A 57,671-nucleotide genomic window follows, 5' to 3' on the forward strand; every position below is an offset into this window, starting at 1 on the left:
CAGCAGGAGCAACAGGAGCAACAGGAGCAACAGGAGCAACAGGCACAATCGCAGCATTTGCTCACATCTTTAATGTAGGCACACAAACAATAGCAGCGGGTAATCCTGTTACTTTTGATACGAATGGAACTATTTCAGGGACAGATATTTCTCATGCAACAGGCTCATCAGATATTGTTCTTGCTCAAGGTCATAATTATCAGGTTATATATACTTTTGTTGGTGATGCTTCAGTTTCAGCTGTTTCAGTTCATTTTACCTTAGCGGGTACAGATATTCCAGGAAGTGGATTCACTGATCCGAGTTCCGTAGCATTAACAACGGCTTCTGAAGGTTCAGGAGAGTTTATTGTTAGTACTGTTGGACAAGTTGCGCCAACTAATTTAAATATGATTGTCGACAGTACTACAGACATGACTTTCCCAGCTCAAGATGCTAATCATCCTAATATCAGTATTGTAATAATTGAACTGAGCTAATTAGTGATTTTAGAGTCCGTTCTCAAAAAACGGATTCTTTTTTTTGAAGGAAAAAGAATGAAATATTTTTTAGTACTGACAAAATGTTCCTAAGTTGAATAAGTTAAATAAGACGATTGAAGATTATTTTTTAAGGATGTTTTTATGGTGGTAGTCAAATTACTAAAAATATTGATAGTGAATGAAGAGTCTACTTTTAAAGAGATTTTAAGAAGGTGTTTAGTAAATGAAAACTAGTATAATTATTTTGACTTATAATCAGCTCGAGGTATCGAAAAAATGCTTTGAAAGTCTTGCAAAATATACAAATGAAGATGAAGTAGAAATTATTGTTATTGATAATGGATCGACTGATGGAACTCGAGAATATTTAAAAAGTAATCCTTCTTTTATTACAATCTTTAATGAAAAAAATATGGGGTTTGCTAAAGGTTGTAATCAAGGAATTGAAGTCGCAACAGGTGATAACTTGTTATTTTTAAATAATGATACAATCGTTACAGAAAATTGGTTAAAAGCAATGCTTACTCTTTTATATAGTAATGATAAAATTGGTATGGTTGGGCCTGTAAGTAATTATGTAAGTGGATTGCAGCGAATTAATGTTGATTATCAAAATGATCAAGAAATCAATGATTTTTCATTAAGATATTGTGCAAGGTTAAAAGGAATGTCTAAGCAAGTATTAAGATTAGTAGGATTTTGTTTATTAGTTAGACGCGAATTAATTGATCGATTAGTAGGATTTGATGAAAGGTTTAAACTAGGTTCATTTGAAGATGATGATATTTGTTTAAGAACTATTTTAGAAGGATATGAATTGCATATTGCATTGGATTCATTTGTTCATCATTATGGGCACATGACGTTCAACGGAAATAGTGATATTAATATAAATCACCTATTTATTGAAAATAGAATGAAGTATATCGAAAAGTGGGGAAACAATTTAATAGATATTGGGTATCCAAAGACGGAAATTATTGAAATGGTGCCAGGTAACATAAATAAAGTATTAGAAATTGGTTGCTTAGCTGGCGCAACAGGTCTAGAAATTAAAAATCTATATAAATGTGAATTATATGGAACAGAAAGTGATTCAGAACTATCCTCAATTGCATCACAATTTTATAAAAGGGTTGATACAATTAGTATTGACGAAGTGCCACACGGTTACCCTGATGAGTTTTTTGATTTAATCATAATTGATAATATTGTAAACCATCTTGTAGATCCTTGGGGCTTTGTAAAAGAAATCACCAATCTATTAAAAACATCAGGCTCAATTATTTGTAGAGTTCCAAATGTTTCCCATGGTGAAGTTCTCTTTCAATTACTACAAGGCCAATGGAATTATATTCACGCAGGCATATTGAAAAAAGAAAATATTAGATTTTTCACGCCTCAAACAATTAATACGCTATTTCCAGCTGACCAATTTGAAGTGACGACAAAGAATGAAAATATAAATGTAGATTTAAATATTAAGTTGTTTTTTGAAGAAGTAGTTCATTTAGCTCATAGTTTTGGAATAAATCTTGAACAACTAACTTCAAATCTTGAAATATATAATATGCTCTTGTTAGTAAGAAAAAAATGATTAAAAGGCAGTTGAGGGATCCTCAGCTGCCTTCGTTATTTAATCTATTTGCAAAGTACTCTCTATTTGAAAGAATGCTTGGGTGTGTTGGGTAAAAATGATAGGCTATTTCATTGTGCTCATTTGCAAGGCGAAATTCACCTATTCTGTCGTAGCAAACAGCTAGCTGTAAATGTGGTAGCCAAGTAGTACAGGATGGGTTGAGAAGAATCAAGCGATTGTTCACCTTATTTAAGGTTGCTTCTTTATACCAATAAATAGCTGAATCGAAATTATTTTTCTCAAAAAATGTATAAGCCAATCTACAACATGTTTCTGGATGAGTATTGCCATATTTAAGAGCTCTTAATAACCAAGTAGTTTCTAAGTCTCTTAGATTAAATTCGTGATAACAATTAGCAATATAATGACAAGCAAGAATATTAAGCTCTTCAAATGGCTGATTTAATCTCAAAAATTTAAAAAAATATTTTATTGATTGATCATGTTGATGATCTGAACTTAATTCTTTTGCATAATAAAACAAATCCATTGTTGAAAGTTTGAAGTTGTTACTTAACATTTGTTCATATATTTGAATATTTTCTTTTGTATTTTGTGTAAAAGGAAGATCTGTAATAACAAGATTAGTAGAAAATGATTCAGAGGATTGTTCATTTTTCATATTCGGTGAATGACTATTTGAACTTAACCTTTTAAATAATCTACTAATTTTTTGTTTACTTTTTACATTCCAACCGCTCTGATAATCGACAGCTACAATAGAAACTTCATTGTTTATTGATTGTTTTAGATTAGAAAATATTAAACGATCATTTTCTAGTAAAACTTCTCTATGGTTTAGTAAAAGTATAAAGTCTTTTGTTGCCAATGATTTTGAAAAATTTAATGCATCTATTTCATCCACACCATCAAAGACATGTATTTGGTCTGTAAACTGTCTTGCTAGCTCAATCGTTCGATCGTGGGAATTCATATCAACGATGATCATTTCATCAACTAAGCTACTAACTGAACTTAGACATCTTTCAATTGTGGCTTCATTATTTTGTACAACCATGCATAAACTGACTGTGATCAAGCTATCACCCTTTTCTATAATTTTGATTTTGTATTAAATGATTGATAATAATTAGAGTTGATATATTTAATTAGTAGTTTCCAAATCATCTATTATGCTTACTAAACAGATAGGATAGGAAATATAAAGTTAGTAGATAGTATGGGTGAGAGTTATTGGTCTTTAAAATATGAGCGGAAATACTCTTGGTTGTGAAGAACAGAAGGGTTATTCGGAACATAGCTTGCTGCTATCTCATTATATTTTCTAGCTGTAAGTTGATCGCCTAATCGACTATAGCAAAGACATAACTGTAGATTAGGTAACCAAGTGTAACACGCTTGATTAATAAAAGGACTACTTGTAGGAACATCAACAAGAGTAGCAAGTTTATACCATGAAATAGCACGTGTAAAATCACCTTTGTGAAGATACACAAATCCTAAACGACAGCAGTTTTCTCCTCGGGGACCATCATATGAAAAAGATCTTAGACAAATACTTATCGCTTTTTCCAATTCGTTTAAATTAAAATAGCAGTCTGCCATTTTTCCACAGGCTTGAATATTATCTTCGTACCAGCCTTTTCCTTCTTCAAGAAACAATTCATACCATTCAATTGCTTTCTCAAATAGCTGATGATCTACACATTCATTTGCATAATAGTATTTGTCACGAGGACTTAATTCATTTCCTGAAGAAATCGCATTTTCATAAATCTTTAAATTTCGATCAGAATACTCTTTGTCTTTTTGATGAATAATTGCTGCATCCGATTGAATAATTTCGCCGTAAACCTCTAAATATTCATGAACGAAACCAATCCATTTAAAGTTTCTTTCTCGCTTAACGATTCGATTTCGTACAGAACTAAAGCTGGGATTACCATTTTCATCGAAGGCTAGATGATATTTCATTCCGACAGCGTCGACATTTTTAGTTAATGATTTTTTTAATTTAAGTAATTTTTTTGCATTTTCATCAGTGATAATATCATCAGCATCAAGCCACATAATATAATCCTTCGTAGCTTTAGAAAAAGCAAAATTTCTTGCTGCTGAGAAATCATTGATCCAAGTAAAATCATATATAGAATTTGTAAACTTTTTAGCTATTTCCTTAGTTTTGTCTGTTGAACCAGTATCAATAATGACAATTTCGTCTACTATATTAGATACAGATGATAAACATCTGGAAAGTACAGCTTCTTCGTTTTTAACAATCATACAAAGACTTAAAGTTATTGGTTTTTTTTTCATGAATTCCACCTCAATTTCTATGTTATTAAGGTTGTCAACAAATGGTGCAATTCATAAAGTTCAAAAAAAGATTAATGTTGAATTTCTAAATTAAATATGATTAAATGGAAAAAATGAATATTGAAAATTTTTAGATGAAGAGAGTAATCTTATTTTGATTCTTGTAGAGAGTTGGGGATGGTGGAAGCCTAACAGAGCGAATAAGATGAAGCGCACTTCGGAGAAGCAGTCTGAATTATTAGTAGGACTTTGCCGGGGAAGACCTCGTTAACAAATTTTAAAGCTGGTTCAATATTTTTGAACAATTAGAGTGGTACCGCGGATTAGTTAAACCCGTCTCTTATGATAGAGACGGGTTTTTTTATATTTTGGAGAGGATTGATTAGAATGAATTATGTAAATATGTATAGTGAACAAATTGAAAAAGCTTTAAATGGATCACTAACTTTAACTGAAATTAACTCACTTATCGAAAAACCGCATTATGCAGACCAAGGTGATTTAGCATTTCCTTGTTTCCAATTAGCTAAAGCATTAAAAAAATCTCCAGTCATAATTGCAAAGGAAATTGCATCACTTATTAATCATGATTTAATTGAAAAAGTAGAAGCGAACGGCCCGTACGTAAACTGCTTTTTGAATAAAAAGCTAGTAAGTAAGCAAGTAATTGAATTAGTTCTTGGCCAAGGGAAGGAATATGGAAACCAAGTAATTGGTGAAGACAAAACGGTTGCGATTGATTGTTCCTCACCAAATATTGCTAAGCCATTTTCAATGGGGCACTTGCGTTCAACAATGATTGGAAATTCAATTGCTAAAATAGCTGAAAAAAATGGGTATAAATCAATAAAAATTAATCACCTTGGAGACTGGGGAACACAGTTTGGTAAGTTAATTGTTGCGTATAAACTTTGGGGTAATCAAGACGCAGTAAAAGAAAATCCAATCAAAGAACTTCTAAAATTATATGTTAAATTTCATGAAGAAGTTGAAAAAGAGCCTCAACTTGAGGAAGAAGCTAGAAGTTGGTTTAAGCAATTAGAGGAAAAAAATGAAGAAGCCCTGCACTTATGGAAGTGGTTCCGTGATGAGTCTCTTAAAGAATTCATGTTAGTTTATGATTTATTAGGTGTTAACTTTGATAGCTTTAACGGAGAAGCATTTTACAATGATAAAATGGAGCGAATTATTGAACTTCTAGAGCAAAAAAACCTTTTAGTGGAATCTGAGGGTGCTGATGTTGTTGAATTAACTGAAAAGGAATTACCACCATGCTTAATTAGAAAATCTGATGGAGCTACGCTGTATGCAACAAGAGATTTAGCAGCTGCACTTTATCGTAAAGAAACATACGATTTTGATAAAGCAGTGTATGTTGTAGGTGGAGAACAAGCATTGCATTTTGATCAAGTATTTACAGTTTTGAAGAAAATGGGTTATGAATGGGCAAATGAAATGGTACATGTTCCATTCGGTTTAATCCTACAAAATGGTAAAAAAATGTCTACGCGAAAAGGGAAAATTGTTCTATTAGAAGAGGTAATTGAGGAAGCGATTAGTTTAGCTAGTCAAAATATTGCAGAAAAAAATCCTACATTAAAAAATAAAGAAGAAGTTGCAAAAATGGTTGGGGTCGGTGCAATTATTTTCCAAGATTTAAAAAATGATCGTATGAATAATATCGAATTTTCACTAGATCAGATGCTAAAATTTGAAGGTGAAACAGGGCCATATGTACAATACTCAATTGCGAGAACAAATTCAATTTTAGATAAAGCCTCATCACAGGCTTTAAATAAACAAGATGGGCTAGATGATTCATATAGTTGGGACATCATAAAACATATTCTTGAGTTTCCTAACAAAGTTACACGTAGTTTTGAACAATTTGAGCCATCTGTCATTGCTAAATATACAATAGATTTGGCACAAAGCTTCAACAAATATTATGGAAATACTCATATTCTAACAACTGATGACCAATTAGAGAGTAGATTAGCATTAATTAAAGTTGTTTCCATTGTTTTAGAAGAAGGATTAAGATTATTAGGAATTCGTGCTCCAAAAGAAATGTAAAGAAACAGGTATTGAAGAAATTTTTTATCTTCAATACCTGTTTTCTTTTTGATTTGATTGTATAACACGAAACACAGTCTTTCTAATTTTTATTACATATAAATAGTTTATGTAAGGATTTCGATTAACAATGTATCCAAATGAAAAAGGATTAACGTAGTCTATGAAAACAATTAAAATTTAAAAGTTTTATTGAAAATGATTATCATTTACATTTATAATGGATTTAAGATATTTAGAAAATAAGGGGAAACGTTCAATGTCGATATTAAATTTTATTAAAAATAGAAGAACGATTAGAGATACAAAAAAGGATCCAATTAATATGGAAGATTTAATGGAGCTACTTGAAGCAGCATCTTATGCTCCTTTCCACAGTAAAGAAGAGCCGTGGCAATTCATTATGGTTTCTGAAGAAAAAGAAAAAGAATATTATGCTTCAAAAATTGTAGATAGCTACGAAAGAATGGAATTAACTGAAACATATACAGTTGAGAAAATTAAAAAATCAACGGAATTCTTTAAAACATATATCATCGACACACCTATGCATTTAATTATTACGACAGACCACTCAGAAAATGAAAAGAAAAATTTAGAAGCGATTGGCGCAACTTGTGCATTTGTTCAAAATTTACAATTAGCAGCTTGGGAAAAGAATATTGGAATGGTATGGCGAACAAATCCTTATATTTTTGATAAACAATTTTACAAAGAGATGGGTATTCCAGAAAATCGAAAAATTTTAGGAGCTCTTCATATCGGTTATATAAATTCAATGCCAAAAGGAACAAAGAAAAGAAAACATCCAAGTGAATGGACTTCTAAGTTAAGTCAAAATATTACACTTTCTTAAACAAATAATATGACATGTAGAGTGATGTATTTAAAATAAATGCATTACTCTTTTTTTATTACCTAAAATTTACCAAAAGTTTTGTAGCTTAATTCGACACATTTTGTAAATTTTTTTAATTATAATCCATTTTGAAAGGCATTATTTTAAGGGAGGAATTTAGTAATGAAAAAATTATTAACAACAATTTCTGCTTTAACTTTAGCAAGTACTATGTTTTCAACCGCTGTTATGGCACAGAGTGTAAATGCAAAGAAATCACTTGTAGCACTTTAGGAGATTCGATTACGTTTGGTTACAATTTAGGTGTAAATAATGATCATCCTTCTAAGGTTGCTTTTCCATATATTATTGGACAAGATGCTAATCTAAGAGTTCGTGACTTAGGTGTTCCAGGCTGGAGGACTGATCAATTATTGTTCTCAATCAAGAATGATGATACATATCGAGATGCAGTTAGACATGCTGATTATGTAACTTTAGATATTGGAAACAACGATCTTCTTCAAGCTCTCAAAGCGAGTAATGGAGATTCTACTAAACTACAGCAATCAGTTGGTGCAATGCTACCTGTGTTATTAAAGAATTTATCGGATTCTATTTTAGAAATTAGATCTCTTACTGATGCACCGATTGTAGTATATAACATTTATAATCCTTTCCAAACTACAGATCCTATGTATGCACAAGGAAATTTCCTATTGAGTAACATTATTAACAAAAATATTTACAATTCAGTGAATGCTCTCAAAGCAATTGGAGTTTCTAACATCGTTATAGCAGACGCTTTTTCAACATTCTATAATCGTCAAAGTACATATGTTAGACAGAATGATATTCACCCTACAATTGAAGGGCAAAAAAAATTAGCTGAAATTGGTGAAGATGCATTAAATTTAGATTGATATTATAAAAAAAGAGAGTGTTCAAAAAGGATTTCTTTTTGATACTCTCTTTTAAATATCATCTTAAAACACTTTAGTAGTCCAGTTTTCGCCATTCCATACATCTGTAACTAATCCTTGATAGAATTCAGGTTCGTGACAGATAACTAAAAGACTTCCTTTGTACTCTTTTAGTGCGCGTTTTAGTTCTTCTTTAGCATCTACATCTAAATGGTTAGTAGGCTCATCGAGAACAAGTAAGTTTGTTTCTTGATTAATTAACTTACATAAACGAACTTTCGCCTTTTCTCCACCACTTAAAACTGCAACTTTACTCTCAATATGCTTAGTCGTTAAACCACATTTTGCAAGTGCAGAACGAACTTCATATTGCGTAAATGATGGGAATTCATCCCAAACTTCATCGATACATGTTTTATTATTATCACTTTTTACTTCTTGTTCGAAGTATCCAATGTGAAGGAATTCACCGCGCTCAACTTCACCAGAAATTGGTTTAATATCTCCAAGTAAACTACGCATTAACGTCGTTTTACCGATACCGTTCGCACCAACTAAAGCAATTTTCTGTCCACGTTCCATACGTAGATTTAACGGTTTAGATAGAGGCTCATCGTAACCAATCACTAAATCTTTTGCTTCAAATATTAATTTACCTGAAGTACGAGCAGGTTTGAAGTTGAATTCTGGTTTTGGCTTTTCACGTGCAAGCTCAATTACATCCATTTTATCAAGTTTCTTTTGGCGAGACATAGCCATATTACGAGTAGAAACACGAGCTTTATTACGAGCAACGAAATCTTTTAGTTCTGAGATTTCTTGTTGTTGACGTTTATATGCTGATTCTAATTGTGATTTTTTCATTTCATGAATTCCTTTGAAATTTTCATAATCACCAACATATCGATTTAATTCTTGGTTTTCCATATGATAAATCAAGTTAATAACACTATTTAAAAATGGAATATCATGTGAAATTAAAATAAATGCATTTTCATACTCTTGTAAATAGCGCTTTAACCATTCAATATGTTGCTCATCTAAATAGTTCGTAGGCTCATCGAGTAATAAAATATCTGGTTTTTCTAAAAGAAGTTTTGATAGAAGAACCTTTGAACGTTGACCACCAGAAAGTTCAGTTACATCGCGATCAAGTCCGATATCTTCTAAACCTAAACCACGACCAATTTCTTCAACTTTAGCATCAATAATATAGAAATCATTATTTGTTAAAGTATCTTGAAGAACACCAACATCTTCAAGCATTTTCTCCATTTCTTCCGGAGTTGCTTCAGCCATTTTTACATATAAATCATTAATTTCATTTTCCATATCAAACATATATTGGAAAGCACTTTTTAATACGTCACGAATTGTCATACCTGGTTGTAATACAGCATGCTGATCTAAATAACCTACACGTACTTTTTTAGACCATTCAACCTTACCTTCATCAGGCTGTAATTTTCCAGTAACGATATTCATGAAAGTTGATTTACCTTCACCATTTGCACCAATAAGACCGATATGTTCACCTTTTAATAGACGGAATGATACATCATTAAAAATTGCACGATCACCGAATCCATGGCTTAAGTTTTTTACAGTTAAAATACTCATAGATCGACACCTTTTCTCTATTTTTCATATAATAATGTTCTTTTATGAAAGAACGTAATTTAAACAGTCACCATCTAATTATAGTCTGCAACAGGGTATGTGTTCAACAGTAAATTAAGCTATAACCTAAGGGAGGCGAGTTTGAACCGAGAGGAATTTTTAAAAAAGGAAAAAAAATCCATATCCCCCTACTATTCCTATCCCCATATTTTTGTATTTAATGTATAATTCAAAAGTGTAATAGGCAAAAAGTGGGTTTTGAAGGCGTATAAATATAGAATTAGCCATACTCACTATTCGGAGGAGGAAGTTTAATGTTTGGTAAAGTTGCTGCAGATATGCTTGGTTTAAGTGATGTAGGTAGTGTTATTGAACCGAAAAATTATGACAAAGTTGATTCTGACGATTATGTAATGCATGAAGATAATGAAAAAATTTATTTCTTAATTAAATCAAAATCAGATGAATATTGCTTTACGAATAAAGCTTTAATTCATTTAGACGGTACAAGTGCAATAAGTAAAAAGCGTACACTTCATCGTTATAATTATCACACACATAAAATCACACATGTTTTACTTGAAACAGCTGGTACAATTGATTTAGATGTTGAAATTAAGTTCAACATTGGTGGTAGAGAGTTTTCGATTGATGTTCATAAAAAACATATTGAACAAGTTAAGGATCTATATAAAGCGTTACTAATGATTGCCGAAATTAGTCATGAAAACGAAAAAGCACTAGGGTATGCGAAAGAAAGTATCGAAATTGCTTCTACAACATTAGGCCGCGTAACTTCAAATGAAAATAATTTAGTGAACAGTTTTAAAGAAATTAATGAAGCTGCTTTTGAATGGTTAATGAAGTCAAGAGAGCAATACAAAGTTAAAGATTTCGGATCGGTGTTTGAGAAGTATATTAATAATTAATTATGTAAAGAGAGGTCTTGTAAGTCAAAGTGCTTATGAGACTTTTTTTGTGCCTTAGATTAGAGAAATGTGATTAGAAGGATTCATGAGTAAGTAAAAAAGCAAAAGATGCATTATAGTACCTCATGAGTGGTTCATGAGTATGTAAAAAAGTAAAAAGATCTAATATAGTACCTCATGAGGGGTTCATGAGAAAGTAAAAGAGCAGAAAGATGGAATATAGTACCTCATGAGGGGTTCATGAGTAAGTAAAAAAGCAAAAAGATGGAATATAGTACCTCATGAGTGGTTCATGAGAAAGTAAAAAAGCAGAAAGATGGAATATAGTACCTCATGAGTGGTTCATGAGTAAGTAAAAAAGCAGAAAGATGGAATGTAGTACCTTATAAAGGTTCATTAATTATATCTCCAACTATTTTTGGAGAAATCAGGCTAAAAATCAATAATAAACAAAGAAAACTCGCAAGGATCTTATTACCTTGTGAGTTTTCTTTGTTTTAAAGATCGTAATTAAATATAACTTCTGCTTTTTGACGATTTATAATAGTAGCATTTGGACAGCGTTTTTTGATTTCTTGTAAAAAAATTTCTTCGTCTTTTGGAAGTGAAAGTAAGGCAAATCCGTACTTTTTGTATTCGATTTTTAAACGTTTAAAGGTCCATGCAGGTGATGAAACTGGATTATTGGAGAAATTTACTGTTCTGATTTCACTGTATGGAATGAGAATTGTTATAAAACCAAATTTTGATTTGAATTCAGTTTCGGTTAATTCATGGTATGTGTTGAATAATGCCCAAACAAGAACAATCAATATTGGTAATAGAAAGACAAAGACTACTAAACTTATGATGTTTCCAGTGCGATCAGCTTCAATAAAGCTGATGATGGGAACTGAAATAATGATGAGAATTAAGCTCAGAATTAGGACGACTAATAGAGGATTTTTCTTCACTTTAAATTTCATGGCGACACCTTGATCCTATCCTAATATTTGATTTAAATGATGCTTCATATGGTCGATGTAGTCAGTAAATAACCAACTTAATGTAACAGATTCTTCATTTTGACTAATATATTGTAGTTTCCATTGGTCTTCTGAAATGTTTACGAGCACATTCATGAAACGTGAATTTAGGGCAGTCCATAAAGTAAGAATTTCTTCAATTGTATAGCTATTTTGATAATCATTTAATTCTACCCATGAATTTTGTTTATAAAGCTCCAAAACTAGTTCATCATTAGAGGACAATCGATCTATAAATCTTTTATGATTCATAGTCGCAGAATCGCAAAGATGTCCAAGGATTTCTTTTTTAGACCATTTTGTAGGATTTGGATTAAAATCTGTATTCGATAAGGCTCTGATGATTTTTGGAACAGATTGGATTAGACTACTATATTCGTTCATTAAATTATTCATCTAGATATTCCTCCTTCGTTTCTACATGTTATGAATATGTTTAAACATTTTTCTTTATGGGTCTATAGACAAGCCATATGTGAATAGGTTATTAGTAGGACAATCTTGGAGGTGGCTTGATGTTAATCTTTTTGCTTTATGTCGGATTGTTAATTGGAGTGTTAGCAGTTTATAAAGATGCCATTAAGCGGGATGTTAGTAATCTTGGGTTTCAAATGATCGGTTATTATGTACTAGCTTCTTTACCATTTAGGTTATTTTGGTTACCGATCCCTTTTGGATTTTTGATTTGTTTATTTTTATTATCTAAACCGATGCTTCGATATAAAAAACAAAAACAAGTTGCTAGCCTATTAGGTTTCATTATATTTATACTAGATGCTGTATTCTAAATATATGTTTAGAATACAGCTTTTTTGATGTTTTCATATTCCTTTAGAATGCACTTTAGGAATATCATTTTTTAGCAATTTTTAATGCCTTTTCGGTATTAGCAAAATGTAATTTCGTTAAACTTCTTAAAGCTTCAAAACCTTTTGATTTAATTAGTTTTGCAGCGGCTTGATCAACTTTTGCTCCGGCACCTTTTGGTAAGGTCATGCCAGCTTTATCACTTAATTGATCCATTTGTTGTAGGAAAGCATAGCGGGCTAAGATAGAAGAAACGGCAACTGAGAGATGCAAACCTTCTGCTTTAGTAGCAAATTGAACTTTATCTCGAATAACTTCTTTTGTTCCTTTTAAATATCCGTAGTACAGATTTGGAGGAGTAAATTGATCAATTAAGATTGCATCATATTTTTTATCTTCCAATTTTGAAATAGTATTTCGAATTGCTTGGTTATGTAAAAGAGCCTTTAGTTTGTTCATATTATAGCCTTTTTCTTGCATAGCATTGTATTTCTCATTATGTAGTACTAAGAGGCTGTAGGTTACGACATGAACAATTTTTTTTGCAATGCTACATATGGCATCGTCAGTTAGTTCTTTGGAATCTTTTACGCCTAATTCTTTTAATAATTCGAATTGACTTGGTTCTACAAAGGAAGCGACTACTGTCATTGGTCCAAAGTAGTCGCCTGTACCAACTTCATCACTACCTATTACTGCAAGACTTGAAAAGTTTTTTGGTAAAGTTGAATACGTATTTGTAGGGTTTACCTTTTTAGTCGTTTGGCTAGCCGATTTGCCTTGCCATTTACTTACTTCAGCATCACAATTTGAGCCTTGAAACATTACTTTACCAGATTTATATGCAGTGATTGTACAGCCACTTGGTTTGGCCATAAATACTCCACCTTGTGGTACTTTTGATTGAAGGCTACTTTGGTAGTGTGCTTTCATCTTTAAGAGAGTATCCTCAGAAACTGTTAATACAGTGTTTGACATAAATTTCTCCTTTATAAATGGATATTTTCCAATACTTTTGATTGTATTGAATTTCATGTTATAGTTAAGGTTAGAATGTTTATAGCTGAATGGAGGTATGAAGTTGTCCAATTCTTCATCGAAACAAAAACTAAATGTAACTATTTATGGGCAACATTATGCAATTACTGGTGACGAGTCAACAGATCATATTCGCCATGTTGCCTCAATTGTAGATGATAAAATGAAAGAAATAAATAAAAAGAATCCATTATTAGATACTAATAAATTAGCTGTATTGACAGCAATAAATATTGTAAGTGATTATGTAAAATTAAAAGAAAGAGCTGAAATGCTCGAAAAATTATTAGAAAAACAAACGAAAAGTGAGCAGAAAGAGAATGATTGATTTAATTATACTTATTATTTTTAGTTTAGGAATTTTGACAGGTTGGAAAAGAGGATTTATTAGCAGCCTTGTACGATTACTAGGTTTTTTACTTTCCATATACCTAGCTTATCATTATTATGAGCAGACGGCTACTTCGCTTAAAAAAATATTTCCAATTCATATAAGCGGTGGTCAGGTCGTAAATGCAGAGCAGTTTGTGTATGAAATTATAGCTTTTGCTTTGCTATTTATTGGGACAAGGTTAGTTATTTCATTTATTGGTTCGTTATTAAATGGTGTTTTCCAATTACCTGTTTTAAAGCAGATGAACTCCTTATTAGGTGGTATTTTTGGCTTTATAGAGGTTTATTTATTTTCCGTTTTGGCGCTTTTTATAGCTTTAATCGTACCAATCGATACGCTTCATGTTTTATTACATAAATCAAATATTGCGTATTTTATGGTTCAACATACACCATTTATATCTAATCAATTAATGGAATTATGGAACGGATTTTCTAGTTCTGAAATACTTTAACCCGGGTTTTTAGTGAAAAAATAATTTCTATGTTAAGTAGGTGACTTAAAATGCACAAAAAAGAGTTAATTAAACTGTTAGAACAAATTGCTACTTATTTAGAACTAAAAGGTGAGAATGCATTTAAAATATCAGCATTTCGTAAAGCGGCAAATGCATTAGAAACTGATGAAAGAAGTCTTGAGCAAATTGACGACTTTACTGCTATAAAAGGAATCGGAAAAGGGACTTCTGCAGTAATTTTAGAATATATCGAAACTGGTAAAAGTACGGTATTGGAAGAACTACAAGAGTCATTGCCTAAAACTTTACTTCCTTTACTCAGACTACCAGGATTAGGTGGGAAAAAAGTAGCTAAACTTTATCAGTCATTACAAATTGAGAGCATGGAGCAGTTAAAAGAAGCATGCTTAAATGGTAAGTTACAAGGGTTAGCTGGATTCGGTAAAAAGACAGAGAAAAATATTTTAGAATCAATCGAGGAGTTTGGTAAGCAGCCTGAACGCTTGCCACTAGCAGATGTATTACCGATTGCTGATAAAATTGAAGCTTATTTAGCAGGAATGAAGGATGTTGAAAATTATTCAAGAGCAGGAAGCTTACGAAGAGTACGTGAAACAGTTAAAGATTTAGACTTCATTGTTGCATCAAATAAACCGGAAAGTATTAAAGAACAATTACTTTCGATGCCGGAAATCGTTCGAATAATTGCACAAGGTGATACAAAAGTTTCTCTTGTTTTAAAAGGTGTTGAATATGAGATTTCAGTTGACTTCCGAATTATTCAACCTAAGGAGTTTGCTACAACGCTACATCATTTTACTGGTTCTAAGGATCATAATGTAGCTATGCGTCAATTGGCTAAAGAACGTGATGAAAAAATTAGTGAGTACGGTGTTGAGAACGTTAATACTGGAGAAGTTTTAACATTTGAAAATGAAGAAGATTTTTATGCTCACTTTAATTTACCTTGTTTTCCACCTGAAATTCGAGAGGATGGAAAGGAAGTTTCAACTTTTACAAACGATTACCCATTAATTCGTTTAGAAGATATGAAATCTGATTTACATATGCACTCTACTTGGAGTGATGGTGGCTATTCAATCGAAGAAATGGCAGATGCATGTCGTGCTAAGGGGTATAAATATATTGTCATCACAGACCATTCACAATATTTAAAGGTTGCGAATGGTTTAACTCCTGAGCGCTTATGGAAACAAAAAGAAGAAATTCAGCGTGTTAATGAAAAATACACTGATTTTACAATTCTACATGGGGTAGAAATGGATATTTTACCTGATGGAACGTTAGATTATGAAGATGATGTTTTACGTTCACTTGATTTTGTTATTGCATCAATTCATTCTAGCTTTAGTCAAGATGAAGAGACAATCATGATGCGTTTGAAAAATGCAATGAGAAATCCATTTGTTAGCATGATTGGCCATCCAACAGGACGAAAAATTGGCAGAAGAGCTGGGTACAAAGTAAATGCTGAAGAATTAATTTCTGTAGCAAAAGAAACAGGTACAATTTTAGAATTAAATGCAAATCCAAATCGATTAGATTTAAATAAAGAAATGTTAATGATGGCTGCGGAAGCTGGTGTGATGCTATCAATTAATACTGATGCACATAACATTGATATGCTAGAGCATATGATTGTTGGGGTTAGTGCGGCCAAGAAAGCTTGGTTAAAAAGAGAAAATATTGTAAATACATTTGAATTACACGAACTTTTAAGTTTGATTGAAAGGAAACGTAATCGAGTGTAAGGAGGTTCCGACGGGGTATGCAACGTACGTTAAGAGTTTTAGAGTACGATAAAATAAAAGAACAATTACTTAAACACGCTTCATCTTCACTAGGTAAGGAACGTATAAAAAACCTATTACCAAGTACTAGTTATGATGAAGTTGTAGAACTACATGAATCAACCGACGAAGCTGTGAAAGTTATTCGTCTACGAGGGAATGTACCTCTTGGTGGATTATCAGATATTAGAATGCAAGTAAAAAGAGCAGATATTGGTGGAATGCTGTCTCCTTCTGAGCTAATTGCGATTTCGGGTGTTACATATGCTGGGCGTCAAATGATTCGATTTATTGAGGGCTTAATTGAGAGTGAAGTAGAAATTCCATACTTAGAATCATTAAGTGAGCAAATTATTCCTTTATTAGAATTAGATAAAAATATAAAGGCTGCTATTGGTGATAATGGAGAAGTTTTAGATGACGCTAGTGTGACGCTTCGAACAATTCGTGGACAAGTTCGAACAGCTGAAGCTCGAATTCGTGAAAAATTAGAGAGTCTAACTAGAGGTACAAATGCACAAAAAATGTTATCAGATTCAATCGTAACGATTCGTAATGATCGTTTCGTTATTCCAGTAAAACAAGAATATCGACATGTTTATGGTGGTATTGTTCATGATCAATCTTCTTCTGGGCAGACATTGTTTATTGAGCCACAAGCTGTCGTTACATTAAACAATAGTTTACAAGAAGCAAAGGTTAAAGAAGAGCAAGAAATTGAGAAAATTTTAATGGCATTAACGGGTCAAGTAGCTGAGGCATCAGCGGATTTATTGCAAAATGTTGGAATTTTAGCTGAAATGGATTTCTTATTTGCAAAAGCTAACTATTCGCATTCAATTAAGGCAAGTAAACCAATTTTAAATAACGATCGATATTTTAAATTAAAAAAAGCACGTCATCCTCTAATTCCAAGGGATATAGTAGTAGCTAATGATATTGAATTAGGTAAAGATTTTACTACGATTGTCATTACTGGTCCAAATACGGGTGGTAAGACGGTTACTTTAAAAACGATTGGTATTTGTGTTTTAATGGCACAATCTGGTCTACAAATTCCTGCACTAGACGGTTCAGAAATCTGTGTGTTTGAGCAAATTTTCGCCGATATTGGGGATGAACAATCAATCGAACAGAGCTTAAGTACATTCTCTTCTCATATGGTGAATATTGTAGATATTTTAAAACATGTTAATCATAGTAGTCTTGTATTATTTGATGAATTAGGAGCTGGAACTGACCCGCAGGAAGGTGCGGCTTTAGCAATCTCAATTTTAGATGAGGTCAGTGAATACGGTGCAAGAGTAGTAGCGACAACGCATTATCCTGAATTAAAAGCATATAGTTACAATCGAGAGCACGTTATGAATGCTAGTGTTGAATTTGATGTCGAAACATTAAGTCCGACTTATCGACTATTAATTGGTGTTCCAGGTAGAAGTAATGCATTTGAGATTTCTAGAAGACTTGGACTTTCAAATCGTGTAATTGAAAAAGCAAGAAATCATGTAAGTGAAGAAAGTAATGAAGTTGAAAATATGATTGCATCTTTAGAAACGAGTAGAAAAGGTGCAGAAACAGAATGGAAAGAAGCAGAAGATTTCCGTAAAGAATCAGAGCGTGTATTCAAAGATTTACAAAAGCAAATGATGGAATTTTATGAGCACCGTGATGAATTATATCGTGGAGCACAGGAAGAAGCGAAAAAGCGTGTCAGAGTTGCACAACAAGAAGCTGAGGAAATTATTAAAGAGCTAAGATCGTTAAAGAATAACCAATTAGCTTCTATTAAAGATCATGAATTAATTGAGGCAAGAACTCGTTTAGAAGGGGCAATTCCTTATGCTCCAAAGAAAACAATTCCTCAAGCCGCTCCGAAGAAACAAAGAAAGCTTCGTGAAGGTGACGAAGTAAAAGTAATTAGTTTTAACCAAAAAGGGACACTACTTGATCAAGTTAGTGAAGGGGAATGGCAAGTTCAGCTCGGTATTATTAAGATGAAAGTTAAAGAAAAAGATATTGAATATATAAGTTCACCTAAAGAAGTAAAAGAACGAACTGTTACCTCTGTAAAAGGTAAGGATTTTCATGTTAATCTTGAGCTGGATCTTAGAGGTGAAAGATATGAAGATGCACTAATTCGTGTTGAAAAATATATCGATGATGCATTATTAGCCGGTTATCCACGAATTAATATCATTCATGGAAAAGGAACTGGTGCACTGAGACAAGGGGTACAGGAATACTTAAAAAAACACAGATCTGTTAAATCCTATCGATATGGAGCAGCCTCCGAGGGCGGAATTGGTGTTACTGTTGTCGATTTAAAATAAGGTAATAGGGGTTCTAAGATGGAAAAGTTGGCAAAAATATTATTTGCGGTTTGTGCAGTATTTTTAATTTGGGGAATTTTGTATGTAACAGTTATTAAATAAAGTAATTGAGGCTAGCATCATTAGTGTATTTCTATTAATTTATGTAGACATTCAAAATCTTACATAAAGATGAACTTAGAAGACATAACCTGAGTTAGTCTCTTTTTAATTAGAAAGGTGAATTGGCTTGAAGAAAATCATTTTAGCATTAGTCATCTTTGTAATTGTCTTTGTTGGATTTAATGGTTTTCAACATAAACACCAAAAGAAGATAAATGATGTAAATAAAGATATTATTGTGCAAAGAGATGTACGTTACACAAATCCTGCCCAAGTTCCACAAACCTTTGATATATACCGATCTAAAAATTCTCATGGTCCATCGCCAACGTTGATATTTGTTCATGGCGGTTCTTGGAGATATGGAAGCAAAGCGTTAAATAAACGTTGGAGTACGATTTTTAATGAAATAGTAAAAGATGGATATACAGCAATTAGTATAGACTACACACTTTATTCAAAAGAAAATTATTCATATAACTTTCCAGTTCGTGATGTGAATTCGGCAATCGACTTTATTTACACACATTCAACTGAATTAGGAATTGATCGCAATCAAATCGGGATAGCTGGAGCTTCTGCTGGTGGACACTTAGCCTTATTAACTGGTCTTCAGCCTGATATACAAAACAAAATAAAATATATTATTGCTTGGTATCCAATTTCAGACTTAACGACGATGAATCAATCTCCTTCTTCAAGAAGTTCAGAAATTGTAGATAAATATATGAATAGTACTGTTGATCAAATGACAGATGAGTATAATCGAATGAGTCCTATTCAATATGTAGAAAAGACAAAAGTCCCAATCTTTATCGTACATGGAACAGGAGATAAGCTTGTTCCGTTCAGTCAATCTAAGCGATTTGCTAAAAAAAATCCAAAAATGGTTACGTTGATTGCACTTAAAAATGGAAACCATGGATTTACAAATCTTTCGGTACAAAAATCTACCAATGATACGATAAATTATTTAAAGGCAAGATTAAAAAAGTAAGGAGTATCAATGAATCATATTAATAAAATTCAATTTCTAACGAAAGAGCATTGGAATCTATTATTACTAGCTGATCCATCAAAAGAAATGGTAGATAAATATATTCAAAAGAGTAATATTTATGAAGTACTAGAACAAAAAATACTCGTCGGTGTATTAGTATTAATGGAGAATTCAAGTGAAGAGGTTGAAATTAAAAATATTGCAATTGATCCGCCCTTCCAAGGACAAGGATTTGGAAAAAATTTAATCTACTATGGTATTAATGAATCTAAAAAACTTGGTTATTCTAAAATTTCGATCTGTACCGGTAACTCAAGTACATATCAATTAGCTTTATATAAAAATTGCGGATTTCAAATCAGTACGGTTTTTCACAATTTCTTTATTGATAATTATGATAAAGAAATATGGGAAAATGGCATACAGTGTAAGGATTTAATCAAGCTAGAACAAATACTATAGTATACAATAAAGCTATCTAAGGAGACTTAGGTAGCTTTATTGTATAGACAAAGTACTAAAAACATGATTATCAGACTGATTGCNNGTTTGTCAACAGTCTGAAGCTACCTAGGAAGCCTTAGGTAGCTTATTTTTATTCAATATACCGTTTGACATACATCACGTAAGTATTACGGTCTTGATCAACTTCATTTGAAGTTTGCTCGTAAATTTTATGATTTATTGTTATATAAGTTGATTGAAGCCAAGAAAGTAGATCCAATTCATCTCCACTCTCATAGAAATGAATTTCATCAAAAGTATCGACATCTCTAATTTCAATGCCTAACGGTCTGGTTAAATGGTAAAAAGGAGTATTTTCCATGTCCGATTCAATTACTTCAATTACATATCGATCTTCCTCGATATAAGAGCCTTTATTCTCGTAAACGAAACCATTTAAAATAAAGTAATCGCAATATCTTCTTGTAAAGATTTGGACCTTTGATAAAAATGGAAAATGGTAAATAGGTCGTGTAAATTCTCCATCAAGTAATCGATATTCAAGAACAAAGATGTTGTCTGTATTAAACATTGTTCAAACTCCTTTAATAATTGTATATACATTAGTATATAACACAGTTTAGGATAGAAATGTATGTATTTATATATTGAATTAGGAGAATACAATGTCAAAAACATCAAAATTAATGAAAAAAGTGAGTATTGCCTTAACAAGTGGTATTGTAATAAGTTCATTAACCGGGTGTGGATCTGAACCAGAGTCGATTGAGACAACTGATAATTCTTATGAATCAAGTCAACCGGTCTATGAAAATACAAAGCAAGTAAATGAGGTTGATGAGGGGACGACGACTGAAGATAGTATTGATGAGACTGATTATACTGATAGTGACGAAATAGATTTTGCGTACACAGATACGGAAATGCCTGATGATGAAAATTGTAGTGATTGGGAATTTGACTATGAAGATAATATTTGGATTTGTGATGATACTTCAAGCTCATTTTACCGTAATTTTTTCTTTTTAGGCTCATTCTTTGCAACAAAAAATATGTTATATAGCAACAATGATTTTAATCAATACAAATCCTCAGGCATGATTAAAAGTACAAATTCCTCAGTTAAAAAAAGTGGTTTTGGCAGTGGAGTTTCTGGGGGATTTGGAGGTTAATTTAAAAGATAACGAGAGTAAGAGGGATAGTTCAAGCTAATTTCTATATACTTTATGAAAGGGATTAGTTTAGTATAGAATAGAATAATTTTCAATACTCGAAAGGAGATCCCAATGTCAAAAACATCATTATTAATGAAAAAAGTTAGTATCGCATTAACGAGTGGCTTAGCAGTAAGTGCATTAGCCGGCTGTGGTTCTCAAAATGCTGACCGACCAGATAAACCGAAAAATGACGATTGCCGTGATTGGGAGTTTGATGATGACGAAGGTGTTTGGGTTTGTGATGATAGCACTAGTCATTACTACCATAGTTATTATCATGGCGGAATATTTTATCCTACAAGAACGGCACTTCATGCAAGTAGTTCTTATAAGAGCTACAAATCTTCTAGTAAATATGCAGGGCATACTTCATCTTCAAGTAAAAGTGGTTTTGGAAAAGGTTCATCTGGAGGATTTGGTGGTTAATAATGGATAATGCGAATTTACAGAATCACAGACGAAAACGTAAAGAAGTATATCAAAAACTTCCGGATTTTTGGGCGGATTTACAAGATTCATATTATGCTTTATTAGACTATTATCCGTTGACTGAAAGTGAAGTTGATGAAATTCATTTAATTACGGAACAAATTGGTAAAATCTATGATAAGACTGCTCGGTTAATGAGACAATTACCAGATGATATTTTTTATATGCTTGGTTATTCAAAGGAAATCATACCTTTTTTACGTCATAAAACGATTGAAAGTGAAGGAATCATTAGAAGAATTGACCTTGTTCGTACAAAAGATGGTTGGAAACATTATGAATGCAATAGTGACACCCCCACTTTTATTATGGAGACCCATCATGTCAATGGTTACATTACGGATTATTTTAACTTGAAGAATCCTAATGCTGATAGTGAAATGAAACTTTCTTATGTCATAAATCATGTTGTTAACAAAAGCATAAAAGGGTTAGATAAACCAATTATTGTTTTTACAGCTCATGGTGATCATGAAGAAGATTGGAAGACAGCTAAATATATCCAATCCCTATACAATGGCAAGAGTCAATTAATGGCGCTAGAAGATTTACAGATTATTGAAAACGATGGACTTTATACACCTAAAGGGGAACGAATACACATTCTTTACCGACAAACCTATCCAATTGAACATCTAGAGCTTGATCAATCTTCAGATGGAACAAAAATTGGCCTGGCACTATTAGAACTTGTAAAAGAAGGGAAATTGATTATTTTTAATCCATTATCTTCATTCTTACTACAGTCCAAGGCTGTTCAAGCATTAATTTGGAATTTACATATAGAGCAATCAGATGTTTTTACTGTAGAAGAACATGATGCCATTAGAAAACATTTTCTGCCAACATTTTTAGAGCCAGATTTCTTTATAGAAAACAATCTTCCATATGTTGAGAAACCTGCATTTGGCCGTGAAGGAGATTCAATTAAGATTATTAACGGAGAAAACCGTCAACAAAGTAAACAAAATAACTATCAAGATCAAGTTATGGTGTTTCAACAATATTCACCTTTACCTATGAGAAGGGTTATGACTCCTGATGGAATGCTAGATTTACATGTATTAATAGGTAGTTTTTTAATTAAAGAAGAATACGGCGCAATTGGTGTACGTGCTGGGAATATTATTACCGGAAACGAAAGTTGTTTTTTACCAATAGGAATCGTTGAAGAAAAAAATTAATTAATGAGGGGATGAGAAGATAAATGGATAGTATTGTTAGTACTTTAATGTATTTAGGATCAGGACTTATTCTTTTATTTATTGGATTTTTAGCTTTTACTTTTACCACTAAGATGAGTGAACAAAAATTAATTTTAGAGGACGGTAATATTGCCGTTGCACTGAAATTAGCGGGAAAATTAGTAGGTTTAGCCATTGTTATTATGTCAGCAGCAAAGTATTCAGTTAACTATGGTGATTTCATTATTTGGAGCTTAGTTGGTATTATAGCTCAAATGGTTACATATTGGATTGCAGAATTTGTATTATTTCCGAAAATTTCATTTGCTAAAAAGGTTGAAGAAGGAAATATTGCAGTAGCTGCTTTATTGTTTACTTTAAGTGTAACAGTAGGTTTATTAATTTCAGGTAGTATTTCATATTAATCAGACTGTTGACAAACGCTNNGCTTGCAATCAGTCTGAAAATCTGGTTTTTAGAACTTTGTTAACACATTGAAATGAGAATGCTAGAGTGGCATTCTCATTTTTTCGTTTCTGTCTTTAGTCTAATCAAGTTAAATAAACTGATAAACTAATTACGATATTTACCTTTAATTAAAATTCTTTAAAATGTATGCTTAATGTATATGAATTACATTTAAACTTCAAAGGGGGAAGAGCGTTGACTTTAGAAATAAAACAGCTTTCTAAAAATTTTGGAGATACTATTGCCGTTAACGAATTGTCATTGACTTTGCCTACAGGAAGAGTATTAGGTTTATTAGGTAGAAATGGGGCAGGTAAAACGACCACCATTAAAATGTTATTAGGTCTTCTTACACCTACAAAAGGAGAAATAACTTGGAAAGGGAGCCCATTTAAATCCGATAAAGTTAAGGTAGGGTATTTACCAGAAGAAAGAGGATTATTTACCAAAAGCAAAGTTGTTGATCAGCTTAAATATTTCGGGAAATTAGAAGGTATGTCTAATAAAGAGGTTGATGTAGCAATAACATATTGGCTAGACCGTCTAGAAATACCACATTACCGAAATAAAAAGGCAGGGGAGCTTTCAAAAGGTAACCAACAAAAAATTCAACTAATTGTAACTTTATTACATAACCCTGATTTGATTATTTTAGATGAGCCATTTAGTGGACTAGATCCAGTTAATGCGGAGTTAATGGCTTCAATTATTACCGAACAAATTCAGAAAGGGAAAACGGTCATATTATCAAGCCACCGTATGGATCAAGTGGAGGCTTTTTGTGAGCATGTTTGTATACTTAAGAACGGTAATGTAGTCGCGGAAGGTAGTTTAAATAGCTTAAAAGAAGACTATGGGTATAGAAATTTAATTTTAGAAGATATAACATCGATTAAACAAACACTAGATTCCAATAATGTAAGTTATGAACAAAAGCAATTAGGAATTTACGTAAAGGTAAAAAGTGATGAGGAGGCTTTTACGATTTTAAATCGTATTAAGTCAGAATTGGGTTCGATAAAGAAGTTCCAATTATTAGAACCTACACTAAATGATATCTTTATAGAGAGGGCGAAATAAATGAAGAAGTTTAGTACGGTCTTTTTATTTCATTTACGTGAAGGTCTTTTGGCGAGAGCAACGATGATTATGAGTGTTATTTTATTTGTATTAGTCGTTGGAATATTTGGAGTACAAAAATATTTTGCTGGTACAGAAAAGAGTAATAAGGATAAAGATAAAATTGTTTTAATCGATAATTCGAAAAATTATTCGGTAGATCTTGCTAGTTTAAACAAAACGATTAAATCTGCAAAGATCGAGCAGAGCGATGCATCGAAAGAAAAAGATTTAAAAAATCAAATTGAAGATGGTTCAAAAGATGGACTGCTTATTCTTTCCGAAAAGAACAATGTCCCTTCAATTCAATATACGTATAAAAAGTTTTCAAATAGTGAAGTGCTTTCAGTCGTAAATATGTCTTTGCAGCAAAATTACTTAAATAAAACTGCCCAAGATTTAAAGCTATCGCCTGAATCTGCAACTAAGTTATTGCAAAAAGTAGAAGTAAATGAAAATGTTCTAAAAAATCCTATGGCTACATTCGGAATTGCTTACTTTTTCGGTTTCTTATTGTATATGTTTCTATTAATTTATGGAAACTCAATTGCAACGGGAATTGTTGCTGAGAAGTCTTCTAGGGTAATGGAAGTATTACTACCAAAAGTAATTCCTGTCGTGACTTTATACGGGAGAGTCATTGCGGTATTTTTTGTAGCTTGTGCACAATTAATTGTATTAGGAATAGGATTTCTTTTTGCCAATTTATTAGGCTGGGTTAATACGAATGCGATATCTTTTTTCGGAATGAAAATAGATTTAGAGGCATTAGATACTACAACCATCATTGCATTCGTAGTTTATTTCTTATTAGGTTATTTACTTTATGGTTTAGTTTACGCTGCAATTGGATCAGTTGTTTCAAGAACAGAAGAGCTTCAAATGGTTCTGATGCCAATTACTATTTTAGTCGTAGCAGCATTCTTTATTAGTATTAATGCATTAGTAAATCCAGGTGGTACATTTGTTCAAATTAGCTCATATATTCCATTTTTTGCTCCACTTGTAGCATTTTCTAGATTTGTAAGTGGAGAAATGAATTTTATAGAAATAAGTGCTAGTATATTAATTTTAATCGTTTCAATAATGATTTTAACTCGTGTTGCTAGCCGTATTTATGTTAATGGGGTAATGTATTACAGTGAAAAAGTAAAGTGGAAAGATGTAGCTAGATTATTAAAAAGACAATAAAAAAAATCGATCTCATAGGTCAAGTTGCTGACTCTTGAGATCGATTTTTTTATTGTCTAATTTTCTGTTGTATGATTATGATCCTCTTCTACTATACTACTTTTAGCATCCTGCTGTAGAACTTCTAATTCTCCAATTACAATCTCTGAAACACGTTTATATCCTCTAGTTTTATTTGGATGCATACTATCAATTAAATAATATTCACCATTCATTCTATTCCACCCAACATTAGAGTATAGGTCGATGCATGGCAATGCGTAAAAGGCAGCTACTTCTTTAACAGCTCTAGCATAATCAGATGTTAAATAACCGGCTTTATTTTTATCTTCATATTTTCCGTTGTGATATCTAGGTACAGGCGTCATAAGAATAATCCTACAATTTGGTAACCTTGTTTGTATTTTTTCAATCATTGAACACAAAGCACCGATAAATGTAGAATCGTCTAAATTGGGTCGTTCATTTGTTGGGAACCCTTTTCCTAAAGGAATACCTCTACCAAAGTCATTTGTTCCACCCATTATTGTTAAAAGTTGAGTATTAAGTGGAATCGTAGCATTGATCCTTTGACTGTTACACATACTTGATAAAATTTCTGTCGTGCCATTTGGCTGTGATTTAGGTGGTTGACCTTTGTAATTTCCATTCTTATCAATCCAGGCAATCGAACCATTTTCAGCTACAGTTGTTCCGCCAATCCCTCTATTAACATGAGTCAAGCCTAACTTTTCCGCAACAGCAGGCTGCCATCCGTTAGACGAAGTGATACTATCTCCGTAACTAATCCATATTTTTGATTTGTAACCGGTTATTTTTTTTCCTTTTGCCTCAGCTATATTTGTAAATAATGAATTAAAAATACGTTTTACATACGATGTTAATCTTGCCATAGCAATCACCCTTTTTACATATTTACTTCATAAACATGTAAAGCCTATTTACTAAAAATGAAATGACAATGACAGTACAGGATTTTGCAGTATGTAACATTTTATATATAAAAATTAATCTATATTACATTTATACAAATAAAATCAACTTAACAAAACTTTAAATCAATTGTAAAAAATGTTTATTAAAAGAAAGTTGCACTTCGATCGTTAGAAAAACAACAAAAAGCCTGTATCTTATAATTCAGTCTAAGATACAGGCTATACTTTTCAGTAACTAATGGTGCTTATAAATATTATTATCGGAGCTTTTTTTCATGAAGATTCCTATAATTAACTGAATGAGACCAATAAGAAATATGAATGGATACAATACCCACATTAACATCGCTGCCCATCCATCTCCTTCGATAATAGCGTACGTAATTCCAATGGCAAATGACAAAAATGGTCCAATGGCTACCATATTTGCGATACCCCATATGATATATTTTCGTTTTCTAGATTGGCCTATAGTAAAAACGAGAGCAAGAGCTGCGCCAAATAAGGCGATCAACATTGCTATAACAATTGCCAAATCAAGTCACTCCTCACTAGGTAAGCCAACATATTTTGATGCGGTTTTATAATGCTATATAATGTAGTTCAGTTAGTTGACTGATCCTGCGGAATTTTATCAATTAAATTAGTGTATGAATCTTGAATTCTTTTTGTTATGTCTCCACGCTTTCCTAAACCGATAGAATAGGATTTTTCATCAATTAAAACTGAAGTAACAGGTAGGATGTCAGAAACGGATGCTGTCGTAAAAGCTTCATCTGCATTTAAAAGTTCATCAATTGAGAAAGGAATCTCTTTTACTTCGAGTTTTTCTTTTTTTGCAATTTCAAGTACCACTTTTCGGGTAATGCCATTTAGAATTAAGTGATTGGCAGGATGAGTGAATAGAGTAGAGTTTTTTACGATAAAAACGTTTGTTGCTGATCCTTCTGTAATGATCCCATCTCTATGCAAAATGGCTTCTTTCGCTCCTTTAGCGTAAGCCTCATTTTTTACTAAAACACTACCTAATAAGTTTAAACTTTTTATATCACAGCGAAGCCATCGAATATCATTCGTTATATAAGCAGTTATTCCTTTTTCCATTTGCTGTAATGGTCTATGATCTTCTCTTACTGTATATGCAATCAGTTGTGGCTTTAAATTAGCTTCGTCTTGGTAAATATGATTGCGGTTCATTACACCTCTACTAATTTGGATATAAACATATCCATTATTGTAATCGCAAGTATTCATTAAATAAACTAAATCACTTTCAAGCTTTTTTAGGTGCATTTTAAAAGGAATTAATATTTTTTCACAGCTTTCCTTCAAGCGAATTAAATGTGCATCGAGTTCAAAATATGACTTATTGAAAAAACGAATAACCTCATAAACGCCATCTCCGAATTGATAACCTCGATCTAAAATATTTACATTTGCAGATTTTAAATCGACAATACGGTTGTTTAAAAGAACCTTTGCTTTCATATGAACCCCACTCCCTATTATCATTTAAGTCTGTTTGATTAAAAGTTTTCAAATAGTCTGGACTTTAAATTTATGACCTTTGTAAACACTGTTTATTATGATACATTCAATATATCACAAGTTTATTAAATATTTTGTAAAAAGGAGAGAGACAATGAAATTATTAATTTTAGGTGCTAGCGGACTAGTTGGGAAGGCTTTAATAAAAGAATTTTCTCCTGATTATGACGTTTATGGAACGTTTAATCAAACGAAATTAGATTTGAAAAATGATCATCAATTACAATGGGATATTAATGATTCAGAGAAAATATTAACCTGGATTGACCGTATTTGCCCAGATGCAATTGTTTCTTGTTTACGTGGTGATTTTAATGTTCAATTTGAGGCGCATTCTAGAATAGTAGAAAAAATAAAATCAACTTCAACGAAATTTTTCTTTTGTTCTACTACGAATGTTTTTGATGGAGAAGTTTCAAAGCATCACGCTGAAAACGATCTTCCTGTTGCCGAATCAGATTATGGACTATTTAAAATAAAATGTGAAGAATTAATTAAGAATGAGATTGGCGAAAATGGGATCGTATTAAGATTGCCAATGGTTTGGGGAAAACAATCGCCAAGACTAAATGAAATAAAAGATAAAATAGAAAAGGGTCAAGAAATTGAAGCATATGATAATATTTTTTTAAATCATGCAATTGATACAGGAATTGCTAAGCAAGTAAGAAAAATTATTGAAAAGGATTTAAAAGGAATATTCCATCTTGCAACAACTGATATTGACTCGCAATACTCATTTATTTTTAAACTTGTAAAAAGTGTATCAAATGATGGGAAAGTTAAATCTCTCACTTTAGAAAACTATGATGAATACAATTTTGGATTATTGACTAATCGAACCGATTTGCCATCTAATTTTTACTATAATAGCGATGAAGTAATTGATCAATTAGTTCACTAAATTCCAAAACAAATTCAAAAACCACTTGTGATTAAATATTCTTAATATTTTGATTGTATAGCTGAAATTTGTAACATATACTAATTTTAGTATGAACATACTTTTAAAATACTGGTGGTGAATGGTATGGAGGAACCAAGAGTAAAGCCTTGGGTGAGTCAGTATCCAGAGCAAATACCAGCTACATTAGACGAACAGTTTGATTTATTACCAACATATTTAAAGCAAACAGCTTCAAAATATCCAGCTAAGAAAGCGCTTAATTTCCTTGGGAAATCGATGACGTTTAATGAAATTTATATTCAGTCTTTAAGATTCGCCAATTTCTTAAGGAATTTAGGAATTAAAAAAGGCGACCGAGTTGCAATTATGCTTCCTAATTGCCCCCAAGCAGTGATTGCTTATTATGGGATTCTTTTTGCAGAAGCAATTATCGTCCAAACAAATCCGCTATATACAGAACGTGAGCTTGAATATCAAATGAATGATAGTGGTGCAACAGCTATTATTTGTTTAGATTTATTAATTAATAGAGTGTATGAAGTAAAAAAATCTACTAATCTACAACATATTTTTGTTACTGGGATTAAGGACTATTTACCATTTTTTAAAAAGCTGTTATATCCATATTCAAAACAGCCAAAGGCACCTGAGATTCCTAATGATCACTCGATTCATCAATTTAGTTTTATTATGCAAATATCTGCACCGATTGAACAGGATCTCTCAAGTAGTAGTGTAGAAGATGTAGCAATACTTCAATATACTGGAGGAACTACTGGATTTCCTAAAGGTGTCATGCTTACACATGAAAATTTAGCATCAAATACGTTAATGGCAGAGAAATGGTTATATAAAAGTCAGAAGGGCCAAGAAAAGATTTTGACTGTCTTACCATTTTTTCATGTATATGGAATGACGACATGTATGAATTTATCAATCATGTGTGCGTATGAAATGATTATCGTTCCTAGATTTGATGCAACTCAAATGCTTGAGGCAATCAATAAATATCGACCTACATTGTTCCCAGGTGCACCAACAATGTATATTGCATTATTAAATCATCCTGATTTAAAGAATAACGATATCTCATGTATTCATGCTTGCTTAAGTGGGTCTGCAGCGCTACCTGTTGAAGTTCAAGATCAATTTGAAAAGGTAACAGGTGGAAAATTAGTAGAGGGCTATGGGTTATCAGAAGCTTCTCCAGTTACACATAGTAATTTCCTATGGGATAAGCGAGTCACGGGTAGCATTGGAGTTCCTTGGCCAAGTACAGATGCTAAAATAGTATCTCTAGAAACTGACGAAGAATTACCTTATCGTGAAATTGGTGAATTAATCGTTTCAGGACCACAAGTAATGAAGGGGTATTGGAATCGACCAGAGGAAACTGCAACGACGTTAAAAAATGGCTGGTTATATACAGGTGATTTAGGCTATATGGATGAAGAAGGCTTCTTTTATATCGTTGACCGTAAAAAAGATATGATTAATGCAGGAGGGTTTAACGTTTACCCTAGAGATATTGAGGAAGTATTATATGAACACGAGGCTATTAAAGAAGCAGTTATAGTTGGTATTCCTGATGCATATCGTGGAGAAACGGTTAAAGCTTACATTGTATTAAAAGAAGGAAAATCAGTTACTGAGGCTGAACTAGATGATTTTTGTCGGAAATATTTAGCAGCTTATAAGGTTCCAAGAATTTATGAATTTAGGAATGAATTACCTAAAACAATGATTGGTAAAATCTTAAGAAGAACATTACTAGAAGAAGAAAAACAAAAGAATACGCAACCTGTGGATTCTGATGAAAATTTAATTTAATAATATAAGGGGGATGATCACATAGGCATCCCTCTTTATTTTATGAACTGTTATCAAAATACTATGCTAAAATAAATTTAAAGATTGATTAGAAAAGAAACCTGATAAAATTGAATGAAAGTACAAAGATTAAATAGTATATTAAAAGCTTTTGTAAAGAAATTTTATACACAAAAATATTAAAGGACAATTGACAATTTTCTGATAAATTTGTATTATGAGAATATGAATGATTATTCATTCACTGTAAGAAGGGGTAAATAAAAAATGAAAAGAGATAAACCAAAATATAAACAAATAATTGATGCTGCAGTTGTTGTAATAGCTGAAAATGGTTACCATCAAGCGCAGGTTTCTAAAATTGCAAAACAGGCTGGTGTAGCTGACGGAACAATTTATTTGTATTTTAAAAATAAAGAATCCATCTTAATTTCACTGTTTGAAGAGAAGATGGGAAATTTTACTGAAAAAATTCGTGAAAAAATTGAAGGTAAACCGGACGCGATATCGAAATTATTAATGTTGGTAAAAACTCACTTTTATGAAATGTCTAAAGATTCGCATTTAGCAATCGTTATGCAATTGGAAGTAAGACAAACTAATATTGACCTGAGATTAAGAATAAATGAGGTACTAAAAGAGTATCTACATATCATTGATTCAATTTTAAATGAAGGAATTAATAGTGGTTTGTTCGACAAACAATTGGATATTCGTACAGCTAGACAAATGATCTTCGGCACAATTGATGAAGTGATGACCCATTGGGTAATGACCGGTCAAAAACAAGATTTAGAGTCAAAAGCCGATAAAGTTCACCAACTTTTAATAAGAGGATGCGGGTACCAAAATTAACGTTCTAGTACATTTTGAAAAATAGGGAGGAATAGTCGTGAGTTTAATTCAATGTAAAATATCCGATGGTATTGCATTATTAACAATTCAAAATCCACCAGCAAATGCAATGTCTTCGGTTGTATTTGCTGATTTAGTTAAGCGTTTAGATGAATTAGAAAATAACAATGATGTAAGCGTTTTAGTTGTGCATGGAGAAGGTAGATTTTTCTCTGCAGGTGCAGATATTAAAGAATTTACTTCTTTCAAAAATGCTGAAGATGCAGCAGCTGTTGCAAGAAGAGGTCAACTAGTTTTTGATCGTGTTGAAAATTATTCTAAGCCAATCATCGCAGCAATTCACGGAGCTGCATTAGGTGGCGGACTAGAATTTGCAATGAGCTGTCATATTCGAGTTGTTGCAGAAAACGCGAAACTTGGCTTACCTGAATTAAACTTAGGAATTATTCCTGGGTTTGCAGGGACACAACGATTACCACGTTATGTAGGTAAAGATAAAGCGTTAGTTATGCTTGCGACTTCTGAACCAATTTCTGGTGTTGAAGCTAAGGAATTTGGATTAGCTACAATTGTAGTGCCAGAAGAAACTTTATTAGATGAAGCAAATGCATTAGCAGCTAAAATTGCAAATAAAAGTATGCAATCAATTCAATATATTCTACAACTACTATCTTCTACTAGAACTACTTCATATCATGAAGCGGTGGAAGAAGAGTCTAAATTATTTGGAGAAATTTTTACATCTGAAAATGCAAAAGAGGGTATTTCGGCATTTTTAGAAAAAAGAAAACCAGTGTTTAATAAATAAGTAGTTTAATATTTTAAAAAAATAGATGTAGTTACATTTCCTGGGAGGGTATAACAATGAACATTTATGTACTATTAAAAAGAACATTTGACACTGAAGAGAAAATTACAATTTCAAATGGTGCAATCCAAGAGGATGGCGCTGAATTTATTATAAATCCATACGATGAGTATGCAGTTGAAGAAGCAATTCAAATTCGTGACGCTCATGGTGGCGAAGTAACTGTTATAACAATTGGTAACGAAGATAGTGAAAAAGAACTTCGTACAGCACTAGCTATGGGTGCTGATAAAGCTGTGTTAATTAACGTTGAAGATGACGTTACAAATGCTGATCAATATACAACTTCTAAACTTATTGCTAAATACTTAGAAGATAAAGATCCTTCAATTATTTTAGCAGGTAATGTTGCAATTGATGGAGGTACAGGTCAAGTAGGTCCACGCGTTGCTGAATTGTTAAATATTCCTTACGTGACAACAATTACTAAAATTGACATTAATGGTACAACAGCTACAATCGAACGTGATGTAGAGGGTGATACAGAAATCATCGAAACATCTTTACCATTATTAATCACTGCTCAACAAGGCTTAAATGAACCAAGATATCCTTCTTTACCTGGTATTATGAAGGCTAAGAAAAAGCCTTTAGATGAATTAGAATTAGATGATCTAGATTTAGAAGAAGATGAAGTTGAAGCAAAAACGAAAACAATTGAAATTTACCTACCTGCGAAGAAAGAAGCGGGCAAAGTTTTAACTGGTGAATTAAAGGATCAAGTAAAAGAATTAGTTTCGTTACTACGTTCTGAAGCAAAAGTAATCTAATTTTATTGAATATTAGAACTTAAATAATAGATTAATATCGTAATAGATAATTTTGGAGGGAAATAACATGTCACGTAAAGTATTAGTATTAGGCGAAGTTCGTGAAGGATCACTACGAAATGTTTCATTTGAGGCAGTAAGTACGGCTAAAACAGTTGCTGAGGGCGGAGAAGTAGTTGCTGTATTAGTAGGTAAATCAGTTAGTACATTAGCTACTGAAATGATTCAATACGGTGCAGATCGTGCAATCGTTGTTGAAGATGAAAAATTAGCATCATATACTTCTGATGGATATTCTCAAGCACTTTTAGCAGTTATTGACCAAGAAAAACCAGAAGGTCTAGTATTCGGTCATACAGCTTTAGGTAAAGATTTATCTCCTAAACTTGCTGCTCGTATGCAAAGTGGACTTATTTCAGATGTTACAGCTATCGAAGTAGCTGGTGGAAATATTGTTTTCACTCGGCCGATTTACTCAGGTAAAGCATTCGAGAAAAAAGTTATGGTAGATCCATTTATTTTTGCGACAATCCGTCCAAATAACATTTCAGCATTAGAAAAAGATGCTACTCGCACTGGTGATGTAACAACTGTTTCAGTTGAAATTAAAGACTTACGTTCAATCGTCAAAGATGTTGTGCGTAAAGCGAGTGAAGGTGTAGACCTTTCAGAAGCAAAAGTGGTTGTTGCTGGTGGCCGTGGAGTTAAGAGTGAAGAAGGCTTTAACCCATTAAAAGAATTAGCTTCAGTACTAGGTGCTGCTGTAGGTGCATCTCGTGGTGCATGTGATGCTAACTATTGCGACTACTCTTTACAAATTGGTCAAACTGGTAAAGTTGTAACACCTGATTTATATATTGCATGTGGTATTTCAGGAGCTATTCAACATTTAGCTGGTATGTCAAACTCTAAAGTAATTGTTGCAATTAACAAAGATCCAGAAGCTAATATCTTCAAAGTAGCTGACTACGGAATCGTTGGGGACTTATTCGAAGTATTACCTTTATTAACAGAAGAATTTAAAGCTGTATTAGTTAACTCTTAATATAGAACTATAAATGATAGCCCACAAGTATCTTGTGGGTTTTTTGTGTTTTTCAAGTGTACGTCATGAAAAAAATTCAAATAAAAAAGAAGGGGTTCAAAAGTACTTTAACTTTTGTAACACCTCACTTATAGTTCTTCTATTCGTTTACAAGCCATTGTCATTACATCCTAACAATGACTGATCCACCGCCACTTGTTACAACCTGATTTTGTTTTTGTTCAAGTTGTCTAAGTAATTCATTATTCGCTTCGATTGCTTTTACAAGGTTTGTAATTTGATTTTCAAGATTCATGAACATTTGCATGATTGATTGATGATCAGTTTGTACATGACCTTGAACACCGTTTCTCATAGGATGTTGGGGATGATGCGGATGTGAATTCCAAAATGGATGATGATGCATACTTTTACCTCCAATTTCTAGACCAATGTACTATATAGTACGTCTATATTATTGTAAGAGTTCGCCTATTTTAGTTGGTTCACGAATTATAGCGATTTAATATATAGGAAAGAAGAGTGTTGATTTCTATACGGGTTCACGATTCCATAGGACATGAACTGAGCATTAACTAATAAGTCAATTCAAGAATCAAAATATGTAAGTAGAATACACAAAAAAAAGTAATCCCTCTAAAGGATTACTTAAAATTTATGATATAGCTTTGTTTAGTTTATTTTTTTCAGATAACAATTCGTGGCGTTTTTCAATTTTTCTTTCAATCTTTTCTATTTCTTCTTTGTTTCGTAATAAAGATTGTTTATTCTCATTAACTAATTGATTAAACGTTTTTCGAAAAGGTTTTCTCATAACTGCCACTCCATTCATGATAAATTTTTTGAATATTATTATTATATTCAATAATATATTAACATAAAAAACATACAACAATCGGCTGAAATTTTACAAAATTGTGACAAAAGTAGCGAATTGAATTGTTACTCATGGACTAGATCGATAATCTTGACGTCTTATGTAGCAGACAATCAATAATTTAACATTTAAATATGAAAATAATATGAAAATATTATGAATAAATCTTTTCATAAACCTCTACTTCAATACCATCTGCATTCGTTTTATTTTCTATATATTTAAATCCCTGAGATTTCCAAAAAGATTTTGCTTGTTCGTTATTAATTAACACACCTAATCGTAACCCGTGAATATTTCTTTTTATAAGTAGTTCTTCAAATAATATAAATGCGTTTGTTCCAAATCCATATCCATGGTAATCATGATGGATCATTAAAAGACCTAGCCATGGAAAACTATCTTTAGGATTAAGCGCTAAAAAATCAATTAAACCTATATATGTATCATCTAATTTAATAAAATAAGTTTCCGTTTGGTGTGAGGAAAAAAAATATTCCTTCATTAGTTCTTCTTTTGTTCGTGTTAAACGACCATTCTCCATTAAATTGTAATGTTGATTTGAATTTGTAATTTCTTCTATTACTTCAATTAAGTCTGTTGTAATTCTTTCAAATGTTATCACTTTTTTAGTCCTTTCATTGGTATATCAACTATTTGTTTGGAAATAGTAAGTTTGAGCAAATAAATAGAAAATGCTAATTCTCATATGGTATACTTTCTTTAAAATTATAACAAATTATGTGAATCTACATATTTTACTTATGTAGATTGCGTAGGTAGGAGGAAAAATAAATGGCAATTGTTAATGCAACAAACGCAACGTTTGCAGAAGAAACAAAAGAAGGTGTAGTATTAGTTGATTTTTGGGCAACTTGGTGTGGTCCTTGTAAAATGATTGCTCCTGTATTAGAAGAATTAGCTTCTGAATACGGAGAAAAAGTTAAAATTGTTAAAGTTGATGTTGATGAAAACCAAGAAACAGCAGCTAAATTTGAAGTTATGAGCATTCCATCATTATTCGTTCTTAAAGACGGAGAAGTAGTTGAAAAAACTTTAGGTTTCAAACCTAAAGAAGCTTTAGAAGAATTAATTACGCCACATATTGGTTAATTATAATTTGTAAGAAATGCACTCATAATATGAGTGCATTTCTTTTTTTTGCATTTTTAACTAAAAAAAAAGCTGGCTAGAACAATATTAATAAAACCAATACCTTAAGCCAATGTAAATGTTTTCATTATAATTAGCAATATGATTAATGAGAGTAATGTTAAAAATTTCTAATGTAAATAAGATTGACTATTTTTCTTTCACGTTTTATATTTAATAAGCATTAATATTTAACATACATTAAATATTTATTTGGATTAATTTTTAAAGGAGGTTAACTTTCTTGGGTAACAAAAATGAGTACATTGAACGGATCCAGATTGCACTTCAAAGCACTATTCATAAAATGCAACCAAAAGTGACAGAAAGTATGAATAGTCATGGTGTAACAGCTACTCAATTTTTTGTTTTAATGTACTTACGAAAAAAAGAAAGCTGTAAAATATCTGAGATCGCAGAGATGATGGGTGTAAAACCAAGTGCTGTATCATTTATGATTGATCGACTTGAACATAATGACTTTGTATATAGAGAACATGATAAAAAGGACCGAAGAGTTGTAAATATTATGTTAACTGATGAAGGTATTAAAAAATTAGAATCAGTGATAAAAGATCGAAAAGAAATTTTTGAAGGTTTCTTGTTTAACCTTTCTGACGAAGAGTTATTACAATTTGCAAAGATTACTGAAAAGCTTGCAAATGCTGCAGCAGATTTATAGAAATTTTTACAAAATATTTTTTTGTATTAGTAATTATAAAAAGAAAAAAGCTATGGGAGAGAAGGGAGAAATATATTTTGACTACAAATACAGTTGTTCAAAAAGAAGGCAATCGTAAACTATTGCTAATTGGTCTAATTATTGCAATGTTTTTCTCGGCATTAGATGGCACGATAGTTGGTACTGCTATGCCTAAAATAGTTGGAGACCTTGGTGGTTTAAGTATGATGACTTGGCTTACAACAGCATACTTATTAACTTCAACTACAGTAGTGCCGATCGCAGGTAAATTAGCAGACTTATTAGGTCGTAGAAGTGTTTATATTGCTGGTTTAGTTATATTTATGGCAGCTTCAGCATTATGTGGTATTGCCCATAACATGACTGAATTAATTATTTACCGTGGTATTCAAGGTATCGGTGGCGGTGTAATGATGCCGATGGCGATGATTGTAATCGGGGATTTATTTACAGGTAAAGAACGTGCGAAATTCCAAGGGGTTTTCGGTGGTATTTACGGTTTAGCTTCAGTAATCGGTCCACAAATCGGTGGTTGGATTGTTGACTCATTAAACTGGAAATGGGTATTCTACATTAACCTTCCAGTAGGGATTATCGCAACAATTTTTATTGCATTAGGTTTAAAAGGAAGAAAAAATACTGGACCAATCAATTTCGATATCGCTGGTATGGTGACTATGATTATCGGTGTTGTAAGCTTACTCCTTGGTTTAAGTTTAGGTGGAGTTAAGTATGATTGGAATTCTTGGCAAATCATTAGTTTATTTGTATTAGCAGTAGTTGGAATCATTAGCTTCGTGATCGCAGAAAATAAAGCTAAAGAGCCAATACTACCAATGCATTTATTTAAAAATAGAACGTTCGTAACATTGAACTTAATTGGTTTCTTTATGACAATTGCGATGTTTGGTGCAATTATGTTCGTACCATTCTTCATGCAAGGAATTGTTGGAGTAAGTGCAACACAATCAGGGACAATTATGACGCCAATGATGATCACTATGATTATTGCAAGTATTATTGGTGGTCAGGTTGTATTTAAAGTAGGTATTAAACCACAGATTATTACGGGTATGTTCGTAATTGCATTAGGTTTATACTTATTAACAACTTTAGATATGAATTCAACTAAAACGATTGCAACAATCTTTATGGGAGTTATGGGTCTAGGGATTGGTTTAGTAATGCCGACAATTACTTTAGCTCTTCAAGAAGTATTTGATAAGAAGGAATTAGGGATTGTAACATCTTCTAGCCAATTCTTCCGTTCAATCGGTGGTACTTTTGGAGCAACTGTTTTAGGGGCTGTAATGAACAGTAAATCAGGAACACTTCTAAACAATGATTTAGTTCCATTCTTAAATAAATTACCAGCTCAAGCTGCACCATTAGTAGACAAATTTAAAGACATGATTAATACAACTCCTCAGTCTGTATTTACAATGTTATTTAATGCGGATGCTAAGAAGCTAATTCCTAAGCCAATTTTGGAAGGTATGTTACCAATCATTAAAACATCATTAATGGATTCATTACACCAAGTATTCTTTGTTGGTTTAGGATTCATCATAATTGGTGCAATCGTAACATTATTCCTAACACCAATTAAATTAACGAATCGAAAAGCTGGCGATAAAGAAGGTAATGAGCAAGAACAAGTAGAAGTGGAAACTGCGACTTCGTAATTTCTCAAGCTGTAATCATAAAAGTAAAAACCATCCAGTAATATTTTGGATGGTTTTTATTTTTAGCATTTCGAGAACGCTAACTATGAAGTGTTGAGGGTATTACAACTGAACGAGTTAAAAAATTCAATCTTTTTTTGTTTTTATCAATTTTTAAATTGATCGAATGAGAAATAGATTATTTTTGCGAGTATTTCGTTTGAAAGTAGCTTCTAGTGTATAATTTTAAAGCTATAATACCTTAACTGGTAAGGGTAATTAATTGCGATTTTTTATAATTTAATTGCAGTTTGGTAAATTTTATTTGCCGTAATTTAATTTTAATTGCTGTTATGCTAATTTTAATTGCGATTTTCAGATTTTATTTGCAGACCACTATTTATTTGCACAAATTGATCTCTAATTTACGATAAGTTGCAAAATAAAGAAAAAAAAGAGGTCCCATAAAAGATTTACTTTTCAGGGAACCTCTTTGTTAGATAGCCACGGATACTTTTTCTTTTCTTTTTCTCATTTTTCGTTTATTACTCCACAAAATCCAAGATAACGCTAATCCTGTTCCAGTAAGTATAAAAAGACCGATACCACTAATTAAACCAATTATGCCGGTATGTAAGCTTTTGACTGAAAATGCAGACTGCTCAGTTCTCTTTCCAAAATTTTGAAATGGGGTTTGAGTATTATCACCACTTTGTCCATTTTGAAGCGCTGTGTTTTGATCGCTATTTTGAGATTGTTGGTTACCATTAAACTGTCCACCCGATGGAAACTGACCTTGCATAGAAAATCTTCCTTTTTCTTCGCCACCTTTATTGAAATACAGGATAATTCCTGTAGTAGATTCGATTAGTAGGAAAACCGAAACAATCACACCTATCCAAAAATGAACTACTCTTACTTTTTTCATCTTAACATTTCTCCTTTTCTTCTCTTGATGAAATTAAAGTTACAATAGAAAACTTAATTTTTACTTAATATCATTAAAGTATTTTCAGTTTTTAAATATGGAGATTATAATATTAAGTGTACAATTGCACGAAAGAGGTGAGAGGAAATGGACAATCACTTAAAAGAAAAATTAGCGCTACTACCTGATCAGCCTGGTTGTTATTTGATGAAAGATATTCAAGGGACGATCATTTACGTAGGAAAAGCTAAAGTGTTAAAAAATAGAGTTAGATCTTATTTCACGGGATCCCATGATGGTAAGACATATCGATTAGTTCAAGAGATAACTGATTTTGAATATATTGTTACTTCTTCAAATATGGAAGCATTAATTCTTGAGATGAATTTAATTAAGAAATATGATCCGAAATATAACATCATGTTAAAGGATGATAAATCATACCCCTTTATTAAAATCACTGCTGAAAAACATCCTCGCTTATTAATTACGCGAAATGTAAAAAAAGATAAAGGGAAATATTTTGGACCATTCCCTAATGCTACAGCCGCTAGTGAAACAAAAAAATTATTAGATCGTCTATATCCATTACGAAAATGTTCTTCATTACCAGATAAAGTTTGTTTATATTATCATATTGGTCAGTGTCTTGCGCCTTGTGTAAAAGAAGTAACTGATCAACAAAATCAGGAAATAGTTAATGAAATTGCCCGTTTTCTAAACGGTGGGGAAGACCAAATACGAAAAGAATTAGAGGCAAAAATGCTTGCTGCATCTGAACAATTAGATTTCGAGCGCGCGAAAGAGTATCGAGACCAAATTGTATCTATTGAAGCGACTATGGAAAAGCAGAAAATGATGAGTAGTGATTTAGTTGATCGAGATGTATTTGGATATGCGGTTGATAAGGGATGGATGTGTGTTCAAGTTTTCTTTGTTCGAAGAGGAAAATTAATTGAAAGAGATGTATCATATTTTCCAATTTACGATGAACCAGAAGAAGAATTCCTATCGTTTATTGGGCAATTTTATGAAAAACCACACAATATAAAACCAAAAGAAATTTTTGTACCAGATAAAGTTGATACGGAAATTTTAAAAGGTTTACTAAAAATTCCTGTATTCCAACCAAAAAGAGGCCAAAAAAAGGAACTCGTAGTATTAGCAAATAAAAATGCCAAAATTGGACTCGGTGAGAAATTTAAGTTAATAGAGCGAGATGAAGAAAGAACAGTTAAAGCAATAAAAAAACTAGGGGATATTTTAAATATTGAAACTCCGTATCGAATTGAAGCATTCGATAATTCAAATATTCAAGGAACAAATCCTGTTTCAGCTATGGTTGTCTTTATAGACGGAAAACCTTCAAAAAAAGATTACCGCAAATATAAAATCAAAACTGTCATAGGACCTGATGATTACGATTCAATGCGTGAGGTAGTACGTAGAAGATATTCGAGAGCATTAAAAGAGAATTTACCTTTACCAAACTTAATAATTGTGGATGGTGGGAAAGGACATCTAGCAGCAGTTGAAGATGTACTCCAAAATGAGTTAGGCCTATACATCCCAACAGCTGGACTTGTTAAAGATGAAAAGCACCGCACTTCAGAGTTATTAATCGGACAACCACCTCAAATTGTCCAACTTGGAAGACAAAGCCAAGAATTCTTTTTATTACAAAGAATTCAAGACGAGGTACACAGATTTGCGATTGAATTCTATCGTCAGCTTCATAGTAAATCAATGGTTCAATCTGCTTTAGATGGCATAGCAGGTGTTGGTGGAACAAGAAAGAAAGCTCTTCTTAAACATTTTGGATCAGTCAAAAAAATAAAAGAGGCATCAATCGATGAGTTAATAGCAGCTAAAATGCCAAAAAATGTTGCAGAAGAAATTCATCAGCATTTCCATAAAGAGTAACATAGTTGCCAAAATTTTTATCTTGACACTATTTTCAAAATAATTTATATTTTAGTTAAAATTAAATGATTTTCTCTCGTAATAGAGGTGCAAAACTTAAAAGTATGCTGTCATAGACGTGTGGCGTTGTGATGGACAGTTGAAAGGAAGTTTTGCCGAAATAAAATGAATCCACAATTCATTTTGTTGGGACTGCATTTAAGAAATGTAGTACTGTCGCATAATAATTATGCGGGGAGCTATTGAAGAGATGTTGATGATTTGTCTATTTTATTTTATTTGTAAATTAGGCGCGTGAACATTGCTTCACGCGCTTTTTTGTATTCTTTTTTAAGTAAAAAGTGAGGATGAGAAAAATGGGAATTATTGTTCAAAAATTCGGTGGTACTTCAGTAGGCTCAATTGAACGAATTCAGCATGTTGCTGAAACAGTAACCAAATCATATAAAGAAGGAAACCAAGTAGTTACAGTTGTATCTGCAATGGGACATCATACAGACGAACTAGTTAGTTTAGCAGCTCAAATTAGTCCGCATAACAGTAAACGTGAATTAGATATGTTACTTACTACAGGGGAACAAGTTTCGATTTCGTTACTAGCAATGGCGATCCAAGCTAAAGGTTTTAAAGCTATTTCACTAACTGGTTGGCAAGCTGGAATTCAAACTGAATCTGTCCATGGAAATGCGCGTATTGAAACAATTCATACTGATCGAATTCAACAATTACTTGATGAAGGGTATATCGTAATTGTTGCTGGTTTCCAAGGTTTAAGTGACAACAATGAAATTACGACATTAGGTCGTGGTGGTTCAGATACAACAGCTGTTGCATTGGCAGCTGCTTTAAATGCAGAACGTTGTGATATTTATACAGACGTATTAGGTGTTTATACTACGGATCCAAGAGTTGAACCAAATGCTTCTAAACTAAGCCATGTCTCTTATGATGAAATGCTAGAGCTTGCAGCTTTAGGAGCAGCGGTTTTACATCCAAGAGCAGTAGAATTCGCAAAAAATTATAATTTAATTATTCAAGTTCGTTCAAGTCAACATGATGAAATCGGTACATTTATTGGGGAGGAAACACAAATGGAACAACAATCAGTCGTAAGAGGAATCGCATTCGAATCTAATGTAACAAGGATGACTTTAAATGGTTTAAATAACCATGTAGATTTATTACCTAAAATCTTTACTTTATTAGCAAGTGAAGGTATTGATGTTGATATTATCATCCAAAGCGTAACATCAGATAACTTAGTAAATCTTTCATTCTCGATCAAATCTGAAAATATGATGGAAGCAATAGCGGTTCTAGAATCAAAGAAAGAATTTTTAGGTTACCGCTCATTTGATTTTGAAAGTGAACTTGCTAAAGTATCAATTGTAGGTAGTGGAATGGTTTCAAATCCAGGTGTTGCTGCAAAAATGTTTAAATTTTTAGCTGAAAGTGAAATCCCTGTAAAAATGGTAAGTACTTCTGAAATTAAAGTATCAACAGTTGTACCAAAATCAAAATTACAAGAAGCAGTTCACGCTCTTCATAAAGGATATGAATTAGATCGTATTAATGAAGAAGTAGTAGTAGAAAACTAAATAGTAAAATAAACCCTTTTAGGCGTTCAAATTCTTATATATAGGCTTTGAAATATTGATTTTATCAATATTCATCACGTTCAGATATACAGAGCCGTATAGTATAGTGATAGCGTTTAAAAGGGTTTTTTAATCGTTAAGCGAATAAATTATATAAAGATTCTGTAAATTTAAAATATGTAAGGCGAACGGCTAAATGGTAAATAAAAGAAGGAGGTATTAATAATGGGGCATAGTATACTTGCCTACGGATATGGAGAAATTGTGCTACAGTTCGTTCTATTAATACTCGCCATTTTGTTTTTTGTTTCTATTTGTTTATTCTTGTTAAATTCTATTATTAAGGGAGTTAAAAGAAACAAGAATTTTGAGGGAATTAGAAGGCAGGATCCAAGTAAGGAAAGGAAAGAGAAGGGGTAAGGAAGTTAAATAATAACTACCTGATCTTTTTCTTAAATTAAAGTAAAAATTTGGACTTAATGATTTATTGGTTAATACTCATTGTTGTACCTGTAATTGAACTTATATTTCAATATTTCAAGAAAAAATTATTCAAAAGGAAACACCACAAGGGACCAAAGTTCTTGTGGTGTTTTTCGTGTTATCTTCTTGTAATTGGATCCTTTAAATCCCATTTTACTTGGAACTTTACTTTGTCGCCTCTTTTGCTTTGCTCTTCATACGTTTCAGCTATAACATCGATTTGCTGTTGAATTTGCATCGCTAGAAATCCAGCTTCTAGTTGGTAAGATACGTTCTTTTTTTGTTGATTTCTGTATGTAATTAATTCAGAAGATAGTGTTAAATGAACTTCTTGCTTCTTTTCTTCTTCAACAGTAAGAGTACCCCAACCAGCTTGATCAAAAAATTCTATAATTTCTTCAAAGGTTGCTAAAGGATATTTCCTGGCAATCATTTTACCCGCCCAATATAAAATATCATTTTGCTCTTTTCCTAATAAATCATTCAATAAATCGTTACGTATTAGCTCATAGCCAAAACCAGAAATATTTCCCGGAATATTTAAATTTTCAATGCCGTTCGTCATGGTCGGATAACTCTCCCTTTCCTAAAAAAACATGTTTTTATTATATACAATATTTAATAGTAAAAACAATAATTCGACAACAGTAGATTACAAGGATTACCAATCTAAATGAGAAGTTTTTTCAGTAAAGAAAAATGTACGCGTTTTCTTGACCTCCTATATTATCAGGAGTAAAATGGGTTGTAGATAAATGTCATAAAAATTTCGACTTTTTATGCGTATTGCTTATTTATTCTATTTTTTTAGAATAATAGAGGAATTAAATTTTTCATGTGCACAAACTAAAGGGGGCAGGGGTTTACATGAGCAACAAGAATGGAAGGGAGTTTTTCTTTAGAAAACTTCATTCATTGCTAGGAGTTATTCCGGTTGGGATCTTTTTAACACAGCACTTAGTTGTCAATCATTTTGCGACAAATGGAGCAACATCGTTCAACAAAGCTGCTGAATTTATGGCGAATTTACCATTCCGCTATTTTTTAGAAGTTTTTGTCATTTTCTTACCAATTTTATACCATGCAATTTACGGACTATACATTGCGTTCACTGGAACTAGCAATGTTAAAAATTATGGATACTTACGTAACTGGTTATATTTATTCCAACGTATTTCTGGTGTAGTTACTTTAATTTTTATTACTTGGCACGTATGGCAAACACGTATCGCTGCTCAACTTGGAGCAACGGTTGATTATAATATGATGGCTGATATTTTTACTTCAAAATTTATGTTAGTTTTCTATATAGTAGGTGTAATTTCAACAATTTTCCACTTTGCTAATGGATTATGGTCATTCTTCGTATCTTGGGGAATTACAGTAACACCTAGATCACAACGTATTTCAACATATGTTACATTAGGTATATTCGTAGTATTATCATTCGTTGGATTAACTGCTATCTTTGCATTCATTGATCCACAACTAGCGAATTTGTAAGGAGAGAGAGTCATGAGTGGGAAAATAATTATCGTCGGTGGCGGATTAGCTGGTCTTATGGCAACAATTAAAGCCGCTGAAGCTGGCACAAAAGTAGATTTATTCTCATTAGTTCCCGTAAAACGATCACATTCAGTATGTGCTCAAGGTGGAATTAATGGTGCAGTTAATACAAAAGGTGAAGGTGACTCTCCTTGGGAGCACTTTGATGATACAATTTATGGTGGGGATTTCTTAGCAAACCAACCACCTGTAAAGGCAATGGCAGAAGCAGCACCTGGCATCATTCATATGATGGACCGTATGGGTGTAATGTTCAACCGTACGCCAGAAGGACTATTAGACTTCCGTCGTTTCGGTGGTACGCAACATCACCGTACAGCATTTGCTGGTGCTACGACTGGGCAACAATTATTATATGCATTAGATGAGCAAGTTCGTCGTTACGAATCTGAAGGTCTTGTTCAAAAGTATGAAGGCTGGGAATTTTTAAGAGTTATTGTTGATGATGAAGGCGTATGTCGTGGGATCGTTGGACAAAACTTAACATCAATGGAAATCGTAAGTTTCCCTGCGGATGCTGTAATTATGGCATCTGGTGGCCCTGGTATTATCTTTGGTAAAACGACAAATTCAATTATCAACACTGGTTCAGCTGCTGCAGCTGTATATCGTCAAGGTGCAGTTTATTCAAATGGTGAATTTATTCAAATCCATCCAACTGCAATCCCTGGAGATGATAAAAACCGTTTAATGAGTGAAAGTGCTCGTGGTGAAGGTGGACGAGTTTGGACGTATAAAGATGGTAAACCATGGTATTTCTTAGAAGAGAAATATCCTGCATATGGAAATCTTGTACCAAGGGATATTGCTACACGTGAGATTTTCTCTGTATGTGTTGACCACAAGCTTGGTATCAATGGTGAAAACATGGTTTATTTAGATCTTTCACATAAAGATCCACATGAACTTGATGTAAAACTTGGTGGAATCATCGAGATTTATGAGAAATTCACAGGTGATGATCCGAAAAAAGTTCCAATGAAGATCTTCCCAGCAGTTCACTACTCAATGGGTGGATTATGGGTTGACTATGACCAAATGACTACAATTCCTGGTTTATTTGCTGCAGGTGAGTGTGATTACTCAATGCACGGAGCTAACCGTTTAGGAGCTAACTCATTACTTTCTGCTATTTATGGTGGAATGGTTGCTGGACCAAATGCTGTAAGATACGTAAATGGTTTAGCTAAATCTTCAGATGATGTTTCAACTTCTGTATTTGAATCAAATGCTAATGAAGAAAAAGAAAAATTGAATCGCATTTATAAAATGGACGGTAAAGAAAATGCATACCTTCTTCATAAAGAGCTTGGAGAATGGATGACAGACAACGTTACTGTAGTTCGATTCAATGATCGCTTATTAAAAACTGATGAAAAAATTCAAGAGCTTTATGAGCGCTATCAAAACATTAACATTAATGATACAGCTAAATGGAGTAACCAAGGTGCTTCATTTACTCGTCAACTTGAAAACATGCTTCACTTATCACGTGTTATCACATTAGGTGCATATAACCGTAATGAAAGCCGTGGAGCTCACTATAAACCTGAATTCCCAGAACGTAATGATGAGGAATTCTTAAAAACTACAATGGCTAAATTTGATGAGAAATCAAATTCACCATTATTCCATTACGAAGATGTTGATACATCATTAATTCAACCTAGAAAACGTGACTATTCTAAGAAGAAGGAGGACAAAGCAAATGCATAATGGAACAATGACTGCTGAAAAGACAATTACTGTTATTGTTAAACGTCAAGATTCACCAAATACTGCGCCATATGAAGAAACATTTACTGTCCCTTATCGTCCGAATATGAACGTAATCTCGGCGTTAATGGAAATTCGTAAAAATCCAGTTAATTCAAATGGAAAAGAAACGACTGCAATTTCTTGGGACATGAACTGTCTTGAAGAAGTTTGTGGAGCATGTTCTATGGTTATCAATGGTAAACCAAGACAATCATGTTCTGCGCTTATTGACAAATTGGAACAACCAATTCGTCTTGAGCCAATGAGCACATTCCCAGTAGTACGTGACTTACAAGTTGATCGTAGCCGCATGTTCGATTCTTTAAAACGCGTTAAAGCATGGATTCCAATTGATGGAACGCATGACTTAGGTCCTGGACCAAGAATGCCTGAAAGAAAACGTCAATGGGCTTATGAATTATCAAAATGTATGACTTGTGGTGTATGTTTAGAAGCTTGTCCAAACGTTAATAGTAAATCTAACTTTATTGGGCCTGCACCGCTTTCACAAGTACGTTTATTTAATGCTCATCCAACTGGAGAAATGAATAAGGAAGAACGTCTTCATGCAATTATGGGAGACGGTGGATTATCAAACTGTGGTAATTCACAAAACTGTGTACAATCTTGTCCAAAAGGTATTCCTTTAACAACTTCAATTGCAGCATTAAACCGTGCAACTACAATCCAATCTTTCAAAGACTTCTTTGGAAGCGACGAAATTTAATAATTATAAAAGCATGTTCCTTAGGGGACATGCTTTTTTTGCATTTTTAAATAAATATCTTCTAATAAACTCCACTTTTAAATCATATCAATAGTAAAGGCAGCAAAGGGATGTGCGGTGTCTTACCCCTTTCGATCGGAGGTTGACTTGAATGCAACAGTTTGAAGTGACATTTGAGACGAAATGCTATGAAAAAGATTGGGAAATACTTTTAAAGACAGACCGGATCGAAAAAATGATTGAGTTTAATCAATTTCAATTTAAAGAAAAAATTTTATATATTAATAACGTACAAGATGTAAGGGAAGTCAGTCGTCATGCAGACAAACTTGTCGCAAGGGATGTTTTATCGTCATATGTAATAGTTGATGATTATTCAAAGGAAGCCCTCAATTATTTTGAGGTTACGAAGGAAAGCTTCAAAGGTGGTTATTACTATTCAATCTCAGAACTTGTTAGTATTTATCTTTGCAATACAGATTTTTTACTTCATTTTTCAAGTGATTCTATTTTAGAAAAGCCTTTTAATTGGATTGATTTATCAATATTAAAACTTCAAGAGGATGAAAGATTTAAAGTAGCAAATCCAGTATGGAATGGAAATATTTTTGAGGCAAAACAAGAATCATTTGAAGAAGATGAAAACTTTTATATTGGTTATGGATTTTCAGATCAATGTTACTTAATCAGGACAAATGATTTTAAAAATAAGATATATAATGAAAAAAATCCTTTATCTGAAAGATACCCAATATATGGGGGAGAACTTTTTGAAAAACGTGTAGATGCTTGGATGCGAAATAATCATTTCAAAAGAATCACATTCAAACATGGGAATTATATTCATCAAAATTATTGAGTGTTAAGGATGTTTTTTAATAACAAAACAGGGTTAGGTTAAAGAAAGGGAGAGCGGTAGATAGAAAAGTTAGTAGAGAAGATATTATTCTCTAATGAAGCCTTTTACTATTTTATAAGTCCCTTATTTCCTTCATCCTGTCCCCTTTCAAACTGAATGAATATTCATTCTTTAAAGAAATTAATGCTATAATAAAGATAGTAAGGGGGCAAATTCGATGGGGAAAATAAATTATGTATCTAATATACAGGAGTGGCAATCTGAGTTTTCATTTAAGATTACTATTAAAGTTCGATTTAGTGAAACGGACATGTTTGGACATATGAATAATACAGTTCCATTCGTTTATTTTGAAGAATCACGAATTGAGTATTTAAAAAATTTAGGGCTTATGCAAGAATGGACGGCAAATCATAGTGAGTTTATTCCAGTTGTTGCTGATTTACAATGTGATTACTTACGACAAGTATTTTTTAATGAAATCATCGATGTGTACATAAAAATTGCAAAAGTAGGAAATTCATCAATCGATTTACACTATATGGGGATTAATCCTAAAAATGAAATTTGCTTTACCGGACGAAATTCCTTAGTAAATATAAATCGTCATACAGGGCGAAGTGAAAAATGGAAAAAAGAATGGAAAGAAAAATTATTAAATGAAATAAAGAATTCAGTAGTTAGTGTTTAAAACAAGTAATGTTGTAACATACTGAATAAAGATTGAATAGAATGATAAAACAATTAAATTTATCTTAAGATGAGTACTTGAAGAATTCAATGACATTCTATATAATACTTTTATACGAATAAGGAAAAGCAAAGATCAAGGACACGAGCGTTCAAGACGATAGTAAGAGAGGAATTCATTTGGTGCGAGAATTCTCTATACGTTGAATGACTTACCACCTTGTAGCTATAGTGGGGAACGTAAGTTTTTTTACAAGTAACTACTATCGGTGTAGACCGTTAAAACGTTGAGATTTTGTATACTTATTTTTGTGTACATTAAATTAGGGTGGAACCACGAGCACATTCGTCCCTACGAGTGTGCTCTTTTTTTATTGTCAAAATTAATTTGAAAAAGGAGTGAACTTAAATGATTTCAATTAAATTACCAGATGGATCAATTCGCGAGGTGGAACAAAATACAACAGTTGAAGATTTCGCGGGTTCAATCTCCATTAGCTTAAAGAAAAAAGCGCTTGGTGGAAAAATTAATGGTAAATTAGTGGATTTAAATACACCTATTACTGAAGAGTGTGAAGTTCAAATAATTACTCAAGATGATCAAGATGGATTAGAAATGATGCGTCATAGTTCAGCGCATATTTTAGCTCAAGCAGTAAAACGTCTTTATAAAGGCGAAAAAGCTGCATTTGGTGTTGGACCTGTAACTGCTGACGGTTTCTATTATGATATTGATCTTCCAGTTTCAATTAAAGTAGAAGACCTACCTAAAATTGAAAAAGAAATGGAAAAAATTATTAAAGAAAACTTACCGATTACTCGTTCAGAAGTTAGTCGTGAAGAGGCAATTAAATTCTTCACTGAATTAGACGATGAGTTTAAACTAGAATTAATCCGTGATTTACCAGAAGATGCAGTTATTTCAATGTATACTCAAGGTGAATTCGTTGACCTTTGCCGTGGACCACATGTTCCTACAACTGGCCGTGTAAAAGCGATTAAATTATTATCAGTTGCTGGAGCTTATTGGAGAGGCGATGCGAATAATAAAATGCTTCAACGTGTTTATGGTACTGCTTTCCCAAGTAAGAAGGAATTAGAAGAGCATTTATTCTTATTAGAAGAAGCTAAAAAACGTGATCACCGTAAATTAGGTAAAGAACTTGAATTATTCATGTTCTCTGAAGAAGCACCTGGTATGCCATTCTTCTTACCAAAAGGTACAATTATCCGTAATGAATTAGAACAATATGAGCGCGGATTACAAACTTCAAAAGATTACAAAGAAGTTCGTACACCATTCATTATGAATCAAAGATTATGGGAGCAATCAGGTCACTGGCATCACTACCATGAAAACATGTACTTTACTGAAGTTGATGAAACTAAATTCGCATTAAAACCGATGAACTGCCCAGGTCATATGTTAGTTTATAAAAATAAATTACATTCATACCGTGATCTACCGGTTCGTATGTGTGAAAATGGTCAAGTTCACCGTCATGAATATTCTGGTGCCTTAAATGGTATGATGCGTGTTCGTACTTTTACTCAAGATGATGCACATATCTTCTGTCGTCCAGACCAAATTGAAGGCGAAATTATTGAAGTAATTAACTTAATTAAAGAAATTTACGGCGTATTCGGATTCACTTATAAAGTAGAATTATCAACTCGCCCAGAAGATTCAATGGGCTCAGAAGAGTTGTGGAACTCAGCAGAGCAGGCTTTAGAAAATGTTCTAAAATCTGAGAACTTAGACTTTAAATTAAACCCAGGCGATGGCGCATTCTATGGTCCTAAAATCGATTTCCATATTCAAGATGCATTAAAACGTAGCTGGCAATGTGCTACAATTCAATTAGATTTCCAAATGCCTGAGAAATTTGATTTAACTTATGTTAATGAAGATAACCAAAAAGAACGTCCAGTTGTTATCCACCGTGCAATTTATGGTTCAATTGACCGTTTCTTAGGAATCTTAACTGAACATTTTGCTGGAGCATTCCCATTATGGTTAGCACCAGTTCAAGTAGCGGTATTACCAATTTCAAGTGTTCATAATGAATATGCACAAAAACTTGCTGATCAATTAAAAGCTGCAGGAATTCGTGTTGAAGCTGATTTACGTGGCGAAAAAATTGGATATAAAATCCGTGAAGCACAACTTCAAAAATTACCTTTTATGTTAGTAGTTGGTGATCAAGAGGTTGAAAATAATACTGTAGCTATTCGTAAACGTGGCGAAGGTGACATTGGTACTCAACCATTCGAGAGCTTCTTAGAAATGATTAAACAACAAAAATCAGAAAAAGTTCTATTTTAATTTTAAAAATCCTCTATTTTTATAATAGAGGATTTTTTTTGACAGATTTAATTAACGACTTGTTTTCCAGTAGAACTGATTGTCTTTATTTTCTGGGAAATATGACGAAATTTGCAAAAAAACATACTTCATAAATATTTTTTTATATAGGATTAATCCAGGAAGTAGCGAACTTATATGAAGGATGTCTTTTCAGTTATTTAGTCTTAATAAAATACATAGTTATGATAAGAGGTGATGCAGTTGGATAATCAGAATCAAGATCTTAAAAAAAAGGTAGAAAAGCTTGAAGAAGAAGTCAGAGAAATGAAGAAACAAATTGAATTTCTCTTAATCACGAAAGAAACTTCAAACGAGATTAAACAAATAACTCAAACTAAAGTAAATAATCCTAAACCACAAAAAACAGTTAGTAGACAGGTTAAAGTAACAGTTGAAAATGAAAAGGTTGACTATGAAGCACTTATTTTCCAAAAGTGGTTACCTAGATTTTTTATATTTATTTTCATTCTTGGCGTAATGTGGGGATTTAAAGCGGCATCAGATTATGGAGTATTAAATAAGTATGCAAAAGTAGGTATTGGTTTTGTTATAGCGATTGCTTTATTCTGGTACGGTAATCGTCAAATGAAAACTAAACGATCAACACTTGGCCAATCATTAATTGGTGGCGTGTTACCGGTATTATTTTTAACTACGTTTGCTATGCATCATTTATATCACATGGTTGGGTCAACGATTGCATTTACCCTTTTGATTATTTGGGTATGTATTGGTTTTTATTCGATGAATAGATACAAATCAGAAGTAATTGGATTAATAAGTATAATAGGAGCCGTTTTTGTACCATTCCTAGTTAAAAGTGATTCGCCAAACTATTTATTTTTCTCTATCTATGAAACAGTGATTTACTTATGCTTTATGTTTTATGCAACATTTAAGAAATATAAATTCATCTATCTTTCGTCTGTAATATTATTGCATTTATCTTATTTAATTGTTGCTTTAGTTAATTTTAATACAAATGGAATTGAATATTTCGCACTAAGTATTCTCGTTCAACATATTAGTTTGCTAGCTATATTGATAAAATCTAAGTTTGCTATTAAAAAGCAAGTAATAATTCTTCACACCAGTTTTATTTTAACAATCGGTTGGATCTTTAGTGCATTTGAAGATCTGAATAGAACAATGATTTTAATCTTTTTATGTGTAGGATATTTATTCCTGACTTTTTATTATAAAAAGAAATCGGATTTTTTCTTTGGATTTTCGACTAATTTTATATTAGCCATTTCATTCCTTTGTTTGGATAGTGTTTCAGAAAACTTACTATGTACAGTATTAATAATTCAAGCAGTATCAACTTATTTATTTTATTTAAGATATCGAGATCTACTAAAATTAATTATAGCTGCTCTTACATTTATTCCGGTGGGGATATCCATTTTATCAGTTGGAATAGATTCTTTATGGTCTTTTGAAACAATGAATTGGTTTATGTTAATTCTAGGTCTAATTACGATTGCAATTTTGGCTTATAAAAATGAAGATGAAAAGCAATTTATCTTATTAAGTAGTTCTTTATTAATTACGGTTATATTAATTGCTTTTATAACACAAATTGTTCAAATACTCGCAGTAGATCAATCCGACAATATAATTCGATTATTAATTAATATCAGTTGGATCTTGCTTTCAATATTAGCCATGATACTTGGTAACTTTAAGAAGTTCAAAGTTTGGACATATACTGGGATAGGTTTATTATTATTGACGCTAGGAAAACTTGTATTAATAGATTTACCAAATATTACATTGATGGTTAGAGCCGGTTTATTTATACTGCTTGGACTGATTGGATTAGTCATTTCTAGAATATTTTTTAAGGGAAGCAGTAGTCAAAAAAACTATAAAATTTAGTATACAGGAGTCAGGTAATGATAATCACTGAAACTAAAAATTTACTATTAATGACTTTTACAGCAGAAGCGATGCTTTCTGTTTTAAGTGGAAATAAAGAGTTAGAATTTGAAAATCAATTTTATAGTTTCGCTCAAGGGTGGCCAATTCTGGTATATAAAAATCTTTTCCCTTATAAAATCTCTCGTTTTCAAACACATCCTACTGAAGAAAAATATGAAGGAATTATTATTCATAAAAAAGATCGAGTAATTATTGGGGACATGGGATTTAAAGGTGGTCCTGATGAAACTGGGATTATGGAGATAGGGTATAGTATTGCACCTAGTTATCAAGGTAAAGGGTATGCAACTGAAATGGCTAGGGCTATTTGTGAGTGGGGATTAAAGCAAAATCATGTTACAAGAATATCTGCTATTTGTTCCATTTATAATCATGCCTCTATTAGAGTTTTAGAGAAAATTGGCATGATAAAAGTAAAAGAAGAAATTGAAAAGTATTATTGGATGTTAGATAAAAAATAAATTTGTGATTTGCATTGATTAGAATGACTAATTTTTCTAGAAGAAGGTGGGCTTATTCTTACAACAAGAAATGCATCTATCATCTTTATGGTCATAACCAAACGTGATTTTGGTCGATTCTTTTTGTACGATCTTATGATAAGTGGCTTAGTATATGGCACTCTAAAAAAATACTACTCAAGTGACCTAATCGCAATTTTTGGTAGCTTTACAATACCGACAGTTTTAAAAAGAGTGGCTGTATTATTAGAGCGGAAATAAAAAGGATGCTCTTTATTCAGCATCCTTTCTAAATATTAACCTTGATGTACAGGGCTTTTAGGTTCAGTGTCTAAATTCATTGCTGGTCCGAAGAATTCATAATGAATTTGTGTATCTTTAATTCCTAATTCTTTTAAGCTTGTTATAATCGCTTTTAAAAATGGTACTGGTCCACATACGTAATAATCTGCATTGTCTGATTTAACATTGTTATTTAACCATTCTGCATCAATATAACCTTGTTTTTTAAAGTTATTATTTTTAAGATCTTCCTCAGATGGATTTTCATAAACAAATGATAAATTGTAATTTGTTAATTGCTCTTTTAATTGGTTTAGTTCATTTTCAAATGCTTGTAATTTACCGTTTCTTGAAGCGCTTATAAAGCTGACTTGACGATTTGGTTGATTGCTTGCAATTGACTTAGCCATACTGATTAATGGTGTAATTCCAACACCACCACTTAAGAAAACAACATCTGAATCAGTTTCAGTATTTAAAGTAAATTCACCTGCTGGAGCAGTAATATCCAAAGTATCACCAACATTTACTTGATTGTGCAGGTAGTTTGAGAATTTACCTAGTGGTTGGTTTTCTTCAGCTTCACTTTTTACTGAAATTCTAAAGTGATTTTTACCTGGTGCATCAGATAAGCTATATTGTCTGTTTGATAAATATTCTTCACCAGGAATTTGTGAACGAACAGTAATATATTGACCAGCTAAGAAAGTAGGAACTGAAGAACCATCTTTAGGAACTAAGTAGAATGAAGTAATTACATCGCTTTCTTCAACTTTTTCGCTGACTTTAAACTCTTTAAATTCAGACCAACCGCCTTCTTGGGAAGATGCTTCCTCATACATTTCTTTTTCGATATCGATAAATACTTGTGCAATAACTCCATATGCTTCCGCCCAAGCACCTAGTATTTCATCAGTTGCAGCCTCACCAAGTACTTCTTTAATTGCCCCTAGTAAATGTTGCCCTACGATTGGATAGTGCTCTGCTTTAACTTGAAGACTGCGGTGTTTTTGCGCAATTTGTTTTACAACAGGAATAATTGTTGCTAGTTTATCAATGTTCTGTGCAGCAGCTAAAACAGTATTTGCTAGGGCAGTTTGTTGTCTACCTTGTTGTTGATTTGTATGATTAAATACATTTAATAGTTCAGGATGATTAGTAAATAAATTTTTATAGAATACTTTAGTGATTTCTGTACCCTTTACTTCTAAGACTGGAACTGTTGACTTAATAATATCAATTGTTTTTTGAGATAGCATGAAAAATCCCCCTAATCATGTTTTAAAGTAGTATTGTAAATACATCTTTATCTTAGACCTAGAATTTACTTAAAGCAATATATAAAATACATCTTTTGTGTATTTTTTCGCAAAAATGCATAAAAGTTTAAAAAAAGTTCACAATTATGCTATGATTAATCTTAAATAAAACAGTGAGGACAAGTTATGCGTTTAACAACTTATTCGGATTACTCTCTTCGTGTACTAATATTTCTAAGCTCTGAGCCACGTGAAAAATTAGTTAATATTAAGGACATTGCTGAAGCTTATGATATTTCTAAAAATCATTTAATGAAAATAATTTATAATTTAGGTAAGATGGGTTACATCGAAACAATTCGTGGCAGAAACGGTGGAATCCGTTTAGCTAAATTACCATCAGAAATAAATATCGGTGAAATAATTCGTAAAACTGAAGAAGACTTTAATATTGTAGAATGTTTTGAACACGGTAATACTTGTGTTATTACACCTGTTTGTTCTTTAAAACATATATTTAATAATGCATTAGAACAATTTTTACACGTTTTAGATCAATATACATTAGATGATATTGTAAAGAACAATGCGATGCTTAAAGATTATTTTTCAAGTAACACAAAAGAATAAATATTATGAAATAGAAGAGCGTTCGTAATTTAAAAACAAAAAAACCAACAAAGGCTTACTTTGTTGGTTTTTTTCATTTAAATTGGTCTATCGACCTTTATAGTTTAATATACTTTACGTTTTCCATCGGTTCTTGGAATAAGGATGAAGCTATTTTACTAAAAATGGTTGGATCCCCAGTTGTAAAAAATTCATATGAAGTGATTTCAGAGTTAGATAATATATTTTGTTGATCCAGAATTGCACTTACTTCTAAAGCTGTTTCATCACCAGAGCTGATAAGTTGGATTGATGGTCCCATCACTTTTTGGATGATTGGACCGAGTAATGGGTAATGCGTGCAACCTAGAATTAGGGTATCAATATTTGAATCAGTAAGCGGTGCAAGAGTGTGTTTAACAATCTCAAATATTTCAGGTTTATTGTAGTCCCCATTTTCAACAATTCCAGCAAACTCTGGGCATGCCAAACCTTCAATTATAACTTTGTCATTAATTCGCTTTAGTGCGGAATGATATGCTTTACTATTAATAGTAGCATTCGTTCCAATGACACCGATTTGGTCATTTTGTGTTAATTTTATTGCTGCTCTAGCACCTGGGCGGACAACTCCAATGACTGGAATTTGAAGTTTTTCTCGCATTTCATTTAAGACGACTGAAGTTGCTGTATTACAGGCGATAACTAACATTTTTATATCTTTCTCCAATAGAAAATTAGTCATTTCCCAAGTGAATTCTCTGATTTCCGTATATGGTCGTGATCCGTATGGACATCTTGCAGTATCGCCTAAGTATAAAATGTCCTCTTTAGGTAATTGTCTTATAATTTGTTTGGCAACTGTTAAGCCCCCAACACCTGAGTCAATGACTCCGATTGGTTTATTCAAAAAATCCCCTCATTTTACTTAATAATTTGTTGATGTAGTATATTCTTTATTCATTTAAGATTTTACTATAAGAAATGATATTTTTGTTTATCATTCTCTTTTTAAAAATGTTAAAATTTCATAGTTTTATTGCTCTTATTAACAGAGTATTAAAACATTTAAACACAAGTTAAAAATAATTCGTAAATTCAATCATTATCTGTTATATTAATGAGGAAAAGTTTATATATGAGAAAAAATGTGGAGGAGCCAGTGTTGCTGGCTGAGA

At 32.3% G+C, this 57,671-nt stretch carries 55 protein-coding genes, 1 pseudogene, 2 riboswitches and 1 other annotated feature (1 of these 59 running past the window's edge); of the genes and pseudogenes, 39 read left to right on the forward strand and 17 right to left on the reverse strand.

The window, feature by feature from the left end:
• Window positions 1-479 (forward strand): annotated as a pseudogene (locus COJ46_RS24650) (hypothetical protein); the annotation flags it as partial.
• A 226-nt stretch (window positions 480-705) separates the two neighbouring features.
• Window positions 706-2,079 (forward strand): glycosyltransferase, encoded by a 1,374-nt coding sequence (locus tag COJ46_RS20225; RefSeq protein ID WP_098566224.1) that lies wholly within the window; start codon window positions 706-708, stop codon window positions 2,077-2,079.
• 22 nt (window positions 2,080-2,101) lie between these two features.
• Here the strand turns inward: COJ46_RS20225 and COJ46_RS20230 are convergent, their stop codons facing one another.
• Together COJ46_RS20230 and COJ46_RS20235 are read right to left on the reverse strand one after the other, a co-directional pair.
• Window positions 2,102-3,160, reverse strand: coding sequence for a tetratricopeptide repeat-containing glycosyltransferase (locus COJ46_RS20230; RefSeq protein WP_141540912.1), 1,059 nt, complete (start codon window positions 3,158-3,160; stop codon window positions 2,102-2,104).
• 152 nt (window positions 3,161-3,312) lie between these two features.
• On the reverse strand, window positions 3,313-4,398 hold the full coding sequence (locus COJ46_RS20235) for a tetratricopeptide repeat-containing glycosyltransferase family 2 protein (protein ID WP_286145530.1): 1,086 nt from the start codon (window positions 4,396-4,398) through the stop codon (window positions 3,313-3,315).
• 122 nt (window positions 4,399-4,520) lie between these two features.
• Window positions 4,521-4,742: a binding site (T-box leader), on the forward strand.
• A 43-nt stretch (window positions 4,743-4,785) separates the two neighbouring features.
• Between COJ46_RS20235 and argS the strand changes: the two genes are divergently transcribed.
• The 3 genes from argS (at window position 4,786) to COJ46_RS20250 (ending at window position 8,235) form a co-directional block, all read left to right on the forward strand.
• The gene (gene argS / locus COJ46_RS20240) at window positions 4,786-6,474 is read left to right on the forward strand and encodes an arginine--tRNA ligase (RefSeq protein WP_098566226.1); all 1,689 of its coding nucleotides are present in this window, start codon (window positions 4,786-4,788) and stop codon (window positions 6,472-6,474) included.
• A gap of 259 nt (window positions 6,475-6,733) precedes the next feature.
• On the forward strand, window positions 6,734-7,330 hold the full coding sequence (locus COJ46_RS20245) for a nitroreductase family protein (protein ID WP_098566227.1): 597 nt from the start codon (window positions 6,734-6,736) through the stop codon (window positions 7,328-7,330).
• A gap of 284 nt (window positions 7,331-7,614) precedes the next feature.
• The gene (locus tag COJ46_RS20250) at window positions 7,615-8,235 is read left to right on the forward strand and encodes a GDSL-type esterase/lipase family protein (RefSeq protein ID WP_286145533.1); all 621 of its coding nucleotides are present in this window, start codon (window positions 7,615-7,617) and stop codon (window positions 8,233-8,235) included.
• Window positions 8,236-8,298: 63 nt separating this feature from the next.
• On the opposite strand, the gene COJ46_RS20255 is transcribed toward COJ46_RS20250, so the two are convergent.
• The gene (locus COJ46_RS20255) at window positions 8,299-9,855 is read right to left on the reverse strand and encodes an ABC-F family ATP-binding cassette domain-containing protein (protein WP_097978352.1); all 1,557 of its coding nucleotides are present in this window, start codon (window positions 9,853-9,855) and stop codon (window positions 8,299-8,301) included.
• Window positions 9,856-10,169: 314 nt separating this feature from the next.
• Here COJ46_RS20255 and COJ46_RS20260 point away from each other — a divergent pair, with 314 nt between their 5' ends.
• Window positions 10,170-10,784 (forward strand): PH domain-containing protein, encoded by a 615-nt coding sequence (locus tag COJ46_RS20260; protein ID WP_097978353.1) that lies wholly within the window; start codon window positions 10,170-10,172, stop codon window positions 10,782-10,784.
• Between the two features lie 497 nt (window positions 10,785-11,281).
• Here COJ46_RS20260 and COJ46_RS20265 read toward each other — a convergent pair whose 3' ends face one another.
• Together COJ46_RS20265 and COJ46_RS20270 are read right to left on the reverse strand one after the other, a co-directional pair.
• Window positions 11,282-11,749 carry a PH domain-containing protein gene (locus COJ46_RS20265; RefSeq protein WP_098566229.1) on the reverse strand — a complete coding sequence of 156 codons (468 nt, stop codon included), beginning with the start codon at window positions 11,747-11,749 and terminating at the stop codon, window positions 11,282-11,284.
• Window positions 11,750-11,764: 15 nt separating this feature from the next.
• Complete coding sequence (locus COJ46_RS20270; RefSeq protein ID WP_098566230.1) at window positions 11,765-12,205, reverse strand: DinB family protein; 441 nt, start codon at window positions 12,203-12,205, stop codon at window positions 11,765-11,767.
• 119 nt (window positions 12,206-12,324) lie between these two features.
• Between COJ46_RS20270 and COJ46_RS20275 the strand changes: the two genes are divergently transcribed.
• Window positions 12,325-12,597 carry a hypothetical protein gene (locus COJ46_RS20275; RefSeq protein WP_097978356.1) on the forward strand — a complete coding sequence of 91 codons (273 nt, stop codon included), beginning with the start codon at window positions 12,325-12,327 and terminating at the stop codon, window positions 12,595-12,597.
• Window positions 12,598-12,661: 64 nt separating this feature from the next.
• Here COJ46_RS20275 and rnhC read toward each other — a convergent pair whose 3' ends face one another.
• Window positions 12,662-13,594: a ribonuclease HIII gene (gene rnhC, locus COJ46_RS20280; protein WP_098566231.1), complete on the reverse strand. Its 933-nt coding sequence runs from the start codon at window positions 13,592-13,594 to the stop codon at window positions 12,662-12,664.
• Between the two features lie 97 nt (window positions 13,595-13,691).
• Between rnhC and zapA the strand changes: the two genes are divergently transcribed.
• From zapA to COJ46_RS20310, 6 genes are all read left to right on the forward strand, one after another.
• Window positions 13,692-13,982: a cell division protein ZapA gene (gene zapA / locus COJ46_RS20285; protein ID WP_056472333.1), complete on the forward strand. Its 291-nt coding sequence runs from the start codon at window positions 13,692-13,694 to the stop codon at window positions 13,980-13,982.
• Entirely contained in the window at window positions 13,975-14,502 is a 528-nt protein-coding gene (locus COJ46_RS20290) for a CvpA family protein (RefSeq protein ID WP_097978358.1), read from the forward strand. The genes zapA and COJ46_RS20290 overlap by 8 nt, the downstream gene beginning before the upstream one ends.
• Window positions 14,503-14,552: 50 nt before the next feature.
• Window positions 14,553-16,277, forward strand: a complete 1,725-nt coding sequence (gene polX / locus COJ46_RS20295) for a DNA polymerase/3'-5' exonuclease PolX (RefSeq protein ID WP_098566232.1) — start codon at window positions 14,553-14,555, stop codon at window positions 16,275-16,277.
• 17 nt (window positions 16,278-16,294) lie between these two features.
• A complete protein-coding gene (locus COJ46_RS20300) occupies window positions 16,295-18,649 on the forward strand; it encodes an endonuclease MutS2 (RefSeq protein ID WP_098566233.1) in 2,355 nt (784 codons plus the stop codon).
• Between the two features lie 229 nt (window positions 18,650-18,878).
• A complete protein-coding gene (locus COJ46_RS20305) occupies window positions 18,879-19,748 on the forward strand; it encodes an alpha/beta hydrolase (protein WP_176522640.1) in 870 nt (289 codons plus the stop codon).
• A gap of 9 nt (window positions 19,749-19,757) precedes the next feature.
• Window positions 19,758-20,213: a GNAT family N-acetyltransferase gene (locus COJ46_RS20310; protein WP_097978362.1), complete on the forward strand. Its 456-nt coding sequence runs from the start codon at window positions 19,758-19,760 to the stop codon at window positions 20,211-20,213.
• Between the two features lie 133 nt (window positions 20,214-20,346).
• On the opposite strand, the gene COJ46_RS20315 is transcribed toward COJ46_RS20310, so the two are convergent.
• The gene (locus COJ46_RS20315) at window positions 20,347-20,787 is read right to left on the reverse strand and encodes a hypothetical protein (RefSeq protein ID WP_098566234.1); all 441 of its coding nucleotides are present in this window, start codon (window positions 20,785-20,787) and stop codon (window positions 20,347-20,349) included.
• Window positions 20,788-20,881: 94 nt separating this feature from the next.
• Here COJ46_RS20315 and COJ46_RS20320 point away from each other — a divergent pair, with 94 nt between their 5' ends.
• From COJ46_RS20320 to COJ46_RS20345, 6 genes are all read left to right on the forward strand, one after another.
• A complete protein-coding gene (locus COJ46_RS20320; protein WP_098566235.1) occupies window positions 20,882-21,388 on the forward strand; it encodes a hypothetical protein in 507 nt (168 codons plus the stop codon).
• Window positions 21,389-21,502: 114 nt separating this feature from the next.
• Window positions 21,503-21,859 carry an aminotransferase yhxA gene (locus COJ46_RS20325; RefSeq protein ID WP_097978365.1) on the forward strand — a complete coding sequence of 119 codons (357 nt, stop codon included), beginning with the start codon at window positions 21,503-21,505 and terminating at the stop codon, window positions 21,857-21,859.
• Window positions 21,860-21,861: 2 nt separating this feature from the next.
• The gene (locus tag COJ46_RS20330; RefSeq protein ID WP_098566236.1) at window positions 21,862-23,106 is read left to right on the forward strand and encodes a glutathionylspermidine synthase family protein; all 1,245 of its coding nucleotides are present in this window, start codon (window positions 21,862-21,864) and stop codon (window positions 23,104-23,106) included.
• 23 nt (window positions 23,107-23,129) lie between these two features.
• On the forward strand, window positions 23,130-23,531 hold the full coding sequence (locus COJ46_RS20335) for a DUF350 domain-containing protein (RefSeq protein WP_069034569.1): 402 nt from the start codon (window positions 23,130-23,132) through the stop codon (window positions 23,529-23,531).
• Between the two features lie 238 nt (window positions 23,532-23,769).
• Window positions 23,770-24,654: an ABC transporter ATP-binding protein gene (locus COJ46_RS20340; RefSeq protein ID WP_141540913.1), complete on the forward strand. Its 885-nt coding sequence runs from the start codon at window positions 23,770-23,772 to the stop codon at window positions 24,652-24,654.
• Window positions 24,655-25,884, forward strand: a complete 1,230-nt coding sequence (locus COJ46_RS20345; RefSeq protein WP_098566238.1) for an ABC transporter permease — start codon at window positions 24,655-24,657, stop codon at window positions 25,882-25,884.
• A gap of 56 nt (window positions 25,885-25,940) precedes the next feature.
• Here COJ46_RS20345 and COJ46_RS20350 read toward each other — a convergent pair whose 3' ends face one another.
• The 3 genes from COJ46_RS20350 to dat form a co-directional block, all read right to left on the reverse strand.
• Window positions 25,941-26,777, reverse strand: a complete 837-nt coding sequence (locus COJ46_RS20350; RefSeq protein ID WP_098566239.1) for an SGNH/GDSL hydrolase family protein — start codon at window positions 26,775-26,777, stop codon at window positions 25,941-25,943.
• 277 nt (window positions 26,778-27,054) lie between these two features.
• Window positions 27,055-27,354 carry a hypothetical protein gene (locus tag COJ46_RS20355; protein WP_097978371.1) on the reverse strand — a complete coding sequence of 100 codons (300 nt, stop codon included), beginning with the start codon at window positions 27,352-27,354 and terminating at the stop codon, window positions 27,055-27,057.
• A 68-nt stretch (window positions 27,355-27,422) separates the two neighbouring features.
• The gene (gene dat / locus COJ46_RS20360; RefSeq protein WP_176522641.1) at window positions 27,423-28,307 is read right to left on the reverse strand and encodes a D-amino-acid transaminase; all 885 of its coding nucleotides are present in this window, start codon (window positions 28,305-28,307) and stop codon (window positions 27,423-27,425) included.
• A gap of 154 nt (window positions 28,308-28,461) precedes the next feature.
• Here dat and COJ46_RS20365 point away from each other — a divergent pair, with 154 nt between their 5' ends.
• The 6 genes from COJ46_RS20365 (at window position 28,462) to COJ46_RS20390 (ending at window position 34,642) form a co-directional block, all read left to right on the forward strand.
• Window positions 28,462-29,271 carry a sugar nucleotide-binding protein gene (locus tag COJ46_RS20365; RefSeq protein WP_176527963.1) on the forward strand — a complete coding sequence of 270 codons (810 nt, stop codon included), beginning with the start codon at window positions 28,462-28,464 and terminating at the stop codon, window positions 29,269-29,271.
• Window positions 29,272-29,397: 126 nt separating this feature from the next.
• Window positions 29,398-31,104 carry an AMP-binding protein gene (locus COJ46_RS20370; protein WP_097978374.1) on the forward strand — a complete coding sequence of 569 codons (1,707 nt, stop codon included), beginning with the start codon at window positions 29,398-29,400 and terminating at the stop codon, window positions 31,102-31,104.
• A 267-nt stretch (window positions 31,105-31,371) separates the two neighbouring features.
• Window positions 31,372-31,959, forward strand: a complete 588-nt coding sequence (locus tag COJ46_RS20375) for a fatty acid metabolism transcriptional regulator FadR (protein WP_056472373.1) — start codon at window positions 31,372-31,374, stop codon at window positions 31,957-31,959.
• 37 nt (window positions 31,960-31,996) lie between these two features.
• Window positions 31,997-32,767, forward strand: a complete 771-nt coding sequence (locus COJ46_RS20380) for an enoyl-CoA hydratase (RefSeq protein WP_097978375.1) — start codon at window positions 31,997-31,999, stop codon at window positions 32,765-32,767.
• A gap of 56 nt (window positions 32,768-32,823) precedes the next feature.
• A complete protein-coding gene (locus COJ46_RS20385) occupies window positions 32,824-33,597 on the forward strand; it encodes an electron transfer flavoprotein subunit beta/FixA family protein (RefSeq protein ID WP_097978376.1) in 774 nt (257 codons plus the stop codon).
• Window positions 33,598-33,664: 67 nt separating this feature from the next.
• The gene (locus COJ46_RS20390) at window positions 33,665-34,642 is read left to right on the forward strand and encodes an electron transfer flavoprotein subunit alpha/FixB family protein (RefSeq protein ID WP_098566241.1); all 978 of its coding nucleotides are present in this window, start codon (window positions 33,665-33,667) and stop codon (window positions 34,640-34,642) included.
• Window positions 34,643-34,805: 163 nt separating this feature from the next.
• On the opposite strand, the gene COJ46_RS20395 is transcribed toward COJ46_RS20390, so the two are convergent.
• The 3 genes from COJ46_RS20395 to COJ46_RS20405 form a co-directional block, all read right to left on the reverse strand.
• Entirely contained in the window at window positions 34,806-35,048 is a 243-nt protein-coding gene (locus COJ46_RS20395; RefSeq protein WP_097978378.1) for a hypothetical protein, read from the reverse strand.
• A gap of 249 nt (window positions 35,049-35,297) precedes the next feature.
• Window positions 35,298-35,456, reverse strand: a complete 159-nt coding sequence (locus COJ46_RS20400) for an FbpB family small basic protein (RefSeq protein WP_097978379.1) — start codon at window positions 35,454-35,456, stop codon at window positions 35,298-35,300.
• Between the two features lie 217 nt (window positions 35,457-35,673).
• Window positions 35,674-36,144, reverse strand: a complete 471-nt coding sequence (locus COJ46_RS20405) for a GNAT family N-acetyltransferase (RefSeq protein WP_098566242.1) — start codon at window positions 36,142-36,144, stop codon at window positions 35,674-35,676.
• Between the two features lie 170 nt (window positions 36,145-36,314).
• Between COJ46_RS20405 and trxA the strand changes: the two genes are divergently transcribed.
• The 3 genes from trxA to COJ46_RS20420 all read left to right on the forward strand — a co-directional run bounded on the left by trxA (window position 36,315) and on the right by COJ46_RS20420 (window position 39,059).
• Window positions 36,315-36,632, forward strand: coding sequence for a thioredoxin (trxA, locus tag COJ46_RS20410; protein WP_056472391.1), 318 nt, complete (start codon window positions 36,315-36,317; stop codon window positions 36,630-36,632).
• A gap of 283 nt (window positions 36,633-36,915) precedes the next feature.
• Window positions 36,916-37,353, forward strand: a complete 438-nt coding sequence (locus tag COJ46_RS20415; protein WP_098566243.1) for a MarR family winged helix-turn-helix transcriptional regulator — start codon at window positions 36,916-36,918, stop codon at window positions 37,351-37,353.
• A 77-nt stretch (window positions 37,354-37,430) separates the two neighbouring features.
• On the forward strand, window positions 37,431-39,059 hold the full coding sequence (locus tag COJ46_RS20420) for an MDR family MFS transporter (protein WP_286145531.1): 1,629 nt from the start codon (window positions 37,431-37,433) through the stop codon (window positions 39,057-39,059).
• 475 nt (window positions 39,060-39,534) lie between these two features.
• Here the strand turns inward: COJ46_RS20420 and COJ46_RS20425 are convergent, their stop codons facing one another.
• Window positions 39,535-39,966, reverse strand: coding sequence for a PepSY domain-containing protein (locus COJ46_RS20425; RefSeq protein WP_097978382.1), 432 nt, complete (start codon window positions 39,964-39,966; stop codon window positions 39,535-39,537).
• Window positions 39,967-40,113: 147 nt separating this feature from the next.
• Between COJ46_RS20425 and uvrC the strand changes: the two genes are divergently transcribed.
• Window positions 40,114-41,889, forward strand: coding sequence for an excinuclease ABC subunit UvrC (gene uvrC, locus COJ46_RS20430; RefSeq protein WP_097978383.1), 1,776 nt, complete (start codon window positions 40,114-40,116; stop codon window positions 41,887-41,889).
• A 74-nt stretch (window positions 41,890-41,963) separates the two neighbouring features.
• Window positions 41,964-42,139, forward strand: a riboswitch (Lysine riboswitch).
• 106 nt (window positions 42,140-42,245) lie between these two features.
• Entirely contained in the window at window positions 42,246-43,487 is a 1,242-nt protein-coding gene (locus COJ46_RS20435; protein WP_097978384.1) for an aspartate kinase, read from the forward strand.
• Window positions 43,488-44,088: 601 nt separating this feature from the next.
• On the opposite strand, the gene COJ46_RS20445 is transcribed toward COJ46_RS20435, so the two are convergent.
• Entirely contained in the window at window positions 44,089-44,535 is a 447-nt protein-coding gene (locus COJ46_RS20445) for a YslB family protein (RefSeq protein WP_097978386.1), read from the reverse strand.
• Between the two features lie 302 nt (window positions 44,536-44,837).
• On the opposite strand from COJ46_RS20445, the gene COJ46_RS20450 reads away from it, so the two are divergent.
• The 8 genes from COJ46_RS20450 to COJ46_RS20485 all read left to right on the forward strand — a co-directional run bounded on the left by COJ46_RS20450 (window position 44,838) and on the right by COJ46_RS20485 (window position 54,343).
• Window positions 44,838-45,473 carry a succinate dehydrogenase cytochrome b558 subunit gene (locus COJ46_RS20450; RefSeq protein WP_097978387.1) on the forward strand — a complete coding sequence of 212 codons (636 nt, stop codon included), beginning with the start codon at window positions 44,838-44,840 and terminating at the stop codon, window positions 45,471-45,473.
• 12 nt (window positions 45,474-45,485) lie between these two features.
• A complete protein-coding gene (sdhA, locus tag COJ46_RS20455) occupies window positions 45,486-47,252 on the forward strand; it encodes a succinate dehydrogenase flavoprotein subunit (RefSeq protein WP_097978388.1) in 1,767 nt (588 codons plus the stop codon).
• A 7-nt stretch (window positions 47,253-47,259) separates the two neighbouring features.
• Window positions 47,260-48,021, forward strand: coding sequence for a succinate dehydrogenase iron-sulfur subunit (gene sdhB / locus COJ46_RS20460; protein WP_056473098.1), 762 nt, complete (start codon window positions 47,260-47,262; stop codon window positions 48,019-48,021).
• A 151-nt stretch (window positions 48,022-48,172) separates the two neighbouring features.
• Window positions 48,173-48,880, forward strand: coding sequence for a hypothetical protein (locus COJ46_RS20465; RefSeq protein WP_097978389.1), 708 nt, complete (start codon window positions 48,173-48,175; stop codon window positions 48,878-48,880).
• Window positions 48,881-49,097: 217 nt separating this feature from the next.
• Window positions 49,098-49,571: an acyl-CoA thioesterase gene (locus COJ46_RS20470; RefSeq protein WP_098566244.1), complete on the forward strand. Its 474-nt coding sequence runs from the start codon at window positions 49,098-49,100 to the stop codon at window positions 49,569-49,571.
• 408 nt (window positions 49,572-49,979) lie between these two features.
• Entirely contained in the window at window positions 49,980-51,896 is a 1,917-nt protein-coding gene (thrS, locus tag COJ46_RS20475) for a threonine--tRNA ligase (RefSeq protein WP_097978391.1), read from the forward strand.
• A 243-nt stretch (window positions 51,897-52,139) separates the two neighbouring features.
• A complete protein-coding gene (locus tag COJ46_RS20480) occupies window positions 52,140-53,819 on the forward strand; it encodes a DUF2339 domain-containing protein (protein ID WP_176527964.1) in 1,680 nt (559 codons plus the stop codon).
• A 17-nt stretch (window positions 53,820-53,836) separates the two neighbouring features.
• Window positions 53,837-54,343: a GNAT family N-acetyltransferase gene (locus COJ46_RS20485; protein WP_097978393.1), complete on the forward strand. Its 507-nt coding sequence runs from the start codon at window positions 53,837-53,839 to the stop codon at window positions 54,341-54,343.
• Between the two features lie 296 nt (window positions 54,344-54,639).
• Here COJ46_RS20485 and hmpA read toward each other — a convergent pair whose 3' ends face one another.
• Window positions 54,640-55,884, reverse strand: coding sequence for an NO-inducible flavohemoprotein (hmpA, locus tag COJ46_RS20490; protein WP_097978394.1), 1,245 nt, complete (start codon window positions 55,882-55,884; stop codon window positions 54,640-54,642).
• Between the two features lie 186 nt (window positions 55,885-56,070).
• On the opposite strand from hmpA, the gene COJ46_RS20495 reads away from it, so the two are divergent.
• Window positions 56,071-56,514, forward strand: a complete 444-nt coding sequence (locus COJ46_RS20495) for an RrF2 family transcriptional regulator (protein WP_097978395.1) — start codon at window positions 56,071-56,073, stop codon at window positions 56,512-56,514.
• Window positions 56,515-56,611: 97 nt separating this feature from the next.
• On the opposite strand, the gene racE is transcribed toward COJ46_RS20495, so the two are convergent.
• The gene (gene racE / locus COJ46_RS20500; RefSeq protein ID WP_097978396.1) at window positions 56,612-57,403 is read right to left on the reverse strand and encodes a glutamate racemase; all 792 of its coding nucleotides are present in this window, start codon (window positions 57,401-57,403) and stop codon (window positions 56,612-56,614) included.
• 232 nt (window positions 57,404-57,635) lie between these two features.
• Window positions 57,636-57,671, forward strand: a riboswitch (TPP riboswitch); it runs 74 nt beyond the window's last position.

Source organism: Bacillus sp. AFS077874, assembly GCF_002566505.1.
Taxonomy (GTDB): domain Bacteria; phylum Bacillota; class Bacilli; order Bacillales; family Bacillaceae_G; genus Gottfriedia.

Bases quoted from the DNA above. Each gene is read 5' to 3' on its own strand.
- dat (WP_176522641.1), bottom strand. From the start codon at position 28,307: ATGAAAGCAAAGGTTCTTTTAAACAACCGTATTGTCGATTTAAAATCT.
- sdhB (WP_056473098.1), top strand. From the start codon at position 47,260: ATGACTGCTGAAAAGACAATTACTGTTATTGTTAAACGTCAAGATTCA.
- rnhC (WP_098566231.1), bottom strand. From the start codon at position 13,594: ATGTCAAACACTGTATTAACAGTTTCTGAGGATACTCTCTTAAAGATG.
- COJ46_RS20325 (WP_097978365.1), top strand. From the start codon at position 21,503: ATGTCAAAAACATCATTATTAATGAAAAAAGTTAGTATCGCATTAACG.
- COJ46_RS20450 (WP_097978387.1), top strand. From the start codon at position 44,838: ATGAGCAACAAGAATGGAAGGGAGTTTTTCTTTAGAAAACTTCATTCA.
- COJ46_RS20385 (WP_097978376.1), top strand. From the start codon at position 32,824: ATGAACATTTATGTACTATTAAAAAGAACATTTGACACTGAAGAGAAA.
- COJ46_RS20245 (WP_098566227.1), top strand. From the start codon at position 6,734: ATGTCGATATTAAATTTTATTAAAAATAGAAGAACGATTAGAGATACA.
- polX (WP_098566232.1), top strand. From the start codon at position 14,553: ATGCACAAAAAAGAGTTAATTAAACTGTTAGAACAAATTGCTACTTAT.
- sdhA (WP_097978388.1), top strand. From the start codon at position 45,486: ATGAGTGGGAAAATAATTATCGTCGGTGGCGGATTAGCTGGTCTTATG.
- COJ46_RS20495 (WP_097978395.1), top strand. From the start codon at position 56,071: ATGCGTTTAACAACTTATTCGGATTACTCTCTTCGTGTACTAATATTT.
- COJ46_RS20445 (WP_097978386.1), bottom strand. From the start codon at position 44,535: ATGACGAACGGCATTGAAAATTTAAATATTCCGGGAAATATTTCTGGT.
- COJ46_RS20300 (WP_098566233.1), top strand. From the start codon at position 16,295: ATGCAACGTACGTTAAGAGTTTTAGAGTACGATAAAATAAAAGAACAA.
- COJ46_RS20260 (WP_097978353.1), top strand. From the start codon at position 10,170: ATGTTTGGTAAAGTTGCTGCAGATATGCTTGGTTTAAGTGATGTAGGT.
- COJ46_RS20395 (WP_097978378.1), bottom strand. From the start codon at position 35,048: ATGCATCATCATCCATTTTGGAATTCACATCCGCATCATCCCCAACAT.
- COJ46_RS20310 (WP_097978362.1), top strand. From the start codon at position 19,758: ATGAATCATATTAATAAAATTCAATTTCTAACGAAAGAGCATTGGAAT.
- uvrC (WP_097978383.1), top strand. From the start codon at position 40,114: ATGGACAATCACTTAAAAGAAAAATTAGCGCTACTACCTGATCAGCCT.
- COJ46_RS20255 (WP_097978352.1), bottom strand. From the start codon at position 9,855: ATGAGTATTTTAACTGTAAAAAACTTAAGCCATGGATTCGGTGATCGT.
- COJ46_RS20330 (WP_098566236.1), top strand. From the start codon at position 21,862: ATGGATAATGCGAATTTACAGAATCACAGACGAAAACGTAAAGAAGTA.
- COJ46_RS20225 (WP_098566224.1), top strand. From the start codon at position 706: ATGAAAACTAGTATAATTATTTTGACTTATAATCAGCTCGAGGTATCG.
- COJ46_RS20465 (WP_097978389.1), top strand. From the start codon at position 48,173: ATGCAACAGTTTGAAGTGACATTTGAGACGAAATGCTATGAAAAAGAT.
- COJ46_RS20350 (WP_098566239.1), bottom strand. From the start codon at position 26,777: ATGGCAAGATTAACATCGTATGTAAAACGTATTTTTAATTCATTATTT.
- COJ46_RS20275 (WP_097978356.1), top strand. From the start codon at position 12,325: ATGTTAATCTTTTTGCTTTATGTCGGATTGTTAATTGGAGTGTTAGCA.
- COJ46_RS20470 (WP_098566244.1), top strand. From the start codon at position 49,098: ATGGGGAAAATAAATTATGTATCTAATATACAGGAGTGGCAATCTGAG.
- COJ46_RS20370 (WP_097978374.1), top strand. From the start codon at position 29,398: ATGGAGGAACCAAGAGTAAAGCCTTGGGTGAGTCAGTATCCAGAGCAA.
- COJ46_RS20365 (WP_176527963.1), top strand. From the start codon at position 28,462: ATGAAATTATTAATTTTAGGTGCTAGCGGACTAGTTGGGAAGGCTTTA.
- COJ46_RS20315 (WP_098566234.1), bottom strand. From the start codon at position 20,787: ATGTTTAATACAGACAACATCTTTGTTCTTGAATATCGATTACTTGAT.
- COJ46_RS20485 (WP_097978393.1), top strand. From the start codon at position 53,837: ATGATAATCACTGAAACTAAAAATTTACTATTAATGACTTTTACAGCA.
- COJ46_RS20290 (WP_097978358.1), top strand. From the start codon at position 13,975: ATGATTGATTTAATTATACTTATTATTTTTAGTTTAGGAATTTTGACA.
- argS (WP_098566226.1), top strand. From the start codon at position 4,786: ATGAATTATGTAAATATGTATAGTGAACAAATTGAAAAAGCTTTAAAT.
- COJ46_RS20375 (WP_056472373.1), top strand. From the start codon at position 31,372: ATGAAAAGAGATAAACCAAAATATAAACAAATAATTGATGCTGCAGTT.
- hmpA (WP_097978394.1), bottom strand. From the start codon at position 55,884: ATGCTATCTCAAAAAACAATTGATATTATTAAGTCAACAGTTCCAGTC.
- thrS (WP_097978391.1), top strand. From the start codon at position 49,980: ATGATTTCAATTAAATTACCAGATGGATCAATTCGCGAGGTGGAACAA.
- trxA (WP_056472391.1), top strand. From the start codon at position 36,315: ATGGCAATTGTTAATGCAACAAACGCAACGTTTGCAGAAGAAACAAAA.
- COJ46_RS20270 (WP_098566230.1), bottom strand. From the start codon at position 12,205: ATGAATAATTTAATGAACGAATATAGTAGTCTAATCCAATCTGTTCCA.
- COJ46_RS20425 (WP_097978382.1), bottom strand. From the start codon at position 39,966: ATGAAAAAAGTAAGAGTAGTTCATTTTTGGATAGGTGTGATTGTTTCG.
- COJ46_RS20265 (WP_098566229.1), bottom strand. From the start codon at position 11,749: ATGAAATTTAAAGTGAAGAAAAATCCTCTATTAGTCGTCCTAATTCTG.
- COJ46_RS20435 (WP_097978384.1), top strand. From the start codon at position 42,246: ATGGGAATTATTGTTCAAAAATTCGGTGGTACTTCAGTAGGCTCAATT.
- COJ46_RS20335 (WP_069034569.1), top strand. From the start codon at position 23,130: ATGGATAGTATTGTTAGTACTTTAATGTATTTAGGATCAGGACTTATT.
- COJ46_RS20320 (WP_098566235.1), top strand. From the start codon at position 20,882: ATGTCAAAAACATCAAAATTAATGAAAAAAGTGAGTATTGCCTTAACA.
- COJ46_RS20235 (WP_286145530.1), bottom strand. From the start codon at position 4,398: ATGAAAAAAAAACCAATAACTTTAAGTCTTTGTATGATTGTTAAAAAC.
- COJ46_RS20390 (WP_098566241.1), top strand. From the start codon at position 33,665: ATGTCACGTAAAGTATTAGTATTAGGCGAAGTTCGTGAAGGATCACTA.
- COJ46_RS20400 (WP_097978379.1), bottom strand. From the start codon at position 35,456: ATGAGAAAACCTTTTCGAAAAACGTTTAATCAATTAGTTAATGAGAAT.
- COJ46_RS20345 (WP_098566238.1), top strand. From the start codon at position 24,655: ATGAAGAAGTTTAGTACGGTCTTTTTATTTCATTTACGTGAAGGTCTT.
- zapA (WP_056472333.1), top strand. From the start codon at position 13,692: ATGAAGTTGTCCAATTCTTCATCGAAACAAAAACTAAATGTAACTATT.